General features: G+C 43.1%; 46 protein-coding genes. 22 read left to right on the top strand and 24 right to left on the bottom strand.

From position 1 onward, the window contains the following. Nucleotides 1-546: 546 nt before the first annotated feature. On the bottom strand, nucleotides 547-2628 hold the full coding sequence (locus ACED25_RS18615; RefSeq protein ID WP_032554996.1) for a DEAD/DEAH box helicase: 2082 nt from the start codon (nucleotides 2626-2628) through the stop codon (nucleotides 547-549). A gap of 309 nt (nucleotides 2629-2937) precedes the next feature. Between ACED25_RS18615 and rnb the strand changes: the two genes are divergently transcribed. Both rnb and ACED25_RS18625 read left to right on the top strand, forming a co-directional pair. Then, nucleotides 2938-4944 carry an exoribonuclease II gene (rnb, locus tag ACED25_RS18620; protein ID WP_371695857.1) on the top strand — a complete coding sequence of 669 codons (2007 nt, stop codon included), beginning with the start codon at nucleotides 2938-2940 and terminating at the stop codon, nucleotides 4942-4944. A gap of 115 nt (nucleotides 4945-5059) precedes the next feature. Next, nucleotides 5060-5866 carry an AraC family transcriptional regulator gene (locus ACED25_RS18625; RefSeq protein WP_017099793.1) on the top strand — a complete coding sequence of 269 codons (807 nt, stop codon included), beginning with the start codon at nucleotides 5060-5062 and terminating at the stop codon, nucleotides 5864-5866. Nucleotides 5867-6067: 201 nt separating this feature from the next. Here the strand turns inward: ACED25_RS18625 and ACED25_RS18630 are convergent, their stop codons facing one another. Beyond that, nucleotides 6068-6430 carry a DUF3024 domain-containing protein gene (locus ACED25_RS18630; protein WP_371695858.1) on the bottom strand — a complete coding sequence of 121 codons (363 nt, stop codon included), beginning with the start codon at nucleotides 6428-6430 and terminating at the stop codon, nucleotides 6068-6070. Nucleotides 6431-6683: 253 nt separating this feature from the next. On the opposite strand from ACED25_RS18630, the gene ACED25_RS18635 reads away from it, so the two are divergent. Then, a complete protein-coding gene (locus ACED25_RS18635) occupies nucleotides 6684-7499 on the top strand; it encodes a phosphate ABC transporter substrate-binding protein (RefSeq protein ID WP_009844791.1) in 816 nt (271 codons plus the stop codon). Nucleotides 7500-7635: 136 nt separating this feature from the next. On the opposite strand, the gene ACED25_RS18640 is transcribed toward ACED25_RS18635, so the two are convergent. The 3 genes from ACED25_RS18640 to ACED25_RS18650 all read right to left on the bottom strand — a co-directional run bounded on the left by ACED25_RS18640 (nucleotide 7636) and on the right by ACED25_RS18650 (nucleotide 12955). Next, nucleotides 7636-8322, bottom strand: coding sequence for a MaoC family dehydratase (locus ACED25_RS18640; protein ID WP_009844790.1), 687 nt, complete (start codon nucleotides 8320-8322; stop codon nucleotides 7636-7638). 332 nt (nucleotides 8323-8654) lie between these two features. After that, a complete protein-coding gene (locus ACED25_RS18645) occupies nucleotides 8655-11807 on the bottom strand; it encodes an efflux RND transporter permease subunit (protein ID WP_012600990.1) in 3153 nt (1050 codons plus the stop codon). Nucleotides 11808-11818: 11 nt separating this feature from the next. Next, complete coding sequence (locus ACED25_RS18650; protein ID WP_029222826.1) at nucleotides 11819-12955, bottom strand: efflux RND transporter periplasmic adaptor subunit; 1137 nt, start codon at nucleotides 12953-12955, stop codon at nucleotides 11819-11821. 259 nt (nucleotides 12956-13214) lie between these two features. Here ACED25_RS18650 and ACED25_RS18655 point away from each other — a divergent pair, with 259 nt between their 5' ends. Then, nucleotides 13215-13658, top strand: a complete 444-nt coding sequence (locus tag ACED25_RS18655) for a dCMP deaminase family protein (RefSeq protein ID WP_004731749.1) — start codon at nucleotides 13215-13217, stop codon at nucleotides 13656-13658. Nucleotides 13659-13773: 115 nt separating this feature from the next. Here ACED25_RS18655 and ACED25_RS18660 read toward each other — a convergent pair whose 3' ends face one another. The 3 genes from ACED25_RS18660 to pepT all read right to left on the bottom strand — a co-directional run bounded on the left by ACED25_RS18660 (nucleotide 13774) and on the right by pepT (nucleotide 16604). After that, a complete protein-coding gene (locus tag ACED25_RS18660) occupies nucleotides 13774-14616 on the bottom strand; it encodes a mechanosensitive ion channel family protein (protein WP_009844787.1) in 843 nt (280 codons plus the stop codon). Between the two features lie 211 nt (nucleotides 14617-14827). Then, nucleotides 14828-15295, bottom strand: a complete 468-nt coding sequence (locus tag ACED25_RS18665; RefSeq protein ID WP_017098691.1) for a DM13 domain-containing protein — start codon at nucleotides 15293-15295, stop codon at nucleotides 14828-14830. Nucleotides 15296-15371: 76 nt separating this feature from the next. Then, nucleotides 15372-16604: a peptidase T gene (gene pepT, locus ACED25_RS18670; protein WP_017102455.1), complete on the bottom strand. Its 1233-nt coding sequence runs from the start codon at nucleotides 16602-16604 to the stop codon at nucleotides 15372-15374. Between the two features lie 349 nt (nucleotides 16605-16953). On the opposite strand from pepT, the gene ACED25_RS18675 reads away from it, so the two are divergent. The 3 genes from ACED25_RS18675 to ACED25_RS18685 all read left to right on the top strand — a co-directional run bounded on the left by ACED25_RS18675 (nucleotide 16954) and on the right by ACED25_RS18685 (nucleotide 19427). Further along, nucleotides 16954-17100, top strand: a complete 147-nt coding sequence (locus ACED25_RS18675) for a hypothetical protein (protein WP_009844784.1) — start codon at nucleotides 16954-16956, stop codon at nucleotides 17098-17100. A 348-nt stretch (nucleotides 17101-17448) separates the two neighbouring features. Then, the gene (locus ACED25_RS18680; protein ID WP_371695859.1) at nucleotides 17449-18501 is read left to right on the top strand and encodes an aldo/keto reductase; all 1053 of its coding nucleotides are present in this window, start codon (nucleotides 17449-17451) and stop codon (nucleotides 18499-18501) included. 191 nt (nucleotides 18502-18692) lie between these two features. Beyond that, nucleotides 18693-19427, top strand: a complete 735-nt coding sequence (locus ACED25_RS18685) for an RNA methyltransferase (RefSeq protein ID WP_017102457.1) — start codon at nucleotides 18693-18695, stop codon at nucleotides 19425-19427. A gap of 97 nt (nucleotides 19428-19524) precedes the next feature. Here ACED25_RS18685 and fdxA read toward each other — a convergent pair whose 3' ends face one another. Further along, on the bottom strand, nucleotides 19525-19848 hold the full coding sequence (gene fdxA, locus ACED25_RS18690) for a ferredoxin FdxA (protein WP_009844780.1): 324 nt from the start codon (nucleotides 19846-19848) through the stop codon (nucleotides 19525-19527). A gap of 254 nt (nucleotides 19849-20102) precedes the next feature. On the opposite strand from fdxA, the gene ACED25_RS18695 reads away from it, so the two are divergent. After that, nucleotides 20103-21734, top strand: coding sequence for an NAD(P)/FAD-dependent oxidoreductase (locus tag ACED25_RS18695; RefSeq protein ID WP_017098685.1), 1632 nt, complete (start codon nucleotides 20103-20105; stop codon nucleotides 21732-21734). 119 nt (nucleotides 21735-21853) lie between these two features. On the opposite strand, the gene ACED25_RS18700 is transcribed toward ACED25_RS18695, so the two are convergent. From ACED25_RS18700 to bluB, 3 genes are all read right to left on the bottom strand, one after another. Further along, nucleotides 21854-23320, bottom strand: coding sequence for a hypothetical protein (locus ACED25_RS18700; protein ID WP_371695860.1), 1467 nt, complete (start codon nucleotides 23318-23320; stop codon nucleotides 21854-21856). Between the two features lie 197 nt (nucleotides 23321-23517). Further along, on the bottom strand, nucleotides 23518-25173 hold the full coding sequence (locus ACED25_RS18705; protein ID WP_371695862.1) for an ABC transporter substrate-binding protein: 1656 nt from the start codon (nucleotides 25171-25173) through the stop codon (nucleotides 23518-23520). A 124-nt stretch (nucleotides 25174-25297) separates the two neighbouring features. Next, on the bottom strand, nucleotides 25298-25954 hold the full coding sequence (gene bluB / locus ACED25_RS18710; RefSeq protein ID WP_017099782.1) for a 5,6-dimethylbenzimidazole synthase: 657 nt from the start codon (nucleotides 25952-25954) through the stop codon (nucleotides 25298-25300). A 167-nt stretch (nucleotides 25955-26121) separates the two neighbouring features. Between bluB and ACED25_RS18715 the strand changes: the two genes are divergently transcribed. The 3 genes from ACED25_RS18715 to ACED25_RS18725 all read left to right on the top strand — a co-directional run bounded on the left by ACED25_RS18715 (nucleotide 26122) and on the right by ACED25_RS18725 (nucleotide 28525). Then, a complete protein-coding gene (locus ACED25_RS18715) occupies nucleotides 26122-27318 on the top strand; it encodes a DEAD/DEAH box helicase (protein WP_010431064.1) in 1197 nt (398 codons plus the stop codon). A 111-nt stretch (nucleotides 27319-27429) separates the two neighbouring features. Continuing rightward, a complete protein-coding gene (locus tag ACED25_RS18720) occupies nucleotides 27430-27831 on the top strand; it encodes a PPC domain-containing DNA-binding protein (protein ID WP_371695863.1) in 402 nt (133 codons plus the stop codon). Between the two features lie 70 nt (nucleotides 27832-27901). Then, on the top strand, nucleotides 27902-28525 hold the full coding sequence (locus ACED25_RS18725; protein WP_371695864.1) for a PolC-type DNA polymerase III: 624 nt from the start codon (nucleotides 27902-27904) through the stop codon (nucleotides 28523-28525). A gap of 82 nt (nucleotides 28526-28607) precedes the next feature. Here ACED25_RS18725 and ACED25_RS18730 read toward each other — a convergent pair whose 3' ends face one another. Further along, nucleotides 28608-29444, bottom strand: coding sequence for a DUF6279 family lipoprotein (locus tag ACED25_RS18730; RefSeq protein ID WP_371695865.1), 837 nt, complete (start codon nucleotides 29442-29444; stop codon nucleotides 28608-28610). A 261-nt stretch (nucleotides 29445-29705) separates the two neighbouring features. Between ACED25_RS18730 and ACED25_RS18735 the strand changes: the two genes are divergently transcribed. Then, nucleotides 29706-29879 (top strand): hypothetical protein, encoded by a 174-nt coding sequence (locus ACED25_RS18735; RefSeq protein ID WP_009844771.1) that lies wholly within the window; start codon nucleotides 29706-29708, stop codon nucleotides 29877-29879. Between the two features lie 140 nt (nucleotides 29880-30019). Here ACED25_RS18735 and dbpA read toward each other — a convergent pair whose 3' ends face one another. The 3 genes from dbpA to ACED25_RS18750 form a co-directional block, all read right to left on the bottom strand. Beyond that, complete coding sequence (gene dbpA / locus ACED25_RS18740; RefSeq protein WP_371695866.1) at nucleotides 30020-31399, bottom strand: ATP-dependent RNA helicase DbpA; 1380 nt, start codon at nucleotides 31397-31399, stop codon at nucleotides 30020-30022. A 148-nt stretch (nucleotides 31400-31547) separates the two neighbouring features. Further along, nucleotides 31548-32456, bottom strand: a complete 909-nt coding sequence (locus ACED25_RS18745) for an aldo/keto reductase family oxidoreductase (protein ID WP_371695867.1) — start codon at nucleotides 32454-32456, stop codon at nucleotides 31548-31550. Nucleotides 32457-32673: 217 nt separating this feature from the next. Next, nucleotides 32674-33267, bottom strand: coding sequence for a hypothetical protein (locus ACED25_RS18750; RefSeq protein WP_371695868.1), 594 nt, complete (start codon nucleotides 33265-33267; stop codon nucleotides 32674-32676). A gap of 221 nt (nucleotides 33268-33488) precedes the next feature. Here ACED25_RS18750 and ACED25_RS18755 point away from each other — a divergent pair, with 221 nt between their 5' ends. Continuing rightward, complete coding sequence (locus ACED25_RS18755) at nucleotides 33489-35336, top strand: M3 family metallopeptidase (protein ID WP_371695869.1); 1848 nt, start codon at nucleotides 33489-33491, stop codon at nucleotides 35334-35336. Nucleotides 35337-35430: 94 nt separating this feature from the next. Here ACED25_RS18755 and ACED25_RS18760 read toward each other — a convergent pair whose 3' ends face one another. The 3 genes from ACED25_RS18760 to ACED25_RS18770 form a co-directional block, all read right to left on the bottom strand. After that, a complete protein-coding gene (locus ACED25_RS18760) occupies nucleotides 35431-35742 on the bottom strand; it encodes a hypothetical protein (RefSeq protein ID WP_029222827.1) in 312 nt (103 codons plus the stop codon). A gap of 164 nt (nucleotides 35743-35906) precedes the next feature. Next, nucleotides 35907-36947: a hypothetical protein gene (locus ACED25_RS18765; protein WP_009844765.1), complete on the bottom strand. Its 1041-nt coding sequence runs from the start codon at nucleotides 36945-36947 to the stop codon at nucleotides 35907-35909. A gap of 155 nt (nucleotides 36948-37102) precedes the next feature. Continuing rightward, nucleotides 37103-37975 (bottom strand): DUF3187 family protein, encoded by an 873-nt coding sequence (locus ACED25_RS18770; protein ID WP_371695870.1) that lies wholly within the window; start codon nucleotides 37973-37975, stop codon nucleotides 37103-37105. 304 nt (nucleotides 37976-38279) lie between these two features. Between ACED25_RS18770 and ACED25_RS18775 the strand changes: the two genes are divergently transcribed. Beyond that, nucleotides 38280-39074, top strand: coding sequence for a response regulator transcription factor (locus tag ACED25_RS18775; protein ID WP_371695871.1), 795 nt, complete (start codon nucleotides 38280-38282; stop codon nucleotides 39072-39074). A 110-nt stretch (nucleotides 39075-39184) separates the two neighbouring features. Here ACED25_RS18775 and ACED25_RS18780 read toward each other — a convergent pair whose 3' ends face one another. Continuing rightward, complete coding sequence (locus tag ACED25_RS18780; RefSeq protein WP_371695872.1) at nucleotides 39185-40018, bottom strand: RecX family transcriptional regulator; 834 nt, start codon at nucleotides 40016-40018, stop codon at nucleotides 39185-39187. Between the two features lie 376 nt (nucleotides 40019-40394). Beyond that, nucleotides 40395-41999 (bottom strand): mechanosensitive ion channel family protein, encoded by a 1605-nt coding sequence (locus tag ACED25_RS18785; protein ID WP_017096657.1) that lies wholly within the window; start codon nucleotides 41997-41999, stop codon nucleotides 40395-40397. Nucleotides 42000-42251: 252 nt separating this feature from the next. On the opposite strand from ACED25_RS18785, the gene ACED25_RS18790 reads away from it, so the two are divergent. The 5 genes from ACED25_RS18790 to ACED25_RS18810 all read left to right on the top strand — a co-directional run bounded on the left by ACED25_RS18790 (nucleotide 42252) and on the right by ACED25_RS18810 (nucleotide 46855). Further along, nucleotides 42252-42500 carry a hypothetical protein gene (locus tag ACED25_RS18790; protein ID WP_009844760.1) on the top strand — a complete coding sequence of 83 codons (249 nt, stop codon included), beginning with the start codon at nucleotides 42252-42254 and terminating at the stop codon, nucleotides 42498-42500. Between the two features lie 349 nt (nucleotides 42501-42849). Then, nucleotides 42850-43326 (top strand): hypothetical protein, encoded by a 477-nt coding sequence (locus ACED25_RS18795; protein WP_162924278.1) that lies wholly within the window; start codon nucleotides 42850-42852, stop codon nucleotides 43324-43326. A gap of 95 nt (nucleotides 43327-43421) precedes the next feature. Beyond that, complete coding sequence (locus ACED25_RS18800; RefSeq protein WP_371695876.1) at nucleotides 43422-45485, top strand: protein-disulfide reductase DsbD family protein; 2064 nt, start codon at nucleotides 43422-43424, stop codon at nucleotides 45483-45485. Nucleotides 45486-45488: 3 nt separating this feature from the next. Then, on the top strand, nucleotides 45489-46013 hold the full coding sequence (locus ACED25_RS18805; RefSeq protein ID WP_029225344.1) for a protein disulfide oxidoreductase: 525 nt from the start codon (nucleotides 45489-45491) through the stop codon (nucleotides 46011-46013). Between the two features lie 122 nt (nucleotides 46014-46135). Then, nucleotides 46136-46855 (top strand): DsbA family protein, encoded by a 720-nt coding sequence (locus ACED25_RS18810; protein ID WP_017102469.1) that lies wholly within the window; start codon nucleotides 46136-46138, stop codon nucleotides 46853-46855. 149 nt (nucleotides 46856-47004) lie between these two features. Here the strand turns inward: ACED25_RS18810 and ACED25_RS18815 are convergent, their stop codons facing one another. Continuing rightward, on the bottom strand, nucleotides 47005-48270 hold the full coding sequence (locus ACED25_RS18815) for an HD-GYP domain-containing protein (RefSeq protein ID WP_012601015.1): 1266 nt from the start codon (nucleotides 48268-48270) through the stop codon (nucleotides 47005-47007). A 226-nt stretch (nucleotides 48271-48496) separates the two neighbouring features. On the opposite strand from ACED25_RS18815, the gene ACED25_RS18820 reads away from it, so the two are divergent. After that, nucleotides 48497-49042, top strand: a complete 546-nt coding sequence (locus tag ACED25_RS18820) for a GNAT family N-acetyltransferase (RefSeq protein WP_017096652.1) — start codon at nucleotides 48497-48499, stop codon at nucleotides 49040-49042. Between the two features lie 141 nt (nucleotides 49043-49183). On the opposite strand, the gene ACED25_RS18825 is transcribed toward ACED25_RS18820, so the two are convergent. Together ACED25_RS18825 and ACED25_RS18830 are read right to left on the bottom strand one after the other, a co-directional pair. Beyond that, complete coding sequence (locus ACED25_RS18825) at nucleotides 49184-50533, bottom strand: sensor histidine kinase (protein WP_371695874.1); 1350 nt, start codon at nucleotides 50531-50533, stop codon at nucleotides 49184-49186. Continuing rightward, nucleotides 50526-51215 (bottom strand): response regulator transcription factor, encoded by a 690-nt coding sequence (locus ACED25_RS18830; RefSeq protein WP_029222829.1) that lies wholly within the window; start codon nucleotides 51213-51215, stop codon nucleotides 50526-50528. The genes ACED25_RS18825 and ACED25_RS18830 overlap by 8 nt, the downstream gene beginning before the upstream one ends. 538 nt (nucleotides 51216-51753) lie before the next feature. Here ACED25_RS18830 and ACED25_RS18835 point away from each other — a divergent pair. Together ACED25_RS18835 and ACED25_RS18840 are read left to right on the top strand one after the other, a co-directional pair. Beyond that, the gene (locus tag ACED25_RS18835; protein ID WP_102582528.1) at nucleotides 51754-52311 is read left to right on the top strand and encodes a hypothetical protein; all 558 of its coding nucleotides are present in this window, start codon (nucleotides 51754-51756) and stop codon (nucleotides 52309-52311) included. Between the two features lie 161 nt (nucleotides 52312-52472). Beyond that, nucleotides 52473-54416 (top strand): putative bifunctional diguanylate cyclase/phosphodiesterase, encoded by a 1944-nt coding sequence (locus ACED25_RS18840; protein ID WP_371695875.1) that lies wholly within the window; start codon nucleotides 52473-52475, stop codon nucleotides 54414-54416. The last annotated feature ends 260 nt before the right edge of the window (nucleotides 54417-54676 follow it).

Raw genomic sequence — 54676 nt, forward strand, 5'->3', positions numbered from 1 at the left:
CCCTTCGGGCAGCGTTTGCTGGTCATTTCTACTACGTTATCGGCTTCTCATGTAGACTAGCTACACATCAAAGCCTCTGCCTTGTATAAATACCGAGCAACTCGCTGCAAAAACCAGCTCGAAAGATCAACACGCCCTAATTTCTACTCGATTAAGTTAACTAGAGTGAATCGAACCAATGCACGTACTCCGCCTAGCCTCCTTCCCTTTTATCTGCTTATCATTACCGCTAACTTTTTGCTCGATTTCTCAATTGCTCAATGTTTGCATCAAAAAGATCACAAGAGTTGGGAATAGTGAACGACAAAATCCGATCTTCTTTTAATTGCATTCGAGTACAACTCTACGAATAAATGAACGGTAACATTAGATATAGGGACGAAGTTTAGTTGAAGTAAGCTGGCTGCATATATAGAACCAACCAAAGCTTAAGTTCAAATAGCAGGCACAAAAAAGCCGAGCATTAAGCTCGGCTTTTAAATTCACTATTTAAGCTATTCACCTATAAGAACTTGGCTTGTAAGTTTCACTTAAACTAAAGGTTGATTAACCTTCGTTGCGCTCTGGACGACGACCGCGGTTGCCGCCATTGCCTGCTGCGTTGCCATGGCCACGTTCGCCACGGTGGTTACCACGGTGATCGCCACCACGGTTACGGTCGAAACGACGCTCGCCATCACGGCCGCCAGCTGAGTTACCATCACGTGCGCCGTCACGGTTGCCACGGTAGCCACCACGACCGCCATTGCCACCTTCACGGTTACCACCTTCGCGATTACCGCCTTCACGGTTACCACGGTAGCCGCCACCATCACGACCGCCACGACCGCCGCCACGGTTGCCATCACGACCGCCGCCGCCACGACGAGGCTCACGGAAGTCATTGAAATCAACAACTACAGCGCCAGCTTCTTTTTGACGAATGCGAAGTTTGCTTAGCTTACCAGCAGTTTCAGAGTTCATTGCTTTTGGCAGTTGAACGTAAGTAGAACCTTGGTCTAGCTTGATAGCACCGATAGAACCTTTAGTTAGGCCTAGTTCGTTTGCTAGTGCGCCAACGATGTCTTTAACCTGAACGCCTTGCTCACGGCCAACTTGTAGTTGGTACGTATCCCAATCTTGAGTATTGAAGTTACGACCACCACCGTCACGGCCATTGTCACGATCTTCACGACGCTCTTTGCGACGGTTCTTATCACGCTCAATAGCAGCGATCATTGGGTCTTCGCCAACGTAGAATAGAGGGCTCTTACCTTGCTGACGCTTAAGAAGCATTGCAGCTAGAGTAGCAGCATCAACTTCTAGAGATTCTTGTAGTGTAGAGATTAAACCTGCGAAGTTTTCTAGAGCTTTGCTCTCTTTCTCAGTTTCAAGCTCAGCACCAAGCTTAGCAACACGTGCAGCAGCAACTTCGTCACGTTGTGGAAGTTGGATTTCTTCCATTTGAGACTTAGTTACGCGCTCGATAGTGCGAAGCATACGAATTTGGTTAGTACGAACTAGTAGGATCGCTTTACCTTTACGTCCAGCACGACCAGTACGGCCAATACGGTGGATGTAAGATTCAACATCAAATGGGATGTCGTAGTTGAATACGTGAGTGATACGTGGAACATCAAGACCACGTGCTACAACGTCAGTTGCAACTAGGATATCGATAACACCTTGTTTGATGTGATCAACAGTGCGCTCACGTAGAGACTGAGGAATATCACCGTGCAGTGCAGCAGCTTTGAAGCCACGAGCAGATAGCCAATCAGCTAGACGCTCAGTGTCTTGACGAGTACGTACGAATACGATTGACGCGTCAGTTTCTTCAGTTTCAAGAAGACGAGACATTGCTTCGTCTTTTTCTACGCCTTTAACAACCCAGTAGTTCTGCGCTACTTTGTCAACTGTGTGGTTAGTACCAGCAACGTCAACTTTAGCCGGGTTACGTAGGTAACGGTCAACAATAGTCTTAACCATTGGAGGCATAGTCGCAGAGAAAAGTACACGTTGTGCAGATTCTGGAGCTTGCTCTAGGATCCAAGTAACGTCATCTACGAAGCCCATTTTTAGCATTTCATCTGCTTCATCAAGAACAAATGTGTGTGCTTCATCTAGGTGTAGACGGTCACGAGTTAGTAAGTCTTTAACACGACCTGGAGTACCAACAACAATGTGAGCACCGCGGCTTAGAGCGCGCATTTGGTCAACAATTGAAGCGCCACCGTAGATTTCAAGAACTTTAAGACCTTTGATATCACGGCCTAGGTTTTTGATTTCCGCAGCAACTTGAATCGCTAGCTCACGAGTAGGAGCCATGATGATTGCTTGTGGTTTATGTTGGTTCAGGTTGATTTTGTTAAGTAAAGGCAGAGAGAATGCTGCTGTTTTACCAGTACCAGTCTGTGCTTTACCTAGTGCGTCACGGCCTTCAAGAAGAAGAGGAATAGCTGCTGCTTGGATTGGAGTCGGAGAAACGAAACCCATGCTATCAAGAGCTGAAAGAATGTTTTCGTTTAGGGCTAATTCATTAAATTGAATTACAGATTCGGACATTGGGATCCCACTATATATAAGTAAACAAAAGGTCCCGGGAGCTCTATCAATTCCAATACTGATCCAATCAGATACTGATTCCATTCAGAGTTACGAAGCAGTAATAAAACACTTCAAGCCATTAGGGACGTCTAAGGGAGGCGGATTATTCCTTAAATGCATAAAAAAAGCCAGAAAAAATTGAAATACATCACATATTTTTCGGTTTCACATCAACACTGGCTATCATATCGTCAAAACTTGATGAATATCTCGTCACAGCACCAAACTTCTAGCAAATTGACCTAGTTAAATAAGAGGGCAATTAATTAACGCTCACTTCGCCTTTAAGTAGTAATCAAGCCTCGCAATGATTATAGTGTGCTCAATTGTCCTCGATAGATAAAAGTCAAAATGTTTCAAGATAATCCTCTACTCGCTCAACTCAAACAGCAAATCCAAGAAACCCTCCCTAAAAAGGAAGGTACGATCAAAGCCACTGAAAAAGGGTTTGGTTTTCTCGAAGTCGATAGCAAAACTAGCTTCTTCATCCCACCGCCGTACATGAAAAAATGTGTGCACGGTGACAAGGTGATTGCCATCATTCGCACAGAGAAAGAGCGCGAAGTTGCAGAGCCAGAGGAGTTGATTGAACAGGGTCTTACTCGCTTTATTGCACGAGTTAAGCTTTTCAAAGGTCGATTGAACGTTGTTCCAGATCACCCGCAACTGAAAAAACTGCAGCTTAAAGCGAAAGCAAAGAAGGGTTTGAACCCTGAAACGCTTAAAGAAGGCGACTGGGTTGTTGCTCATATCGTTCAACACCCGTTAAAAGGTGACAACGGCTTCTTAGCTCAGATCTCTGAGAAAATCACAGACGCTGATGACAAAATCGCGCCTTGGTGGGTAACGCTAGCGCAAAATGACCTACCAAACAGCGAACCTGAAGGCATCGACGACTGGCAGATCAAAGACGACGCTGATCTTGAACGTGTAGACATGACTCACGTCCCTTTTGTGACTATCGATGGCGAAAGCACAAAAGATATGGACGATGCGCTTTACGCTAAGAAGAAAGAGAACGGTGATTTCGAACTGACTATCGCAATTGCTGATCCTACCGCTTACATCTCTCCAGATGATGAAATGGATAAAGTGGCTCGCGAGCGTGGTTTCACTATTTACCTGCCTGGTCGTAACATCCCAATGTTGCCTCGCGATCTAGCTGACAACTTATGTTCACTAATAGAGAACGAAGTTCGCCCGGCACTTTGCTGCACAGTAACAGTATCTAAAGATGGTGTTATCGGTGATGACATTAACTTCTTCGCTGCAAACATCAAATCTCACGCTCGTCTTGCTTACGACCACGTATCAGACTGGCTAGAAACAGGTGCATCAGAGAAATGGCAACCGTCAGAAGAGATCGCTGCAATTGTTTCTGACCTTCACCAATTTGCTCAAGCACGTTCAGCGTGGCGTTCTGCCAATGCGGTTGTGTTCCCAGACCGCCCTGACTACCGCTTTGAGCTTAGCGAAGATAACGATGTTGTTGCTATCCACGCGGACATGCGTCGCAGTGCGAACAAGTTGGTTGAAGAATCTATGATCAGCGCGAACATCTGTGCGGGTCGAGTATTAAAAGAGAGCTTTAACCAAGGTGTCTTTAACTGTCACTCTGGTTTTAAAGCTGAGAAATTAACAGACGTTCTGGAGCTAGTTAACCCAGAAGCAGAAACGCCGTTTACAGAAGAGCAGATCGTTTCTCTGGAAGGTTTTGCTACTCTGCGTCGTTGGTTAGGTTCTTTAGACAACAGCTACTACGACAACCGTATTCGTAAATTCCAAGCATACAGCGAGATCAGCAATGAACCTGCGCCGCACTACGCAATGGGATTAGACATTTACGCAACTTGGACTTCTCCAATTCGTAAATACGGTGACATGATTAACCACCGTATGCTTAAAGCACACATATTAGGTAAAGCGCCGATTCAAACACCAGACGAAACCATTGGTGATGAACTTGCCCTGCACCGCCGTCACCACGGTATGGCTGAGCGTAATGTAGGTGATTGGCTGTATGCTCGCACTCTAGCGAATGCTCCAGCAGAAGAAACTCGTTTCCAAGCCGAGATTTTCGATATTAACCGCGCAGGTATGCGTGTACGCCTACTTGACAATGGTGCAGCGGCGTTTATCCCTGGCTCTCTCATTCTTGATAATAAAGAGAGAATAGAGTGCAACGGTGATATGGGTACTGTATCTATCGATAAAGAAATGGTATACAAACTGGGAGACGTTTTAGAAGTAGTTCTCTCCGAAGTTAATCAGGAAAACCGTAACTTAGTAGCAAAGCCGACTCAAGTCTTTGCGGACTTGCCTAACGAGCCTGAAACGACAAACGAAACCGAAGCTTAATTTCTGATAGGTTTACTTCTAAAGGCGCTAATTATTAGCGCCTTTTTTGTAAATGTCTCATGCTTAAACAATACTAAAAAAAAGCAATTAATCTACAACGCCAAAGAAGCTCACTATGCCATCAATCACGGTCACTCAATTCAGAAACTTTATTCCCAGGAAACGCGAACGCTACCCCGCCTCTAAAAACGGTATTTTTATGGTATCGAAAGGAAGCATATCTTTTATGCTGCCCAATGGCACTCAAGCCTCGTTAAAAGCTGGAGATTTCACGCTTTACAATTCTGGTCAGATTAAAGACATCACGGTCGACACTGAAAATGGTGAGTTTAGTGCGATTTGCTTAGATTTTGATTTGGCAATTTTCCAAAAATTCATAAATCAGTTCAGTGATTTAGAGTCCACTCAAACTCCAGATAAGTACATTAAGTTCAATCAAACGGATACCGAAATATGCCAATTGAAAGAGCTCATCATGTCCCTGGCCAATTCATCGACTCAGAATGATTACGCACTCACCCAGCTAGGCTTAGGTTTGCTGTCTTTAATGGTTGAGCAGTATCCGGAACTATTAGCGATTATTAGCCGGATCTCTAGATTGACGGTGACACAAAAGGTCATCCATTACATTGAACAGAATATAGAAAATAATATCTCACTCGATACCCTAGCCAGCTATATGGGGATGTCACCAGCCACACTTAAACGCCGTTTATCTGCGGAAGACCTTTCGTTTTCAAACCTCTTGAAGATTAAGCGAATCGCCCACGCAGCCACACAGCTCAGAACATCGAACAAATCGATTACTCAAATTGCTTATGAATCCGGATTTAAAAGTGCGGCGCATTTTAGTACTGCCTTTAAAACCTATCACGGCAAAACACCAAAAGATTTCCGGTCTTTGGTTTCACAATCTTATTAATACCAATCGTAGAAAATCACTGATCACTTACTCACTGTGATTGGTATAACTACGCAATCTTATTGGCATAATTTGAAGTGACATCCATCGTTTTTAGTAACATAGATCGTTTTAGTGACGCAGATAGGTTGCAATGTGGTGAGTTTAAAAAAATTGTTCGTTTTAGGTATCAAGCCCCTCGCAAACATCTCAACAGAATAATCACGACCAGAAGTACGATTTAGGGTCTTTTTCTATTTCAGACAAAATAGCATCAAGATCCTTCGATTGAGGTAAGTAAGGATAAGGCCCCCAATTTACTGAATCGGGTTCTACATCACCTTCTAGCGGCACCATTACCAACCAACATGACAGTGACTCATCAAAACTAACGCAGACGATCTCATTTGTGTAATCGCTATGAGATGAGTCGAGCAGATAATGAGCCTGAGAAAACAGCACACCACCCTCACACTCTTCATAAAGGGATTTGCCTAGCTCGACAGGTAAACTGCGATTTCGAGATGTACAGAGCTTCTCAGCTCCAATTAAAAGACGATTCAGTTCGATATGAATGACGGACATAACACCCCTTGTAACTTCATAGAAACTTCTAAGTAGTGAATTCCTTTGTTTAGCTTAGGACTCAACCAACATTTTAGCGAACTAGCGCAAACAAAATACCCGTCCTGCTCCCAGAAACGAATCCTGCTTTTGTAAACCTAACTCGCTTTCACTCATCAAGCTAATAGCGACACATTGAGCGGATAGAATTTCACAAAATTGTCATATAACCGACCTATCATAGCCGGAAAATGTTATTAACTAGGAGTTGTTTATGTTACGAGTCGCGCTTGCCTCTCTTTTATCCTTAGCCCTGTCTTCTCACGCTGCTTTTGCACAAGAAACCAATATTTCGGGCTCCACTTCGGTATCACGTGTGATGGATGTATTGGCTGAGGAGTACAACAAGACTCACCCTGATAACTATATTGCGGTTCAAGGCATCGGTTCTACAGCGGGTATTACCATGGTCAATAAAGGTGTCGCTGATATTGGTATGAGCTCACGTTACTTAACTGACCGCGAACAGGGCGAAAAATTGAAGGTATTTCCAATTGCCTTTGACGGCCTAGCCGTCGTGACTAACCGTTCAAACGGTGTAAGCAACGTTACACGTGAACAGCTATTCGATATCTACAAAGGAAAAATCACAAACTGGAAAGCCATAGGTGGTGCGGATCAACCTATCGCAGTTGTAACTCGTGAAGCTTCTTCTGGTTCACGTTACAGCTTCGAGAGCTTACTTGGTTTGACAAAAATCATTAACGACCGTCTAGTGTCTGACATCAACCCAAATAACTTGGTTGTAAACAGCAACAGCATGGTAAAAACGATTGTTAACCATAACCCACATGCGATTGGATTCATCTCTGTTGGCTCTATCGACCGTTCGATCAAAGCAATCACATTTGAAGGCGTTGAGCCGACATCTAAGAACATCGCCAACCACAGTTATGAATTGGCTCGCCCATTCTTATTGCTGCACAAAACTGAATCAGTTTCTGACGAGAGCAAAGATTTCATTAAGTTCGTGAAGTCAAAACAAGGGCAAGATCTTATCGAAGAGTACGGCTACACGCGTATCAAGTAAGATAACGACTTTTGTGATGTTGTTAGGATGCTGATGATATCGCCTTGATAGACAAAAATAAAAAGAGAGAGCCTTAAGCTCTCTCTTTTTTGAATCTATAATCTTCGCTAAAAGCAATTCTACTTATAAAAAAGCTCTAGAAGTGAAGTTGAATCACCGAAACAATCACAGCACCAGGACGACGGATGCCTTCGATTTCTACACGGATTTCGCGTTCAATCTCTAGGCCTTTCTTAATTGGCGTTACTTTTGTTAGCGTACTTTTAGCGCGAACGTTACTGCCCGATTTTACAGGGTATGGGAAACGTACTTGGTTAAGACCAATGTTTACAACCATCTTCGCCGTTGGGAATTGAGATTTGTCAGGATCAACACTGTCTGTCAGTCGAGGAAGCAGAGACAAAGTCAGAAAACCATGTGCAATGGTTGTTTTGAACGGAGAATCTGTTTCAGCCTTAGAAGGCTCTGTATGAATCCACTGCATATCTTCAGTAACGAGGCCAAACTGGTTGATTCTGTCTTGGCTTACATTGATCCAATCACCAGTATGGATCACTTCACCGATCTGCTGTTCAAGCTCATCAAATACAAGTTGTGCTTCTGGCTTAAGTACGATCTGTGGTTCAACAGGCATCTCTGGCGCATCTTCATTGACAGCAGGTTTGTGGTGATCACGAACCCACGCAAAGAAATGACTATTTTGCGTGCGATTCAGAAAGTCTCCCCAGTAATCTCTAAGAGCTGGAGACATCCATTGCATAAACTCTGAGTGTTGCGAAGACACGCTGTCGCCTCGGTGTTTAAATAAATCAATGACTTTCATAAGAACCTCAATGCACAAAATATTTCAATATAACTTGGTAATTTTGAAACACTTCACACTATTGTGCAAATACTTTCGAGCATACAAGTGTTAGCCGAACACTTATATATCCAACAAAAACAACAACCTAAAAATAAAACACCATTTTATTGGAGAGCTTTAATTGGAGTATTAACTCTACCTTATAATAAACATTTCATTATATAAACAGATTCTTTATTCACAAGTGGAATAAAAAAGGCTTAGCACAATGCTAAGCCTTCGTTTTTACAAGAAATCAATTACCAAGGAGAAACCTTGTAAAGGGCTCATCCTACAAGACACTAACTTCCCTATTCATCGTCCAGTGGAATCAACTTGGTATTGCCACCGTGTGCCTTCTCACGCTTACGTTGCACGAATGCATAGAAGCCAGGGATTAGGAACGTACCCGCTAACAACACACATAGCAGGCCACCAATCAGAGAAATACCCAATGAGTTTTGACTCACGTGACCAGCACCCGCAGCGAAGATAAGCGGGAATATACCTAAAATGAATGACCAAGACGTCATGTTCACAGCACGAAAACGCAGCGTACCGCCCTTCACCGCCGCATCTTCAATCGGTGCGTCTTTCTCTTCACGCTCAACCTTTGCGAATTCAACAATCAAGATTGCGTTCTTCGCGGCCAAAGCTATCAAGAGAACCAAACCAATTTGTGCATAGAGATTCAGCGGTGTGCCTGTCAGGTTCAGCGCCAAGAAAGAACCTAAGGTTGCAACCGGTACCACTAAGATAATCGCTATAGGGATTGTCCAACTCTCGTACTGCGCCACCATGAACAGATAGATGAAGATCAGAGCCAGTGCAAAAGCAAAGATCGCTTGGTTGCCTGCCAATACTTCTTGATAAGCCATGCCTGTCCATTCGTACTGGTAGCCTTGAGGCAGCACGTCAGCTGCGACACGTTCCATTGCAGCAATCGCATCACCGCTTGAGTAACCCGGTGCTGGTTGGCCTTGAATCACCGCACTGCGGTACATGTTGTAACGCCATGCTACGTCTGGTTCAAAGATCTGATCGTAAGTCACCAATGTGCTTAACGGGATCATCTCGCCATTAGACGAACGCACGTGGAATCGTTGTAGGTCATCCATGCTGCTACGGTGTTCACTGTCTGCTTGCATGGTGACACGGAAATTCTTACCAAACATGGTAAAGTCATTCACGTACATTGATCCAAGATTGCCTTGTAGCGTTTGGAATATTTCCGACAGCGGAATACCAAGTTGTTGCGCTTTCTCACGATCAATATCGACATAGTAGTGAGGTACATTAGCGCGGAAGGTACTGAAGGTATGTGAAATCTCAGGCTGTTTGTTTGCCTCAGCAATCACGTCATTCATGACCATCGCTAGATCAGTGCGGCTACGACCTAATGTATCTTCGAGAACAAACTCAAAACCAGACGCAGCACCCATGCCCGGTACAGCTGGAGGTCCCATTGCAAATACAATCGCCTGAGGCAGTTCTGTTGCCGCTCGGCCATTAATACGTTGTGAGATAGCTTGCGCTGAATGTTGACCGTCCAGTGCGTTACGCATGTCCCAATCGTGGAGCTTGATGAACATCGACGCACCATTCGAAGCTGAAGCGCCCGTCATGAATGCATAGCCGTTAACCAGTGTCACACCATCTACGCCCGGCTCTTGCTCAACCATCTCTAGTAACTGCTCTGTCACATCTTCTGTACGAGACAGCGATGCCGCGTCAGGAAGCTGCACGTTAACCAGCAAGATGCCTTTATCTTCTTGAGGTACGAAAGCCGTAGACGTGGTTTTCGCAAAGTAAGTTACCGCTGCTAGTGCCACAACAAAGAAGGTAAACAGCAGAACACCCTTTTTCACAAGGAAGCCTGCAATTTGACCGTATTTGTTGGTTACAGATTCAAGACCACGGTTAAACGCTTGGTACCAACGTGCTGTGTTACCACCGCCCTGCTTAAGAACCAATGAACACAATGCTGGTGACAGCGTTAGAGCGTTAATAGAAGAGATCACAACCGCAATACAGATGGTCAGAGCGAACTGACGATACATAATGCCGGTAATACCTGGCAGCATCGCTACTGGGATGAATACCGCTAACAGAACCAAGGTTGAGGTAACAATTGGCCCCGTAACTTCTTTCATTGCGATAAGCGTTGCTTTTCGCGGTGAAATGGTAGGATCTTTGGCCATCGTAGTATCGACGTTCTCGATAACCAAGATCGCATCATCTACTACGATACCAATCGCCAAAATCAAACCAAACAGGGTTACTGTATTAATGGTAAAGCCGGTCATCTGCATGATCGCAAAAGTACCAATCAAAGATACCGGAATCGCAACCACAGGAATCAAGGTTGCACGGGCACTGCCCAAGAACAAGTACGTTACTGCGATAACCAGCAAAATTGCTTCGATGAGTGTTTTAACTACGCCTTTAATCGACTCAGCAACAAAGAGTGTGGTGTCGTAACTCGCCTCGTAAGCAACGCCTTCAGGGAAATTTTTGCTTAGGTTGTCTAGCATCGCCATGACTGCTTTACCACTTTCCAGCGCATTAGCGTCTGACTGAAGTGACAGCGTTACGATTGAAGCGTCTTGACCACGGTATTTACCGTTACCATCGTAGAACTTTTTACCTAGCTCAACACGTGCAACGTCTTTTAAATAAACCGTTGAACCGTCTTGATTTGCACGAAGCACAACATTTTCAAACTCATCAGCCGTTTCTAATCGGCCTTTTGTTACCAAGTTGAATTGCACTTCTTGCGCGTTGTTATAAGGTGCAGCTCCAATACGGCCAGCTGCGACTTGAGCGTTCTGCTCCGCCAAAGCGCGATTCACATCAGAGGTAGTTATATTGAGGTTAGCCATTTTTTCAGGATCTAACCAAACACGCATCGCGTATTCACCACCACCCAACACGTTAACTTCACTAATGCCCTTTACACGAGCCAATTGGTCTTTAATGTTCAAGTTCACGTAGTTGATAAGGAATTGGTCATTGTACTCTCCGTTCGGCGAGTAGAAGTTCAATACCATCAATAGGTCAGGTGAACGCTTCTTGACCGTTACACCCACCATTCTTACTTCTTGTGGAAGTTTCGATTCGATCTGAGCAACGCGGTTCTGAACGTTGACCTGAGCCATATCAGCATCAGTACCGACATCAAAGGTCACGTTAAGGTTGTATGAACCATCATTAGCACTTTTAGAAGACATGTAGATCATATCTTCTACGCCATTCACCGATGTCTCTATGGGGTCGGCTATCGCCTGTTCCACCACTTCAGCACTCGCACCCGTGTAGAATGCCGACACACTGACCGATGGTGGGCTAATTTTTGGATATTCGGCCACTGGTAAGATAGCGAGAGAGATCGCACCCGCCAGCGTTAATATTATGGATATGACAAGGGCAAACTTAGGCCTTTGAATAAAGAAACGACTCAACATAAATAAGCCCCTTACTCAGCTTGTTCAGCAGTAGGTTGAATGCGAACAGACATACCATTACGCACACGCTGTAAGCCTTGAGTGATAACTGCGTCATCCTTCTCTAGTCCAGAGTGAACAATCACACCACCTTCAACTTGTCTACCCATCTCGATGTTTCTACGCTCAGCGACAGGCGCACTCTCGCCTTCAACCAAAACCATCACAAAGTCACCTTCAAGGTCGGTTTGAACTGCACGACGCGGAATAGTCACAACATCAATAGATTGCTTTTCACGTAGATCAACGCGAACGTGTTGGCCTGGAAGTAATTGCTGGTTCGGGTTATCAGCAATGGCGCGCATCGCGATCGTACCAGTATTGAGGTTGATACGGTTACCCAAGAAATCAAGCTGACCTAGATGTTCGAACGCTTCACCATTCTCAAGCATGATCTGAACTTCAACACCTGCAGAATCGCTGCTGCCGTCGCCTTCGATACGATCCATACCCAGCTCAATACGCTCACGCTCACTGATGCTGAACGATGCATGGATTGGATCTAGGCTAACCAAGGTGGTTAATACACCTGAAGACGGTGAAGCCAGATCACCCGTGCTCACTTTGGTGTCACTGATTCGTCCAGAGAAAGGCGCAATAATTTTGGTATGAGAAAGCTGGACATTGGCTGCATTGAGTTGTGCTTGACTTGCTTCAAGCTGTGCCTGAGAACCCAATAAGTTTGCTGTCAATGCATCAAATTCCGATTGAGAAATACTCCCCTTAGGGAGAAGGTTCTTACCTCGGTTAAAATCAAGCTCGGCTTTTTTAAGGTTCGCGTTCGCTTGAGCAACAGACGCTTTTGCGCTTGCTACTTCAGCTTCAAATGAAGAGGGTTCAATGGAGTACAGTAATTGCCCCTTTTCGACCATTTGACCTTCATTGAAATGACGGCTTTGTAGATAGCCAGAAACCTGCGCTGTGATAGCCGTGTCTTCAACGGCTTCAATACGACCGATGTACGACTTACTTTGCTGGTGAGAAACAACGCTAACATCCTGTACTGCTACGAGAGGTAGAGGCGCTTGCTTGGCATTTTGAGCATCTTGCCCACATCCAGCAAGAATAAGAGAGCTTGCAAGAGCCGTAAGGATCAACTTTTTACGCATAGTTATACCGTCACTTGTTAGTATTTGAACAGTATAAAATTTACGTAACACACCCGTTACTATTGTCCGAGGAATATCAATTATAACGAACCAAAGTGTATCAATATGTTAATTGAAACTAAGTGCTTATAAAGTAATTACAAACGCGTTACAATTTCTAAGTAAATCAACCTCTCAGCTTTTGTTCTCTATGGATATTGTCTAACATCATGTATTGTCGGGCAGATAAGCATTCACATTTAATTGTTAAGGAATTCTCATGATTTCAAAATGGGCTAAACGTTTCTATCAAATGGCGGAATTGGTCGGTTCTTGGAGTAAAGATCCTTCAACTCAAGTCGGCGCCGTCATCACTAAGCACAACCGTATTGTTTCAGTTGGCTTTAATGGCTACCCACATGGCGTGTCTGATAGTGCGGATACTGACGATCGCGAGATGAAATACCTCAAGACACTTCACGCTGAAGAAAATGCAATCTTGTTTGCTAAACGTGATTTAGACAGTTGTGAAGTTTGGGTCACTCACTTCCCTTGTCCGAACTGTGCAGCAAAAATCATCCAAACTGGAATTTCAGCGGTACATTGCCCAGAGCAAAGTGAAGATTTCCTTTCTCGTTGGGGAGATAAGATCAAGATAAGCCAAGATATGTTTGAGCAAGCTGGTGTAGAAGTAGACTGGTTGCCACTCGCTGACCTGGATTAATCTCTAACGCTAGGTCTCAGGTCTAAGTCTAGATCTCAAATACAAAAAAGCCGAGAGTCGATATTATCGCTCTCGGCTTTCTTTTTATTCGGACTTGTTAGCTTCCAGCATCGTATTAGTCACTTGAGGGAAATGCCAACGCGTAAGCTTCCATGAAATCTTTACGAATATCTTGCTCTAAATGAATCGCTTTTTCGGTCGGACAGAAGATCATAAAGTGCACTTCTTGCTCACCTGTCGAACTGCTTGTGATATGGATGTGAGGCTCAGAACCCGGAAGGTCAACACCGGCGTGCTTTTCGATCACACCATTGTAACGACGGGCAACATCGATAAACTCTTCACAATGCTCTTCAATTTTCACGATAAGACCCGGCACCATAGGGTATAGGTTTACAAAGTCTTTCACCGTCACAAAAAAGTTATGATAAACATAGCGCTTCATGAAGTTGAGGTTCTTTACCGGATAAGTGAAGAACATGCTATTAGGCAGCGTGGCAGTCTTGCCAGTGAAGTGATATTGCCCATGATACAAATCGATTTCTTGAATCACAGTCGCCATCAAGTTGTGCTCAATCACCTCACCGCTGATTTTGCCCACTTCAATCCAATCACCAATTCGAAATGAGCGAGAACTCGCACGCTGAATAGAGCCAGTAAAACAGAGAATGATCTCTTTTGAAGCCACGACTATCGCAACCGCAATAGCAGTAACAGACAGCGCAAATTCGCTGATTTCGGATTTCCACAGCACGAATAACGTCACAACAATAATCGCGAATGTGCCGTTTTTGGTACGTGACATCCAGTTACGTTGGTCTTCACTAAGAAAAGCGACATCACCACGGATTCGAGACAAAGTGATTCGTCGGATTATTAATATAATGCAGATGATCAGCACACTAAAAATAAACTTATTAGCGAGTAAGAAATCTATTACTTGCCACATCTTTTCCATTATTTATTCCTTTGTATTACAACAATTAAGCTTTATAACGACGATCATTAAAGCGATGAGCTTTACAGCGACTGACTCAATCCAATAAACGCATTATAAAAAAGCACTCAAAAATAGAGCGCTCCTTTTCATGCTTTTATCAGCTATTAGGCCGTGTTGACCTTTCGCGGTTAAATTTTGTTCGAAAGATCAACACGCCCTAGTAAGGCTATCATTTTATCTTGGCAGAAGTAATAAATTGGCCAAAAGTTTCACACCAAATCACAACCGTATTAAATCGATTAAGATCAGTACCTTCTGGGAGGTTAACCATAAATCGGTCGAATGTTTTTACATCTCCGACTCTCAGTAACTCACTCTTGCTGTCATTGAATGCCTGTTCGGTTTCAATAAACTTAGGTGATAGGTAAACCTTATAATCCGGCCCCGGCGCCAATTCACCTTCAAAAGCTATCGCACTTTCAGAGACAGAGACGATGCCCTCTCCCCAATGCAAAAAGTCACTGTCTTGTCGGTCTTTGGTGAACTCACCTGTATAGATCGCCTGCTGACTGATCGCTTCAACAGAACTTGAGGAAGGAGAATCAGGCTCAATCAAGATAGGTAGTGCGTAGACACCAAGCCCAAAACCAAAAGCACCCACGGCTAAGTGGGTGCAAAGTAAAACTAACTTTTTCATCGCGTACTCCCTTATACTTAAAGAGAGTATTAATGAATACTCTCAAAAATACAAAGAGATATCGCGTTTTAGACGGCTATTTTTGATAGTGAATAGCTGTACGTTGAGAGAGTTTCACGATCACTTCTACCGCTTTTTCCATGCCTTGAATGGTAATGAACTCATGAATACCGTGGAAGTTGTAGCCACCGGTAAAGATATTCGGACACGGTAGCCCCATGAAAGATAAGCGAGCACCGTCTGTACCACCTCGGATAGGCTTGATCATTGGCTCAACATCACACTCAATCATCGCTTGCTTCGCTAATTCAATAATATGTTGATGCGGTTCAACCATCTCTTTCATATTGAAGTAGCTATCGGTTAGCACCAGCTCAACACGGCCTTTCTCAAGACGCTCATTCAGCTCATCCACTTTCTGTTGCATGAATGCCTTACGCGCTTCTACACCCTCACGTTCAAAATCACGGATGATGTATCCCAGTTCAGAGCGAGCCACCCCCATTTCAGCCGACTTCAGGTGGTAAAAACCTTCATAACCTTCTGTGCACTCTGGTGTTTCTTGTGCAGGCATCATCAGTTGGAATTGCGCTGCAATGTTCATTGAGTTCACCATTTTACCTTTGGCGGTACCTGGGTGAACGTTCACGCCATGACAGATAACATCAGCGCTCGTGGCATTAAAGTTCTCAAATTCCAACTCCCCTACTGGCCCACCATCGATGGTGTACGCCCACTCGGCGCCAAATTTTTCAACGTCAAACAGGTTCGCACCGCGGCCAATCTCTTCATCCGGTGTGAAACCAATGCAGATGTCGCCATGTTTGATGTCTGGATTCGCTTTCAGGTAAGCAATCGCACTGATGATTTCAGCGATGCCCGCTTTGTTATCGGCACCAAGCAGAGTTGTGCCGTCAGTCGTAATAAGGTCGTGACCATGTAAAGAATCAAGGTCTGGGTATTGGCTTGGGTTCAAACTCTCGCCACTTTCACCTAATTCAATCGTTCCACCTTGGTAATCTTTAATCACTTGTGGTTTCACATTTGCTCCTGAAGCATCAGGAGCGGTATCCATATGCGCCACAAAGCCAATCGCAGGCACTGGATAATCGACATTCGACGGCAGTTTCGCCATCAAATAGCCATTTTCGTCTAAAGACACATCAACTAACTCTAATGCAACCAATTCTAACTTTAAGGCTTCAGCAAAAGTAATTTGACCCGGTGAACTTGGGCATTGCTGATTAGAAGGATCGGATTTAGTATCAAAAGTAACGTAATTCAGGAAACGTTCTACAAGCTTTTCCATAATTCATCTCACCATGGATTAAGTAATTGATTTACTGACCTAATTATTAAGATAGATAAGCGATGTATTTTTAGACAAATACGTACGCAGAGTCAGTCGCGAGGCTTTTCATCTTACGCCCCTGACCATGTATGTAATTGCTCTAAATCATTGTTGTGCGAAATTAGATGCGCTTCCTATACTTGAAAACAGAGGGTTTCGTCAGTTCAACATTGCATACGGATGATAAGCGATCGCTTTGTACGCATTCTACGCCCTCCGCTCTCAGCCTAAAAAAAGTACAAAGTGGATGATGATCACAATTTATCCTTGATGCAGAATCTGTCATACGTTACACGGAGACACAGTTATGACGATTAATAAATATTTCATTTTCTCTCCTCAAGCCTCTGAGGAAACGCTTCAACCAGTATTAACTGAGAAAGAAGTTCAAAGGCAGGAAGCTCTAAGACAGGCGCAATCTCAAGGTGGTTTTGACACCAACGCGACCTCGTAACTTAATCAATACTCAGAACTTGTTTATAGAACCCCTAAAAAAGAGCTCTACTTCTCGTTGATGTAGAGCTCTTTTGTCTCTGAACCTTTCTCCTATCCCAATGCAGCTTCATTCAGGCGCCTGATCTATTAACACCTTGTTATCTATCGCGTCTTTTGTATGTTGCTTCTCAATCATCAAGCAGACTCATTTGTTGCAATGAGAAATGATTCATTAAACTTGTCCAAGCCATACCCTGTGTTGCCATTTTGTGCTAATAATTTATATTCGTTTTCATTCCTCACTCGCCCTCTTTCAATATCCACACTGCGAGCACTAACGAGCCTCACTACAGGAACCCCGAATTTAATGGAATACTCAAAATTAGGAAGTAGTCAAATTCCCGTTTCCCGAATCTGCCTTGGCAGCATGACTTGGGGGCTGCAAAATACGCAACAACAAGCTGACCAACAAATCGAATACTCGCTAAGCCAAGGTATTAACTTTATCGATACCGCAGAGATGTACGCAGTACCACCGTCTCCAGACACCTACGGTAAAACGGAAGCAATCATAGGTAACTGGTTAGCTCGCAATCCGCAGCGCCGCCAAGAAGTCATCATCGCCAGCAAAATTGCAGGTCCGGGATTGCCTTGGGTTCGAGATGGCGGGCCAATCACGGGGGAAGCTGTAATTGCAGCGGTTGACGCTTCACTAGCGCGTTTACAAACGGACTATATCGACCTTTACCAACTGCATTGGCCAAACCGAACGACGCCTCACTTTGGCAAGCATTTCCCGAATCATATTCGATTCAGTGATATCGACCGAAAGCAGCATGAAGCGGAGATGCTAGAGATCCTCCAAGCACTAGCGGGCTGCATTAAAGCCGGAAAAATCCGTCATGTTGGTTTGTCTGATGACACCACTTGGGGCATTAACACTTACCTTAAACTCAGTGAGAAGCATGATTTACCGCGAATGGTCTCTATTCAGAATGAATTTAGCCTGCTGCACGCGAAAGACTGGCCTTATTTGATTGAAAACTGTGAGCACGAAGACGTCGCCTACCTACCATGGTCACCGTTAGCAGCGGGCATGCTGAGTGGCAAATACATTGATGGTGCGAGACCAGAAGGAAGCCGTTGGACTTACATGCAGCGTAAAGGGATTTTCCGCGACACTGAGTCTGCCAATGAAGCCGTAAAAGGATATGTCGAAGTTGCGAACGCTCACGGATTTACACCGAGCCAACTAGCTTTAGCGTGGTGTAATCAAGTTGATGGTGTCACCTCCACTATTATTGGCGCAACCACAATGGAACAACTGAAAGAGAACGTAGCAGCGTTCAGCAAACCGTTGTCAGAAGAGATCCTTACCGATATCAACACAGTGTTTAAGCGCTACCCTGCCCCATATTAATCATACAGGTCAGCTAATCTTGGGTTCAGCTTAATGTTAGATGATTAAATCAGATAAGAGCGCGCTATTTAGTGCGCTTTTCTTTTTTAAGTGGGTTGCTTTTGCTTTTTAGTGGATCGCATTGAGTTATCACGCTTTTGGTTATCCAACCTTTGCTCTATAATGCGCGGGCTTATATCTAGGATAAAAACATGATTTCAAAAAACCAATTAAAACTCCTTCGTGCTTTGGGCCAAAAGAAACAACGTAAAGCCCACGGCCTGTTTCTAGTTCAAGGTGAAAAAAACGTACTTGAGCTGTTCAATAGTGACTTAGTCGTAAAGAACGTCTTTGCTACGGCTGATTTCTTATCTGAAAATCACGCGTCACTGTTTGAGTTTGATTGTGTTGAAGCTTCACTGGATGACCTAACCAGAGCGAGTACTTTGGTGAGTAACAATGCGGCGATTGCTGTTGTTGAGATTCCAACGTTTGAATTACCAAAAGCTACTGGGTTAATGATTGCACTGGATGGTGTATCTGATCCGGGCAACCTAGGTACGATTATTCGCGTAGCAGACTGGTATGGCATTAAGCATATCGTTGCGAGCAGCGATTGTGCAGACCCATACAACCCGAAAACGATCAGCGCGACCATGGGCAGCTTTGGCCGAGTACACGTAAGCCAAACAGACTTACCTGAATACTTAGAGCAAGCGAACCTGCCTGTTTACGGAGCGTTCTTAGAAGGTGAAAGTGTTCATAAGACGGAATTTACTGCCAACGGTATTTTACTGATGGGCAGTGAGTCTCACGGTATTCGTGAACACGCCGCTAAATTCGTGACAGACAAGATTACGATTCCAGCATTCGGTGGCGCAGAGTCTCTGAATGTAGCAATGGCGACAGGTATTATTCTCGACAACATGCGTCGTCAGCATAGCTAAATTTCATAAGCTAACGAGCCAGTCGACACTGCTCAGATATTAAAAAAGGCGTATTGATTAAATCAGTACGCCTTTTTATTTGAGTTCTTTTCAACAATTACTTTTCTAGCATTGCCAACTTATCAGCGACACCATTCCACTTTTCAGCTTCATCCATCGGTGCTTTAACTTCAGTTTGTACCGGCCAGATTTCGGCAAGCTCGGCATTCACTTCAATAAAGATCTTTTGATCTTCTGGCAGATCATCTTCTTGGAAGATCGCTTGAGCATCGCATTCAGGTACACATAAACCACAATCAATGCATTCGATTGGGTTGATTACCATGAAATTCGGGCCTTCATGGAACGCATCTGCGGGGCATACCGCCACACAGTCTGTGTATTTACATTGAATACAGTTATCGCCTACGACAAATGCCATGATGCTCTGCTCTATAAGTTAGTCAAAATTGAAGAATGGAGGATAATACTCATCCCAAGGCAAAATTCAACATCATACGGCTCTAATATCGTGTCTATTTGCTCCATGTTTCCAAATTAGTATGACAGATAAATCAATTTCTCGTAAAATGCGCGCCATTGTGAGCTTATCGCTTCTTTCAACATCAGCGTTTTCATCAAACTCTGCGTTTAGAAGCGGTCTAGCTAAGACACCTATAAAGACGAGACATCGAAATGATACGTTTAACCGAAATTAAACTCCCTCTAGACCACGAAGAATCAGCCATTCAAGACGCGATTGAAGCAAAGCTTGGCATTAATTCTGATCAGGTACTTTCTTTTAATATCTTTAAACGTGGCTACGATGCTCGTAAGAAATCAAAAATCTTACTTATCTACACGCTTGATGTTCTCGTTGAAAACGAAGCTGAGTTGTTAGAGCAATTCATTAGCGACCCGCATGTAAAAGTGACTCCTGACATGGAGTACAAATTCGTGGCTAAAGCGGTTGAGAACCAAACCGAGCGCCCTGTTGTTATCGGCTTTGGCCCTTGTGGTTTGTTCGCTGGCTTAGTGCTTGCTCAAATGGGCTTCAATCCAATCATCGTTGAGCGTGGCAAAGAAGTTCGTGAACGTACGAAAGATACCTTTGGTTTCTGGCGTAAGCGTACACTGAACACTGAATCAAACGTACAGTTTGGTGAAGGCGGCGCAGGTACATTCTCTGACGGTAAGCTTTACAGCCAAGTTAAAGATCCAAAGCACTACGGCCGTAAAGTAATCGAAGAATTCGTTGCTGCAGGTGCACCTGAAGAAATCCTATACGTAAGTAAGCCGCACATCGGTACCTTTAAACTGGTTACCATGATCGAGAAGATGCGTGCTTCTATCATTGAGCTAGGTGGCGAAATCCGATTCAGCACTCGCGTTGATGACGTTCACATGGAAGACGGTCAAATCACTGGCTTAACGCTTTCTAACGGTGAAGAGATCAAATCTCGTCACGTTGTACTGGCTGTTGGCCATAGTGCTCGTGATACGTTTGAAATGCTGCACGAACGTGGCGTTTACATGGAAGCTAAGCCTTTTTCTGTTGGTTTCCGTATCGAACACAAACAGGCGATGATCGATGAAGCTCGCTTCGGTAAAAACGCAGGCAACCCAATTCTAGGTGCGGCGGACTACAAGCTGGTCCACCACTGTAAAAATGGCCGCACTGTATACAGCTTCTGTATGTGCCCGGGTGGTACTGTGGTTGCAGCGACTTCTGAAGAAGGCCGCGTAGTCACCAATGGTATGAGCCAATACTCTCGTGCAGAACGTAACGCAAACAGTGCTATCGTTGTGGGGATCGACCCTGAACGCGATTACCCAGGTGATGCACTAGCAGGTATCCGTTTACAGCGTGAATTAGAAAGTGCCGCTTATGTTCTAGGTGGCGAGAACTACGATGCCCCTGCACAGAAAATCGGTGACTTCCTAAAAGGTCGCGATCCAAGTGAAATCGGTGAAGTAAAACCATCATTCACACCGGGTATCCACCTAACTGATATTTCAAAAGCACTGCCTGATTTTGCTATCGAAGCGATTCGTGAAGCAATCCCAGCATTCGAGAAGAAGATCAAAGGTTTCTCTACGCCAGACGGCCTACTAACCGGTGTTGAGACTCGTACGTCTTCTCCTGTATGTATCAAGCGTGGTAAAGACTACCAAAGCATCAACCTTAAGGGCTTCTTCCCTGCTGGTGAAGGCGCAGGCTACGCGGGTGGTATCCTATCTGCTGGTATCGATGGTATTAAAGCGGCGGAAGCGCTAGCACTGTCTATGGTAGAACAGAACCAAGCTGAGAAGATTGAGATCGCTTAGACTCTTTCGATAAACCAAAGCTAAATAACGGTCAGCCAAAACTAAAAATCCAGTGCCTTGTAGACACTGGATTTTTTATTGCATACGGATTATCTAGATTTACTCGGTATCGACGGGCTTTACTTACAAGTGTTTTTTGACCAGTTCACACCATCATTTGAACACTCAAACAGACTTGTCCCATTCTGGTAATAATAACCTCTAGTCCAGTTACCTTGAGAATCTTTAGACGTTATCGTCTGAGTATAATCAAACGGTGTATTTTCAATTTGCGCATATTTATGACGAGTCCAGCTATCTGAACCGTGAGAAGTGTTCTCATTGAAATCAACTGATAGATAGTTTAATACATCAAAGTCGCTTCGTGAGATATTAGATAAAGTATCACCTAAATTGACCCACTCAGGGTAAGGAGCATTTGAACCATAATGGTACTTCACCTGAGTTTGAGTAAACTGGTCTTTATAATCACCAACAACATCTGACGTTAAAGTTTGGCTAAATCCATTACCCACACTTTGAGTGGAACAGCTTTCCCAATCAGGCTGTTGAGACCAACCACTATTCTTTACACCAAAGGTGGTTAGTGAATTGGGTTGCACCTGTTGTTTAATTGTTTCCTGAACTGAACACGAGTGCTGCGTTCCATCACTACTCAATGAAAACCAAGCTTCCTTGTCATATTCCAAACCATTTTTCTTCTGGCTATTACGCTCAATGTGCTTATTTAATTCTAGTTCTGTTTGTAGATCAGCTGACACTTCATGTTCAATAACAATCAGCTTGTCAGCAGTCATCACTGTTTTAACTTTATACCACTTATTAATTTCGTTCTTTTTAGAATAGTCCCAATGCTCCCAGTAATAATCAACATAGGCTTGCTGAGCTTTGGGGTTTTCTTTTTGAATATCTTTAGTCTCTTGATACGACTTTTTAATGGCTGGCATCATTTTCTGCGCTAATTCATAAAGCTCAGTGTTTTGGGCTTTGACGAAGTCGCCATACAAGTCTTTCACTGCAATGTTATATCGATTCGCAATTCGGAAATCATGTTCCTTCACATTTTGGATAATGCTATTTTGAGTGTTTACAGCTTGCTTCAAAGCGGAACAACTGTTTAAACCACCTTTATATAGGTCGGCTTGGATCTGATTCCATAAAACGGTAGTAAGTGGCGTAGTAGATTTAATTTCTTGGTCAGAACTCACTGTCATTACTGGTGGGAAGACTAATTGATAAGGTTCAGTAATCGGCGAATTAGGGCTATCCGCATCAATAGCACCGACCGGAACATTCACTACAATTGGGGCATAGTCCATACAGTCAGAGTTAGAACCAGTTAAAGACAATTGATAACTGCCTTCATCGTCCGTGATACTACTTGGCTCTCCCTCATCCAATACACCATTATAATTGATGTCTAGAAACGCGGTCGCACCGGAAATATACCCGTCAATGGCAACACCTTGTAAGGTTTTTGTTTGAGGAGCGGTAGCACTTGTACTGCTGCTACCACCGCCACCTCCCCCGCCACAAGCAGCAAGACCACCAGCTATAAGTGCGATAGAAATAAGCTTAAGTTTCATTCGATGAGATCCTAATAAAATACATTAATAAGTAGGGTTGCCATTGGGGGGATGACCGAGAATGACTGTGATAGTCATGACCAGTCATAATAACGATTGGTATTCAAAAGAAACATGAAAGAGTGCTAGCCGATTCGTGCATGTTTTCATTTTGAACAGAAACTAAAAAATGGGTAAATGGGGTAAAAATGGACTAACTACTTCTCGCTCGAAGTTATCCAAAGCTTATAAAAATCACTATAACCGGTTTGGTTAACCTCTACGCCATGAACCTCAACACTATTAAAAACCTTCTCTTTACCGTGAAATAACGGACAAAGTAACTTCTGTTGATAAAGCGAACCTTCAATCTCTTTCAAGTCGCTCATTAGGTTCTCGCCACTCACAGCGGCTCTAACTCTCTCGCAATGCGCCTTCATCTCAGAACTGTTGAAAATGAATCTAAGCCCAGATGAAGCAAGTAGCCAATCGTAAAGGCCGTAATCGGCAGGCTGTTCGATAACTTCTTCAATGAATAACAAGTCTGCCGACTCACTCATGGAGCTAGGGTCACTGATGTTGGGAAGCTCAACAATTTCAATAGCAACACCTGTCTTTACAATAGTTTGTTGTAGCCAATCAGCCATCTCTTGAAGTAAAGGAATCGTCATTCTAGGTCGTGTTAACACAACAGTACCCGTCAAATTAGGAATTGGATTACTGGACGCTAATTCGCGAAGCGAGAAAGACAAGTCATCGGCCACCATATCAGCATCGAACTCTTTACTACTGGACTTAATAAACGATACCAGCCTGTCGAGTTCTTCAGGGGTTATACCTGATTTTTCTCTACGATTAACCGCAAGATACGAAAGTGCATTAATGGTGGTTTCTTCAGCGACGCCAGATTTATTAAAACTCAGAGTGTGGTCATTTAAACCTTCTATGTCGGTAAGCGTTATTTGTTCTAACAAGGCATTTTGAGCAAAGTAACCTCGGTGACGTTTAAGAACCAAGCGCTCTTCGCTCCAATCATCCAATGAGAAAGGTCCTGTTCCGATATAGGCACTGCGGCCACTCGAAAAATAAGTACGCTTACGACGATAAATAGACGCGTGTGGACTAGTCAAAGCATGGAGAAACATTGGGTTTGCGTATGTCAGCTCAATAGTCAGTTGTTTATCACCCACCACTTGAACATCACTGACCTGATCAAATAAAGACTGTACCGGACCTTCAATATTTTTTAGCTGCAACAAACATTGAGCAACATCTTTGGCCGTTAAAGTTTCACCGTCATGGAATAACACATTCGGTCTCAACCAAAAATGCAGAAAGCGCCCTTCCATCTTCCAATGGTGCGCGAGGCTCGCTTGGGGATTTCCATCATGACCTTGGACGAGTAGCGTATTGTAGAGGCTTCTTAAGATGTGATGTTCAGCAGTTCGGTATGTTTTGGCTGGCTCAAGGTTATCGACCCACGGATATTGAGTGATCAGTAAATGGTCATGTTGTTGATTGAACAGACTATGTTTTTCAGTCGCTAGCGTCAGTGCCTTTATTGCCGCATCACCATAGCTTTCTAGAAGACGGGGAATAACATTAAAGCCCCCCTGTTCTAACTGAAGCGCTAACACTTGTTCTAATGCTTCGGGAAAACTGACCAAAATTCTAAATTGGCTAAGCTTCCCTCTCCCTTTAGACGGAATCCAACAAATCCAGCGATATTCCGATAAGCATTTAAGAATGATCGAAGTGTTTCTGCGAGAAGTCGATAGCGAGTGTTCGAGATCATCGATCGTTAGATGATACTCTTCACCTATTTCATACTTTGCAATAAGTTGTTGAAGTCTACGTAAGTTAGCGTCGTTCATTGAATTCCAGACTAGAGCTGTATGTCAAATGTCATTAATATCAGTATGAATTAAACTTTACACTGAAATATCTATAACAAGTTTTGGCTTTAAATATCAATAAATTAGATAAAAAAGCCTTTAATCACTCCGTTTTACTAGGGCTCCACTTACCTTCATGAATCGCTGAATTGACGTCTCTTCTTGGTAACCAACCCATGGTTTCAAGTTCTGGCTTATCTTTGAAGTGGTCAACGTAACCAATGCACAGGTACGCCACAATATCGATGTTTTCTGGTATATCTAATGCGTCTCGCAGTGTTGAGTCATGCAGGATACTCACCCACCCTAAGCCTAGGTTTTCGGCTCTAGCTGCCAGCCATAGGTTTTGAACCGCACACACGGTGCTGTACAGATCCATCTCTTGTTTGATGGTTCTACCTAACACGACCTTTCCGGTTCGGTTGCGATCGCAAGTCACGCAGACACCGATCGGTGATTCGACGATGCCTTCCAACTTTAGACGCTTATACATTGCCTGCTTTTCATCGGTGAACATTTCCGCGGATTCCGCATGAGCCTGATTAAAACCGGCTTTGATTTGTTGCTTGGTTTCGATATCACGGACAACGACAAAATCCCAAGGCTGCATAAAGCCAACACTGGGAGCATGGTGCGCTGCGGTTAGCACACGCATCAAAACGTCTTCTGGGATCTCATCAGGAAGAAACTGACCACGAACATCTCGGCGAGAAAAAATCGTTTTATATACTGCATCGCGTTCATTCGGCGTAATTTCCATACATCCCTGTCTTATCGTCGTCTTATTGAGCCAGTATTATCCAACTAAAGTGTGTATGTTGCTAGTAGTACACAAGCAACATGGTAGAATGCCGCCATTAATCTTATCCTTGTATAAGATTGTTAAACCTTTCCATCGCTATTTAGCCAAATCATACCGAGAAACTTATGCCATTTTCCAAGCTTGGATTAAGCTCACCTATTGTTAAAGCCGTTGCAAAACAAGGCTATGAAAAGCCAACCTCTATTCAAGAAAAAGCAATTCCGATTGTGCTTTCTGGTAAGAACCTAATTGCTGCTGCACAAACAGGTACAGGTAAAACTGCGAGCTTTGTTCTCCCTATCTTAGAAATGCTAAGTAAAGGTGAAACACAACGTAAAAAACGTATTCGCGCTGTTATTCTGACACCAACTCGTGAGCTTGCGATTCAGGTTGAACAGAACATTACTAAATACGCGAAGTTCCTAAACCTAACATCACTAGCGATGTACGGTGGCGTGTCTTACCAACACCAGAAAGACCGCTTGATCGAAGGTGTCGATATTCTTGTGGCAACTCCAGGTCGTTTAATCGATATGTACGGACAACGTGCCGTTCATTTTGATGAAGTTGAAGTACTGGTTCTTGATGAGGCCGATCGCATGCTAGACATGGGTTTCATCGAAGACATCAACAAGATCATCGCGCGTTTGCCACAAAACATTCAAAACCTGTTGTTCTCAGCAACGCTATCAACGCCAGTTCGTGCGCTAGCGAAAAGCGCAATCAGTGAAGCGGAAGAGATTTCAATTGCCAAAACTGACGCTTCTAAAGCGAACATTGAGCAATGGTTAGTGACCGTAGATAAAGACCGTAAGTCTGCACTTTTAAGCCACATGATCACTGACGGTGAGTGGGACCAAGCGCTTATCTTTATCGAGACTAAGCACGGCGCGGCTAAGCTAGTTGCCCAACTTGAAAAACGTGGCATCCAAGCTGAAGCTTTCCACAGTGGACGTAGCCAAGCGATTCGTGAAAAGATTCTGGCTGACTTTAAGAAAGGTCGTCTAAAATATCTAGTTGCGACAGGTGTTGCTGCTCGTGGTATCGATATCGATAATCTAAGCCGCGTAGTAAACTACGACATCCCATTCCCAGCAGATGATTATGTTCACCGTATTGGTCGTACTGGCCGTGCTGATGCATCTGGTGAAGCGATCTCTTTCCTATCGAAAGACAACTTCAAGAACCTGTGCATTATCGAAAAACGTCTTGGTCACTTGATTGAACGTCGTGTTGTTGAAGGTTTTGAACCACGCAAAGAAGTGCCAATCTCTGTATTGAACTTCGTTCCTAAGAAGAAAAGAGAGCAGCAACAAGACTAAGTAATTTCAGCTATAGAAATGAAAAAGTCGCATTAGCCAAAATGAAAATAAAACGAAGCCCATGTGGCTTCGTTTTGCTCTTAGAAATACAAATAAAATTGAGGCAATAAGATGATCACTCCTATCGCAACGAGATTAACCCGAGGCCAAGACCTAAAGCTTGAGATCCAAAAGCTAGTGACAGCGCACAATATCTCAGCGGGCTCTGTCGCGTCTTGTGTCGGGTGTGTTTCTCAACTCAATATTCGTCTGGCTAATGCAAACAACACCAAGCTAATCAAAGCTCCATTCGAAATCGTATCTGTGATGGCAACGCTAACCCCGAACCACCAGCATATTCATATATCCGTTGCTGATGAAAATGGTGACGTGATTGGCGGGCATCTGCTTGAGGGAACGATTATCGCCACCACCGCTGAATTAATTGTGCACCGTTACGATACTTTGACCTTCAACAGAGAGCATGATGATACGACGGGTTACACTGAGCTCACTATCAGCAGTAACACATAATAGCTTCACTGATAGCAGCACCAAACGCCTCATATAAAGCGATACCACCCAATAGTAATTAGGAAACACGATGGCTTCAAACTCCGCAGACTCCGTTATCGTTCTCGATTTCGAAACCACAGGCTTATCACCAAACATGGGTGACCGAGCGATTGAAATCGGTGCGGTTAAATTAGTTAACGGCGAAGTCGTCGACACCTTTCAGCAACTCATGAACCCAGGGTTTCGTGTTAGTGGATTCATTGAAAGCTATACCGGAATCAGTAACCGTATGTTAAGCACAGCGGCCAGTTGCAGTGAAGTGATGGATGAGTTTGCAGACTTTATCCAAGGCAGCCAACTTGTTGCTCACAATGCATCGTTTGATAAGCGCTTTCTCGATGCGGAATTAGACTTTATTGGCCGAGACTACACAGGCAAGTTCGCTTGCTCAATGTTGATTGCTCGCCGCCTAATCCAAGATGCGCCGACTCATAAGCTAGGCGACCTTGTGCGCTTTAAGAATATCGACAACGACGGTACTTTCCACAGAGCGTTAGCCGATTCAGAAATGACAGCACGGTTGTGGTTATTGATGATTGATGAGCTTCAAAGTGACCACGGCATTCAACAGCCGAGTTTTCAACTGATGCAGAAAATATCTAAGACCGCTAAAGGCTCTATTCCAAAGCTGCTGATGAGCAACAGAAATTAAATATCTAAACTCTCTCCCCTTCAAGTTTGATTGACAGGCTAGTCACATGGATAACTACTAGCCTTTAGAACGAAAGAAGACTCTACTCCTGCAGTGATTCAAATGTTCCTTTAAGGCTTGCTAATTCACTCATGAAATAAGCCCACTGCTTATTCGTACTGCTTTCTACGATATCGACTAAAAAATTGGCTGATGTCTGCATGTTCTTGTTAAGCTCAGGCTCAAGTCCTTCAGGGTAATAAGCTTCATTGTTCAAAAGTAAGTTCATAATAATCGGCTGAGCTATATCTAAGTCGCTTTTCTTTTCCATCAGTGTCGATAAATCTTGGTAGGTATTATTTTGATATTGGCGCCAGTTATCGTTGGTATTTACCCACTTTTGGGACCAAGCAAGAATAATCTTTTTTTGCTCTTTCGATACCGTCCCTAGCCATCGCTCTAACCGATCTTCAATTCGACTTCGATAACGTTCTCTCGAATCTTCATCATTCAATGATAATCTTTCTTCGTAATATTCTTGCTGCTTTTCCCTAAAGTTCTTTAAGAATTCCTTATCTTGTTTAGGGTTAAACTGCATGCTTAAAGCGTAAATATCGGGAGAGAACTTACTAACGATTGAGCGAATATGGTCTTTAATTTGGTCACTTTGTTCAGTGATAAAAGCAGAACTCATATCAGAACGGTCTGTGTTTTGGATCACTTCTAATTGCGAAATATATAACGGCAGTTGAGTTTCTTTATGCCATTGCTGTAATAAGTCGAGGTGCTCTTCGAGCTCTGATTCTTGACTATTGGATAGAGAAACAAAGTCTTCAATATAGCTAACCGCAAACCAGCTTATATTGTTATAGGCAAATTTAGTCCCGCAGCCAGAGAATAGAAAACAGCTTAATAAGACTAACCAACGACACTTTCTCATTACACCCTCTCACAACATTTTACTCAACAACGAACCTCAAGACGATCTTATAACATTAGCTACAAAATTGGGTTCTCGTAAAAACTTTCGGATAAATTGAGACTCAGACTTGCTAATCTAACTATTTCGGCAAATGATTAAACTAAAAATAATTAATAGCAGTGATGTAACTTGATTTTTATTACTCATTTGACGCAATACGAACCCTATAAATGAGTTGGGTTGGCGTATTTCAAATGATTGATATTTGGGAGGGGAGCTATGGCCGCTATTCCTGATCATCCAAGCGATTTAGAATATGAGCTTTGTTATTTTGACGATGGTTCAATAACCACAATCACGATATTGGTTCACAATCGAAAGGAAGCGATGACTTGGTATCTTAGCGAGGGAAAACATATCAACGATCTTTATTCGATAAGACCCGATGAATAATGCTTTGGTAAAGAGAACTAGGTCGATAAACCTAAGAGAGTAAACTTGAGTGGCATTTTGTGGAACACCCTTTACTGCAATGTCATTAAGTAGCAATCTCGTTAATTAGACATATCGCAGCAAAGGGATTCAGTCTCGAATTATTTCAGAATTCGGGCGCGGAACTGACGACCCTTCATCTTACCTGATTCGATTTTGCCTAATGCTTTCTTAGCCATTGATCTTTCTACAGCAACGTAAGCGCGCATCGCGAACAAGTTGATCTTACCTACTGATTTACCATCAATACCGCCTTGGCCTGTCAACGCACCAAGGATATCACCTGCGCGAAGTTTCGCTTTCTTACCACCATCAATCTGGATAGTTACCATGTTTGAGTAGTACGGCTTAGCAATTGGTTTAGCTGGCAACTGAGACGGTTCGATTGGCATATCCATGTACTCATCAATTTGAGCAACACGGTGCATCTCTTTTTCACTAAAGAAGCTAATTGCAACACCTTTGCTTCCTGCACGTCCAGTACGACCGATGCGGTGTACGTGAACTTCAGGATCGCGAGACAACTCAAAGTTGAACACAGCATCTAGGTTATCAACATCAAGACCACGAGCAGCAACATCTGTTGCAACCAAGATAGAGATGGTTTTATTTGAGAACTGAACCAAAGCTTGGTCACGTTCACGCTGTTCCATGTCGCCATGAAGCTCAATAACACTGAAGCCACGGTGGCTTAGCTCGTCGTTTACGTTCTGTACTTCTTTCTTAGTATTACAGAACACAACCGCTGACTCTGGTTGATGATGAAGAAGCATTAGCTCTAGTGCGTCATCACGAGCTTCAGTACCTTCAACCTTATAAAAGTGTTGCTGGATGCTTGAGTGATCGTGCGTTGATTCAACCTTCACCATTTCAGGGTTATTCATGATACGGTCTGCAACAGATTTAATCTGTTTAGGGAAAGTTGCACTGAACAATAACGTTTGACGATCTTTTGGTGCTGCTTCAATAACAGCATCTAGTGCATCTTGGAAACCCATTTCCAGCATGCGGTCGGCTTCATCTAACACAAGTGTGTTCAACTCAGACAGGTCAATACGGTCTCTCTCTAGGTGGTCCAGGATACGACCAGGAGTGCCCACAAGAATGTGTGCGCCATGCTCTAATGAACCAATTTGTGGGCCCATTGGCATACCGCCACATAGTGTCAGCACTTTAATATTGTGAATACCACGAGCAAGAGTACGGATCTCTTTTGCTACTTGGTCTGCTAGCTCACGAGTCGGACATAACACTAAAGACTGAACACGGAAACGCTTAACGCGTAGGTTTTGCAGCACGCCTAAACCAAAAGCAGCTGTTTTACCTGAACCCGTTTTACCCTGACCGATAACATCCTTGCCATCCAGAATAGTAGGAAGACTTAACGCTTGAATAGGCGTCATTTCAGTATAACCAAGAGAATCTAACGTATTTAGAAGCTCTGACTTAAGGGCGATTGAAGAGAATTTTGAAGTGCTCAATGGAAATATCCAACTGGTGAAAAACAGAGTGCATTATGAGTGTTTTTGAAAATTATTCCACCTTAATCACAGTTTTGAAGAAATAGGTTAGGCGAACACAAAAAAGCCAGCTTTGTTGGCTGGCTTATCGTCATTTTCGAATTACTTCTTATGGCACACCGTGACCTTTAGAGGCAACCCAAACGCGATACCATTGCTCACGAGTCAGTTCGATTTTCAGTGAATCAACGGCCGTTTTCACTCGCTCAATCTTACCTGAACCAATAATAGTAATCGGATTAGACGGTAATCGACGAACCCAAGCGTAAATTACTTGGTCAATACTATCTGCACCCACTTCTTGGCGAATGGCTTCTAGTTCATTACGAACACGAATCGCTTGTGCTGAATCGCCACTAAAGATGCTACCACCACCGAGACAAGACCACGCCATTGGACGAATACGGTTCATCTGCAGTTGATCTAGCGTGCCATCATGAGCTACTTCGAAGTTCAATGGGTTGATTTCAACTTGGTTAGTCACTAGTGGCTTACCTAGTCGAGATTGCAGTAAGTCGAACTGACGCGGTGAAAAGTTAGAGACACCGAAGTGCTTAACTTTACCTACCTTATGTAGTTCAGCGAACGCTTCTGCCACTTCATCCGCGTCCATCAATACGTCAGGGCGATGAATCAGTAATACATCAAGTTCGGTTACACCCAAACGCTCTAGAGAGTTATTTACTGATTGGTAAATATGGTGCGCGCTGGTGTCATAGTGATTGATCTTGCGATCTGGAGTGTGGTCACCACACAAGTTGATGTCGCACTTGGTGACGATTTGAATATCATCACGAAGGCTTGGCTCAAGCGCTAATGCTTCACCAAACAACTTTTCACATTGGTAGTTACCGTAAATGTCCGCGTGATCAACCGTTGTGATGCCAAGATCAATGTGCTGCTTTAGGAAAGTCAGACGTTGTTGCGGGGTCATACCCCACTCAGCTGTACGCCAGTATCCTTGCACCAGCTCAGAAAGTTCTGGGCCTTGTGGCGCTACCGTTACTTTTGCAACCATGGGTTGTCTCCTTTATCAATACTGAACGTATCCTAAGCTCGTTTTACCGAAGGCTCAACGTATAACAAATGGCAAAGGTAAACGCTTACTAAAAATGTGAGAGCCACAGAAAAACGAACACTTAAATGAATTATAACTTGCTGTCTGCCCGTGAGCCGTTCTCCTGAAAGGCTTGTTTACTCTGATGAATGACGAAACCATCTATAAATTTGAGCAATTAAAAGCGATTTAGTTCAACCGTTAACTTGTCACCATCACTATGTAACTTAATCCAAGGGGCTGAAGAACTAGAAGAAGATGAGGAAGAGCTAGGCACATTCCATACACTCATTTGCTCAGAGGAATGATGTGGTGAGTTGATGAATTCTACGAGTTGTTTATCTACCTTGTCGTAACCAACTCCCTCACGTTTCGCTTGTTCGAGTTGAGCGACGACATCAAAATCATCCTCTCCAATGCGAATTGAACTGAGAGCAAAACCATCTTGACGAAGATACGCCTGAAGCCTTGTGTAACTTAGGTTCGAATATGGCAGATTTATGCGAACCACTTCGACGCTAGAGTCACCCAACTCCAGTTCAACATAAACATCCAAATCGTAATATTGGGTTAAGTCACTGCACAACAGAGTGCCTTCAACTTCGCCACAATCCATAAGATCGATATCGTTAATATAGTTTTGAGAGCTCGGTTGAGTTGGCTTGCTATTGAATACCGTTCGCAACCACCAGCTTTCACTCCCTTGCGCAGAAAATGAAAAGGTACCAAGAGCCAATAACAAAGGTAGGATTAAGACAAAAAGAGTTCTCATTAATTGTGCTTATTTCACGCGGTATGGAGCGTGCATTATACGTGACCAATCGACCAATAACCGCTCGATTTACATCTATAAAACTAAAAATATTGCTCAAAGATAAGATTAACAAACTTGATACTAGGAAGAGTTGCACTCTGTTATATCTGTCGTCACACAATACACCCCATGAATGTGTCATAATGTTGAAATTAATGAATAATTTACAAGGAACGTCCATGACTGCAACGAACTATCTCAACCAATTGAACCAAAAGTATCTTGCGACTCATAAAGCGAAAGAAGACTTCTTTTGGGATACTTATATGGGGATCAGTGACGACCATGATGGCTCGACACTCGCGCAGACCCAGTGGACTGAATTTCTTAGCTCTGCCGAGCAAATTGCTGCTATCGAAACGCAACTCGCTACTATCGAAGAAATTCAAGACCCTCAAGAAAAAGAGAGCACGCTAACAGGCTTGAATGGTTGGTTAGCGACCTTTAGATCTCACGCTATTGAGTCTGAGCAATCACAGAAGCTTAAAGCCGAACTCATAAAGTTTGAGGCTGAACTGTTTGAGAAAAAACAGAATCATGTAATGACTTACGTGAATGAAGCGGGCGAACACACAGAAGGGTCATTACCGGTTCTAGGTTCAACAATAAGAACCAATAGTAATGAAAAAGTTAGGCTTTCAGCTCACCAAACACTATTAGGTTTAGAGCAGTGGCTGCTGGCTAACGGCTTCATTGAACTCATCAAAAAACGTAACCAATTTGCTCAATCACTGGGGTTTAAAACCTTCTTTGATTATTCCGTCGTTAAAACCGAGCAGATGACAACTGAGCAACTGTTTACAATTCTGGATGACTTTGAAGTTCGCACGCGAGATAACCATCAACAAAGCCTAGAGAGCTTAACTCAGAAAAAAGGTCAGAGCGCTCTAGAAGCCCATAATTTCACCTACTCTTTTGCAGGTGACGTCATGAATGACTTAGACCCTTATGTTCCATTTTCAAAGTCACTAAGGCGTTGGGTTGAGTCTTTTGGTCGTCTTAATATCGAATACTCACAAGCAACATTGAAATTAGATTTGCTTGATCGTAAAGGAAAGTATCCAAACGGTTTCTGTCATGGGCCAGTTCCTTCTTTCTACGATCAAGATACTTGGGTAGCTGCACAGGTCAACTTCACGAGCAACGCCAAGCCCGACCAAATCGGCAGCGGTTATGATGGTATCAATACGCTGTTTCACGAGGGCGGCCACGCTGCACATTTCGCTAATGTTAAAATGAATGCGCCTTGTTTCTCTCAAGAATTTGCACCAACATCGATGGCTTATGCCGAAACTCAATCCATGTTCTGTGACAGCTTATTGAATGACGCCGATTGGCTAAAACAATATGCCCTGGATTCAGAAGGCCAAGCAGTACCTGATGAGCTAATCAAAGCCATCATAGATAACAAACAACCGTTCAGAGCCTACCAAGAACGAAGCATTCTTGTTGTTCCCTATTTCGAACGAGCACTTTACGAATTGGCGGATGAAGATCTGACACCTGAAAAGATCACTGCTCTTGCTCGTAGCAGTGAGAACACGATTCTTGGATTGGCTTGTAGCCCTCGCCCATTAATGGCGATCCCTCATCTATTGTCGGATGAAGCCTCTTGCGCATATCAGGGTTACTTATTAGCTCATATGGCCGTGTATCAAACTCGTGCATATTTCACCGATAAGTTTGGTTACTTAACGGATAACCCGGAGATCGGCCCTTTGTTAGCTAAGCACTATTGGCACCAAGGAAATAGCGTGAATCATAATGGGACAATCGAAAGCCTGACTGGGGAAGGTTTTAATGCCAAGTACCTCGCTGACGAGTGCAACTTATCGCCAGAAGAAGCTTGGGCTATTGAAGATCAAAAAATCAAACAGCTGTCGACAAGAGAGCGAGCACCAGTCGCTGATTTGAATGCGAAGATATCGATCGTCGATGGAGCAACTGAATTAGCGAATAACGACAAATCAAATTCTCAAATGTGTGATGAGTTTGAACACTTTATCGTTGGGCAATACGGCCGATAGCGGGTGCTGAGCATCTGTAAGCAAGGTTGAACCAAAAAACTCAAACGAAAAAAAGGACGATATTTAATCGTCCTTTTTATTTACAGCATCGACCCTACACAGTGACACAATTTAAACGAGATTGAACATCAAAAATAATGTCGACAGAATCAAGGCTTCTTAGTGATTTCCTATGAATACCACATATCTGCCCTGTCAAAACAATATAAAACTTTTCTGTTTTGAGTAAATTCCAAGCTTCATCAAGAGATTCAGCATAAACCTTGTTCTTGAGATCTTGCGGGCGAGTACCTGCAACTCTTCCATGTTTACGCGCCAATTCAAATAATCCATTTCGATTCGGTTTACATGTAAACAGAGTGTCATTTCCGTAAATAACACCCTTGGCAGTAATGCTCTTAACCATTACATTCTCCAGATTATCATTCCACTCATAACACTGAGTGCCAAACCACATATCGGTTGGATACTTAAACGGCAAAACGAAGAGAACATGGTGTAACGACCGGGCATGCGACACACCATAGCAATCAGATTTAAAGTTCTTAAGCTCTCAAAGCTATTAAGAGCTTAGAAGTAGTAGTAAGCTGCTGCGAATACGTGTGTTTCTTCGTCGTACTGTGCGCTAGTTGAACCCATGCGTGCACCATCAATATCTTGTTTGATATCAATACCCATGTCAGCGTTGTCTGCAATACGGTACATTGCCGCGATGTTGATGTAAGAAGCATCTACGTCCGCTTGGCCATCAAGTTCATTGCTGTTAGAGGCGTAACCAGCTGCAATTGTTAGGTCTTCAGAAACCGCGTAACCACCTGAAACGTAGTAACCCGTGTCTTTCTCAGAATCTGCGTCATCAATCCAAGAGTTCATACCTAGTGTTAGGTCACCAATTTTTACGTTACCAGTTACCGTGTAAACTTCGTAATTAGCTTCGTAATCACGGTTTTCGTAACCTGCGTATAGGTTGAATACTTCTTGCTCTAGACCGATGTAGCCGTTCACACCTTTGTCGAACTTATCATTGTTACGAGAATCTTTCGTTTCGAAGTAAGAGATACCGTAAGCGATACCGCTTGTTGCACCCTGGAACTTAACAACATTGAAGCCGTCAGAAGCATCACCAGCAGAAGCGCCAAACTCGTAAGTGTTATCACCAGCACCGTCAACTTTATCTAGTGCTGTATCATTTTCCCAACCGAATGAAGCGATACCGAAACCAGTGTCAAAACCAAGCCAAGCTTTGTCTACATCAGCAGCAGGGCCAGTATCGATGCCATTTGTCCACTTGTAGTTAACTGAATCATTCGCTGAAACGTTATTGTCTGTTGTGTAGTTCACCATCAAGTCTGTTTCGAAGTAGCCAACAATACGGTTGTTACGGTAGTTTACTGCAAGTGTTAGGCCTGTAGCCCAGTCATCGTAGAATGCTTTAGAACCAGTATCGTAGTAACCGCCAACACCCATAGCACCAGATACTGAAAATTGATCTTTATGCATTGAATCAAATGCGAACATGTCTTCATTCTGGCTGTTTTGGCTGCTTGTATTTACCGCGAAAGCTGAACTTGAAATGCTTGCAATCGCAAGTGCTACTAATGTCTTTTTCATAATAACCACTACCTATATATTGATTCGGCCTTGTTAGTCCGGCCTTTTGGAGTAGCGCTATTGTTCAAAAATTTGTGTTGTGGATATACCGTAAAACTACTGGAATTTTATCGTTGCGATGAATTTAATTACATAATGATATGTTGATATTACTTTTATATTGAGAAGCGCAACCCAATCGTAAACCCAATATCAGTGCTGTTATCCATATTGCGAATATTCTCTGTCATCAAGGCTTCTAAACTAAACCTATTGAATCGGTACCTATAACCGAGCACCACTTCATTAGACGGCTCTGAGAAATCTGGTTCATCCGTTGCCCACCCTCGATAATTTAAAGACTCAACTAACAAACTGTGCCGAGCATTAAACATATACTCATACCCTAATGCCCAACTTGCGCTGAACCCCTCTAAACTAACTAAGTAGTCATCACCGTTACGGTGAACCAAACCTACCGTTGAAAAAAAGTTATGCCTTAAGGTGATAAAGCTGTAGTTAAGTTGGACGCCTTGTTCGAAGCTAGTTCTGGCAAACCGGCCACTTTTTACGTTGTTGTAAAATAAAGAGCCACCAGCAGAGAGCGACATCGGCCCTCTAGAATGCAACAGAAGCTCATTGTAAAAAGTCAGCGCATTGGTTAAATCATCCCCCTCAAAATCAGACACATGAACCCCTGCATGATTAAAATCCATGGTGAACTGATCTTCAGCCACTTCATCACGGCCATTTTGTCCAATACCAAACAGATCGTGAAAACCCATCACAAAACTGTCTAAACCATTATCTTTTGCAGTCACAACTCGATAATCCAGCTCGGTTTTCCAAATTGGAGATGCTTGCCACTCAATCGCAATATTTGACTGGTTTTGATAATAGTCGAGCGAATACGCACTCGTGTGTGCCCATATACTGGCTTGGGTATAAGAGGACTTGAACTCAATAGTCCCCACCCTTTTGGGCTGAGCAGAACGAAGTTGTGTTGAAAGCACATTTGAATGAATAGGTGACTGCGCATAGACAAACATTGGGGATGCGTTCGCGCTTGCAGTAGGATGAAAAAAAGTCAGTATCGAGACTGAAATACTCAGTAACGCCCTTAAACTTATCACAGTGTTTACTCGGTTGTATAAATGCCCGATTTTATTAAAAAACACCGTTCAATTAATGCAGTAGATCTACCGCTTATCATCCTAACATTTAGATTAAAGAGTTATAAAAAAACGAAAATTAGAACCTCTCGAAAATGTAAACATCTTATCTTGCACTGTGCTTTACGAACGCATAGTCTTCGGTATATTAACCTGATGAATATATTGATAGAGGAAAGGTATGTCGGCTACTAACCTAAATTTTGAACAATTGTTGATGAAGCAATCGACGACTCTCATCAATAGCGATCCTCAGTGTTTTCAAGCTACTTGGTCAGAAGCGAGCTTTGACGTACTCGATTGGTTTGGGATGGATCGTTTAACACTCTACCCTAACTCAATGGTCTTACTGGAAGACGGAAAGACTTGTTCAGTATCGAAAGCGAACATACCCCCGGTCAATAAACAGAATCTCATTGGTGGCAACTATCTTGATTATTTAAAGCTGCTAAAGACCAAAAAAACTTATCTCGCGTTTTCGAAAGACGACCTCGAGAACACTCAGAATTACGTATTAAAGCAGTTATACAAAGAAGGGGGGCGATGGCACTGCATCATTCCTTTGCAACTCTTTAACCAACGCTGGGGAGCACTGTCTTTTACTAACTTTCACGACAACGATACCACTTTCGATCTCGAAGACATCCAGCGCTTAAAATTAGTCTGTGAGCTTTGGCTCTGTTATTGGCAGCACTCAACGCTAGCCAGAACATTAAAGCAAAATGAGAACCTGTTAGAAGATGACAGTGATAAATTACTATTACTCACCAAGAAGCAGACCAAAGTGTTGGCACTTATTGCTCAAGGCCTAAGTGCAAAAGAGTGTGCGGAACAGCTCCATCTAAGCTCTCGAACTATAGAATCGCATAAGTACAGAATGCTTGGGTTGCTCGATTTGAACAACCACAATGACCTCCTTCAGTTCGCGTTGCGTAATGGGTTAGGTATTACAGAAAACCTGCACACAACGCGTTAAAACAATCTATTAACCCTGTAAATCATTCTGTGTTCGATGACCTTCAGCTATTTATATCTGAAGGGTCTGTATTTATGAAAGCTCTATATTTCTTGGTTTAAGGACACTGGCTACTCGTTACCTTCACTCAGAGCAAATTTAATTTCATCCGACGAAAAGCCTTTTCGACTTAGCATAGCGTAAGCTTTTGAGCGCTCTTTGTGATCGTTGAGGTCATAAGATTTCTTTTGTAGTTGTTCTAAACACGAAGAGTAAAAATCCAGTTGCTCTTCGTTAATTAACCGATCGACCAATTGTGGCAATTCGCTCGTGTCTATTTGTCGCTGTCTAAGCTCTTGCTGAATAGCAGTCAAGCCTTTGCCTTTACGAGCATACTTAAGCACTTCTTTTTCCAAATCGGCTTTCTCTGCCTTAATTTGAATATTACTCTTCAGTTCATGCGCTTGTGGGTGCTGGTCAATCGCTACCTTAACTTGTTGATAGCTAAAACCACGCTTTTGCAGCGTCGCAACCAGCTTTTCACGACTCATGGTAAAGCTTGTGTAATAATGGTTGATTCGGTCTATCAAGATAGTTTGTTCATCAATAGACTTTTCGAAAGACACCTTATGGATAGCATCAGAAATCACTGAGTCCGTCAGGCCCTTCTTTTTCAATTTTTCAGCAATATACCGAGAACCAAATTCACCTGAGAACGCTTGTTCTACAAATTGTTCAGCAAACACTTGGTCAGACTTGAGATACCCAAAGCCCTTCAAAGTATTCAACGTTTCATCGATCCATTCTTGATTGTCGGTTTTCACTTTGAGCTTCGCGACCAACTCACTTTCCGTCATATCTCTCTGAGTTAAATGCCACATCGCAGAGTTCATAACACTTTCAATTCGCGTCGCTTTTCTTACCGTTGTATTTCTACCATTCGTTTTTTGCTGTGAATCATCCATTCGCTTTCAACTGTCCAGATTAAGCCTACCCCATCATAACTTAATTCTAAGGTGGTTGAGTTACCTAAAAGAGTGAAGCTCAATATAATACCAATCGTAGTAAATAACTGTTCACCCTAGCTGGTTAAAACGCTCGATAACGGCGTTAGAACTTTTGATTGTAGAATAACTACTTATCAAAAATTTCTGCCTTGTTCTCAAGCCTTTTTCCTGCGCTATTTCTGATCACTTACTTACTGTGATTGGTATAAACTGGCAGCCAATAAAAATGGACGCTTATTCAGCGTCCATTTGATATCACATTAAGAAGAGATCGACCTTAAGCCGTACTTAGTTCTCTCCGTATTAGCTATTCTCGTACTAGCCTTTTTCCGGGTTAGTTCTCTTCGTGATTGTAAACATGTACATCTCGTTGAGGGAATGGAATCGTGATGCCCTCTTCATCGAAGCGTTTCTTCACGGTTTCCGTCACATCCCAATACACTTCCCAGTAGTCATCTGTCTTAACCCAAGGTCTTACAACAAAATCAACTGAAGACGTATTTAAGGTGTGAAGCTTGATCATATGCTCTGGTTTTTTCAACACTAGAGGGTGAGCAAGAATGATGTCGTTCAATACCGATTTTGCTTTATCGATATCATCTGAGTAACCGATACCAAAAACCATATCAACACGTCTCACACGCTCTGCTGTGATGTTGTTGATCACGTCACCCCAGATCTTGTTGTTTGGGATCACCAAGCGTTGGTTATCGATGGTTTGAACGGTTGTCGATACTAAGCTCATGTCTTTTACAGTGCCTTGAACACCAGCGACTTTGACCATGTCGCCAACATCGTACGGACGGTAGATCAAGATCATCAAGCCCGATGCAAAGTTAGACAGCGTATCTTGCAATGCAAAACCAATGATGACACCCGCAACACCGAAACCCGTTAATAGTGGTGCTAGCTCAATCCCTATTTGAGACAGGGCGATCAGCAAACCAACAAACACGACCGCTTTAGATGCAATTGATACAAAGAAGTCCTGCATCAATACACTGAAGTCCATTTTAGAGTGCGAAACACTCTTACGAACGGTTTTACGAGCCACATTAGCAATAAGGCGAGTTACATACAAAATACCGAGGAAAAGCGCGAGTTTAACGATAAATGAAGGGGTATTTTCAAAAGCCCATGAACTGAATGAACGAAGCCAACCATCCAACAACTCCAGTGCAACATCAACATCCAATACATCAGCGTTAATGTCGCCGGTGGTCGCTAATAGAATACGCTTGTACGAGGTGACATCCACACCAAATGGCACCATCATGGAGATACTTTTCTCTAAGCTGGCAACCATAACGCTGGTTCGTTCTCTGAAACGTATTAATTCAGTTTTTATCGTCGCCTTTTCTTCTTCACTCACAAAAGACAAACGGCGCTCTAAATCTTGACGCTGCGTGTCTGTGTAGAGAATCGCATTTGTCAGATATTGCGAACGAGAAACTAGTGCGGTTTTTAACTGACTTTCCGCAGCCGATACATCAACGCCTCGATCTTTTGACCAACTTAAGGTCTTAGAAAGTTGCTGATAGTAGTCATCCATCATTCCGATACGTTTTTGAATCAACAATTCAAGACGCTTTTTTGCATCCCCTTCAGCCGAACGGTTGTCTTTGCTCATAGAGACAATTTTAACTTCGTTCAATGACAGTAAATGCTGTAAAAGCTCTACTTGCTGGGCTAGAACAGCGTCTAAGCCTTGCTTCTTATCAGATGATAATTGGGAGGATATCTCTTTGCGTAGTGCTTGGTTCTTTCTTCGCAATATGTCTTCTAGAAACGGCTTTTCAGCATCGTGCGCTGTTTCTAATGTAGCGAGGTCCAGCATTAGCTGGTCTTGTACTTCTGCTATTTTATCGACGCTTTGCGCAAAACTTCCAAATGCGACAAACGCCAACATTAACAATAGACAACGCCAAACCTTCATCATACTAATTCCTATTATTGTCTAAATTGACCCTATAAATAGTAGTAAAAAGAAGATGGATAACAAGCATTTAAACATATGTTGTGTTAAAACTTTGCAAATTATCAGCCTGTATCTAATATTTGAGAGTTCCAATCCCCTCTTATGACCTGTAGAGTACGCAACCAACAAAGAACAACAGCCAATATCGTCATTTAGGTGCATGTACTAAATCGCCTTAAATCCTATGTTGGCTCACAGCAAAAGAGCATAAAAATGAACAACGAACTTGATGTTATTGAGTCTCTAGAAGAGCTAGAGCAATTCCTAATTTCAGTAGAAGCAGGGGGCTTAGGTCTTGAAGACGTTGAAGGCGTAGGTATGGCCACCAATAATTCTGATGGTCGTCATTTCGTTGCAGTATTCAACAGCAGTCACAAGGTTTTACTCGCTCGCTGGATCACTAAAGAAATCTTTGAAAATGGTAAAGACCTTGTGCGCAACGGTCCTCGCCGTTCTCACTAAATCTTTCCAATAGCACCAATGGTTAAAGCCCAATATGTCCATCTGCGATCTGTTGGGCTTTTTTGTATCTCCTGATAATGAATAGAGCACTCTATACAGGATAAATTGGCGATAACTTCCAGTTGTTGTGAACTTTATCTAGAGCTCAATGTCGTATTTGCGTGAGTTGGTGTTTATGCATCGTTTATCGTGTATCTACGGTTTATCGCGTTTATACATCGTTTCACTTTAACAATTTCATGACTTGTGACTCGAAGAGATCTTATTTAAGCTAACCGCAATTCAATGAGCTCGCTTTAACTATTAACTATTAACTATTAACAACTAACTGATTCAATTACTGACTGATTTGCTGAACACATCGCTACTTTTCTTATCCACACAGAACCGCCGACAAAAGCATTCGCTTTGGGCGCTGTTCCTTACCGGACTGGTTATCGTAATCTGTCTGGCGAGTGCGCTTTCTACAAACAAAGTAACCACTTCAGCTTCCCTAATTGGACAATCAATACTTGTCGGCGCAGAAACTAGCCATCCACAAGCAATCGTCGCATCTTTCGATAAAATGTCGGAGCTCTATGCTAGCGTTTTTGGTTCAGAAGCGTCTAAAACTCTGTCAGCGCCAAACTCTAGCGCGTGCAGCCTAAGCTCCAAAATGCTCACATTCGCGACACCTAAAACAGGTTGGCTGATTCCTTTTATCCTGTTTATTGCTGTTGCGTACAGCCTATCACCGCACATATCGAGATTGTCTAGAGATAACCATCGCTCTTCTCGACCTACAAAACACCGCTTACATCTAAAGCACTGTATATTTAGAGAGTAAATAACCGGGCTACTACACCCTTTTATTTATTTTTTGGAGATACATTTGTGTACAACACACTACTAACTAAGTTTGTCGATTCGTTGGCATTCTGCATGCGTACATGCGCGAAAACGCTAGTCACTGCCCTTTTGGTTATGACGTCATTTACTGCTTTGGCACAGACGACGGGCTGGCTCAGCGTGCCTGAACATCCACCAGTCAAGATGCGAATGATGTCGACGGGTGAACAATCGGACGACGGCTCTAAGATCCAAACCGTGCTCGATGTCGTGCTCGACGGCGACTGGAAGACCTATTGGCGCAGCCCAGGCGAAGGTGGCATTCCGCCAAGCTGGGACTGGTCTGGTTCAACAAACATAGAGTCGGTAGAGTGGCATTGGCCGATCCCTAAGTACTACGAACAACTCGACGTGATGACGTTAGGCTACAAAAAACACGTCAGCTTTCCCGTTACGTTGACACTGAAAGACAACACGAAGCCAGCACTGTTCAAGGCGTCGTTCACCTTTCCGTCGTGCACCAATATCTGTGTGTTAACCGATTACGACATCGAATTGCCGATTGATCCGCAAACATTAGAGCTCGATGAAGAAGCGATGTTCTTGTTCAATCAAGGCATGAGCCAATCTCCACGAGAAGCTAACCGCACTTCAGTAAACGGCCTGTTCTGGGATAAAAGTAAACAACAACTGGTGACTCAGCTAACAAGTAAGGAAGGCTGGGATAAACCGATGGTATTGATTGATGGGCAAGAAGTGCTTGATGACTTCTTCTCTCCACCAACCGTCCACATCACAGACAATACAATGACCGCGGTATTTGATGTGAGCAACTGGATAGGTGAAGTCGACTTAACGGACCGTACCGTGAGTGTCACCGTTTCAGACACTAATTTCGCCGAAGAGATGACGGCCCAAGTTGGCTCAGAACCGATCGCTTACCAAACAAGCAACAACGGCTTTTTGGCGATGATAGGCTTCGCTTTAATTGGTGGTTTGATCCTCAACATCATGCCATGTGTGTTGCCAGTATTAGGAATGAAATTAAACAGCATCATTCAAAACCAAGGTGCATCTAATCGTCATATCCGACTCTCATTCTTAGCTTCTGCTTCAGGTGTCATTACATCATTTGCGTTGTTAGCCCTAGGTATGACCGCTCTAAAAATGGGGGGTAATGCGATTGGTTGGGGAATCCAATTCCAAAATGTTTGGTTCATCGGATTCATGCTGATCATCACTTTGCTGTTCTCAATTAACCTGCTTGGGTTATTCGAATTCAGACTACCATCAGGTTTAAACACTTGGATGGCAACCAAAGGCGATGACTCACATTCAGGCCACTTTGTTCAAGGCATGTTTGCGACGCTGTTAGCTACGCCGTGTAGCGCGCCATTCCTAGGCACTGCGGTTGCTTATGCACTTGGAGCAAGTTACCAAGAGTTATGGGCTATCTTCATCGCGCTTGGTATCGGTATGAGTGCGCCTTGGTTGATCTTTGCGCTATTCCCAAGCCTAACCAAATTGCTTCCAAAGCCTGGGGCATGGATGTTCAAAGTTAAGCTGGTATTTGGCTTAATGATGTTCATTACCAGCCTATGGCTAACAAGCCTTCTGAGCCCATTCGTTGGCAAGTTCCCAACCATCTTGTTGTCGCTATTTATCGTGATTTCAGTACTGGTTTGGATTGGCATGAAACTGGGTCGCAAGGTGCTTATTCCTATCGTCGCAACCACAACCTTGGTGTTTGGTGCTGCATTGATCGTCGGTAGTGTCACCGCTGATAACTGGGCGACTCCGATTGTTGACGATCTCGCTTGGCAAAAACTGGATGCGAAGCAAATCCCTCAGCTCGTTGATGAAGGCAAAACGGTGTTTGTTGATGTGACTGCTGATTGGTGTATCACCTGTAAAGCCAACAAGATCGGCGTCATCCTTCAAGACCCTGTCTACAGTCACCTACAGCAAGAAGACATTGTTTTGATGAAAGGTGATTGGACAACACCAAGTGAAAGTGTCACTCAATACTTACAAAGTAATGGGCGATTTGGTGTGCCATTTAACATCGTCTACGGTCCGAGCTATAAAAGCGGTATTCCACTGCCTGTCATTCTCAACAGTGACACTGTCGTTCAAGCCATCGACGCTGCGAGATAATTGATGAAGACGCCCAACAACGAACAAAAGCCAAGCCGTCTTAAGAAGTGGGGAAAGGAACTCGTTTCAATGATACTGATCGTTGGCGTGGTTTCGTTTGCCATGGATTTTTACCACAGCAGAAGCATGCCTCAAGGAGACGCGATTCCAATCGTGGGTCAGTCGATCCAAGGGGAAGATATTGATGTTATCGAGCTAAGCAAAAACGGTAAGCCCGTTATTGTCTATTTTTGGGCGACTTGGTGTAGCGCGTGCAAATTGGTGAGCCCGACGGTTAATAGCTTCAGCGACTCCCATCAAGTAGTTTCTGTCGCACTTTCATCTGGCCCAGACGAACGTGTTCAGCGCTTCTTAGACGCCAAAGAGTATGACTTCCCTATTATCAATGATCTCTCTGGATCGATCAGCAGAAGTTGGGGAGTCAATGTCACGCCAAGTATTGTCATCATCAAAGATGGAAAGATCAGCAGCATCGCAACCGGCGTTACTTCCCCTATCGGCCTGTGGTTAAGAACCTACTTTGCATAACTCGCTCACTAAGAAAAACAGAGCAGAGCAAATGAACCGATTAAAGCCAATTTAACAAACAATAATACCGTGAGCGCGACCCAAAACGTGCTCACGATTATCAAGAATTAGAGAAAAACAACATGAAAAAACATCTGATTAGCACACTTATTTTAGGCTCACTAATGAGCACAAGTGCCTTCGCTGAGTTAAGCACAGAACAAACCCAGCAACTCGAAGAAATTAACCAGTTCCTGAAGGAGAATCCTTCTACTATTTCAGGATTGCATACCAGTTTAGAGCAGTATGTCGCAGGCCAAGCGCAAGCAAAGAAAGCTCAAGCTGAGAGTCACGACTGGTTATATAACAATGACGCTCACCCAATCACGGGCAACCCGAATGGCAAATCAGTAATCGTTAACTTTACTGACTACAACTGCCCTTACTGTAAGCGCTTGGAAAAAGGCTTGGTTCAATTAGCCTCTGAAAACAGCGACATTAAAGTGATCAACGTGTACTTGTCATTTAAGCAGCAACAAGTAGATGGCCTTGATACCAATGCGGCTCTATACGCGATGAAAGTATGGAAAGATAACCCAGCAGCCTTCCCTGAAGTCAACAGACTGCTGATGGCAAAAAGTGGTATTCACTCGAAAAGCTCACTAGAAGCCGTAGCCAAGAAGACAGGCACAGAAGCGGAACTAAAAACAACTCAAGAACAAAACCAGGTTCTAACCACTAACCATCAAACCTTTAGCGCTCTGGGTTTAACAGGAACGCCAACGATGATGATGAATGATCAGCTTCTACCGGGCTATGTGCCTTACGATCGACTTAAAGATATCGTGGATGATGCTTTTTAATCGAGCGTAGATAGAGATAAAGACTAGAAAGAGAAGTGAATAAAAGCCGACTCGCGCAACACCCAGTCGGCTTTTTCATTGTTTGAATAAAGTAGATAGTCCATTTACCTTAAATTTAAAGGTGAGTTGAATCCTAAAAACGACCAAAGTTAAAACGCGTACATTCTTTTGTCCGTCGATAGTTCAAAACAGTACTCTGCGTGTTTTCTAAGGCATTCAAACACTTCTCGATCCAACTTATAACTATCAACTTGTTCCGTTAATATCGCTAGAGTTTCTTCCAGTGTCATACCTTTACGATAGGGGCGAGACTGGGTTAATGCTTGGAATACATCGACTACAGCAACAATTCTACTGGGTTGATCTAAATCTTCAGCCGTTTTACCCATCGGATAGCCTGAACCATCTAACCTTTCATGGTGATCGGAAGCCCACTGACACACCTGAGGCGAACTAAATAGCTCCTGCAGCGCGAATCGAGTATCTGTCGCATGGCGTTTAATACAACAGTATTCTTCGTCAGTGAGCAAATCTGGCTTATGAAGAATGTCACCAGGGGTTTGCAGTTTGCCAATATCGTGAACTAAACCAGCTAAATAGAGCTTTCTCTGCGTTGTGTGTGAATAACCAAGTTGTTTAGCTAGATATTCAGAAAGTTGCCCTACCTTCAACGAGTGCTTGAAAGTGAACGAGCTTTTCGTATCAACGACATTAGCAATAAACTCGGCAAAGGCGACTGTCTCATCCAGCGACATTTGCTGAGAGAAAAAGGGTACAGGTTCAAAGTTATCTCTCATATTCTCGATGTAAGGGGTCTCCATCGAGAACCAAAAATCATCCAGATCGACCAACTCACACATGTGCTGTACAAGATTGGTTTCGAACATCTCATCCGCTTGCTCAGTCAAACGTCCAATAATGCTCGCTTTACCGTCTGGGGTTAGGTTCCCATAACGATCAGAAGCGGTTATGCCATATAGATAGTCAACTCTGTCAGCAAGCATCACAACTGCAGCCAGTTCCTTTTCTAATTCACTGATATTCATAGTCTTTAGATCTAACCAAGGGGTATGATGATAAAGAACTGGCTTAGCAAATATAGAAAGAACAGGGCACTCCTTTAAAATTTGGTAGCCCTTTTGACAATGGTAATAAGTCGAGTCGGGAACAAACCCCGAATTCAGTCGACGTTGCTCGTCTATTTGCGACACTCCGCAGTCGTGAATTAGCCCTAACGAAAATGCGAGCTGTGCCTGCTCCTCTTCCCACCCCACGCTCAGAGCACATCGATATGCGATGTAACCCACCCTCTGTCCATGGTTTTTGCTTTCAAAACCGACGTTATCAAGCGCCTTAGCAATACCAAATAGAGCCTTTCTTAGGTCTACGGTTACCTCTTGGCAATGTTGATTCATTACTTAAGCCTAGTATTTTTATAGTTTTTATATATTTAGGCTGCTAATACTAATGCATGACTAACGATCATACCCGCAATTATTATAAGGTTTAATGTATTTCGTGATGGATCTAGCGTATCACGAATAATTCGTGCCACAGGTGGTTGCATATTCAAAATTGTGCGACATTATAACCTGCCGACCAAAAGACACTTAAATCATCAGCCAAAAGAAAAGGGAAAACATGTTTAAAACAGTTATCGATGAAGAGTTATCCATCGCTCTGGTTGAAGAGAACTTCGCATCTCATTACGCGGAAATTTCACAAAGCCAAAATGAGTATCTTAGCCAATGGTTAGCATGGCCACCGCACTGCAAAACAGAGCAGGACTTTAGGATCTTCATCCAGCGCTCGCTACATGATTACGCGGAAGGCAAAAGCATGACATGTGCGATTGTGTACAAAGACAATATCGTCGGTAACTGTAGCTTTAACACCATTGACCACAGCAAACAGAAAGTCACGATAGGCTATTGGTTGTCTGAGACTTACCAAGGTAACGGGATCGTTACACGCGTAGTTGAGAAGCTCATTGATATTGCTTTCAATGAGTTAGATATGGAAAAGGTGGAGATATCAGCTGCAACTGGCAACCAGAGTAGTCGCAAGGTTTGTGAGCGCTTACATTTCACATTAGAAGGTATCATAACTCGTAACGAGAACTTAAATGGCCGTATCATAGATCATGCTATTTATGGCCTTCATCGTTTAAGCGCCAACAATATCTAAGCTTGATTTTCTACTTGGTAAATTTTGCCAATTGATAGTGAATGATAATTGGTAATTAGTAAGTTAATTAAATTAGTAAGCCACGATATTAAACCGTGGCTTTCATTTTTAAGAGTCTAATTGGTCTCTTACTAAAATCATTTACGTGATCTTTGGGATTAAGATACAGAACTTAGCACCACCGCGATTGCTATCGCAGATCCGAATGTCCCAAGAAAGCTTTTTAGCCGCTGAAATCGCGATTGCTAGACCTAACCCTAACCCACCAGTTGCTGATGCTCTGCTAGAATCTAAGCGAGAAAACGGAAGGAATACTTCTTCACGCCTGTCCTCCGGTATCCCAGAGCCATTGTCTTCAATCAGAACCAGCCAATTTTCTGAGTTCTCGTCCAGAGTTACCCAGACTTTGTCTTGTGTGTAATTCCCAGCGTTCTTAATCACGTTATCAAAAACCAAACGCGCCATCGAGCAATCACACTTAATTTTGCACTCTAGCTTTACTTTGGACTCAAAAATAACATTGTCTAACTCCGAGTAACGGATTCTATCTAAACAATACTCGCGAAGGTCAGCTTTCACTTTAACAAGCTCGAAGAAAGAATTATCCATGACATTCAATTTCGACAGCATGATAATTTCTGACGTGAGGTCGTTGATATCCTCGATGTAGGTATCAATATCATCGAAAAAAACCTGATGATGCTCTGGAGCTTCCCGCCTTAAGAGATCCGTCGCCAATTGAATACGGCTTAGCGGTGTACGGACTTCATGTGGAATCGCTTGAGCAAATATATGACTTTGTTTTACTTTGCTCTCAATCTCCTCAGCCATGAAGTTAAAACTTTTGGCTAGCTCAGACACTGGGTGTATATCATCTACGTCAGAGCGAGTACTCAACTTCCCCTTACCAAACTGCTTCTGTTTCTCAACAAGTAACTCTATTCTTTCTTGAAAACGCCTAACAGGTAAGTAAACACTTGCGCCAATAGCGAAGATAACGGCCAACAAAAGCCCGATAAGAAAGTTTCTTTCTGAATCTTCATACCACTCAATTTCAGGTGAGAAGAAATCGCCTACCTCACTGAACGCAAAGCTAAACCTAGAATTTGGTAGCTGAAATACTGCCGAATAGAGATTATTTTCACTTAGGTATACCGGTACACCATTCAAGGTGGTAAATAACTCGCATCGTTGACACGGAGCCTCTCCCGACCAATTCTCCAACAGGCGTAAATTGAAAATATAAAATTGCTGGTAGCCTGTTCTGTCGAGTTCTTTATATAGCGAGTTTTCTCGGTTGTGTTGACTAACATACTGCTCAGAAAAGTAGATGCCATCATTAAGGAATATTTCGATCTGGGTACGCCGCATGTGCCCTTCACCAAGGTTCCAAAACAAAAAGATCGTTGCCGACATCCCTGCCACAATTCCAAGGTACAAACGAGTAAACATAGAAACAGATCGAAGTTTCACCGCGATAGACTTATACAACCAGCATATACCCCTTGTTACGAACCGTACGGATCAACTGCTTATCTTTTGCATGCATACGCAGCTTCCGGCGCAACCCTGAAACACGCATATCAATAGAGCGGTCGTTAAAGGCATAATCAATACCTCTAAATAGCTGGCAACATTGATCTCGAGTAACGACCTGACAAATGTTATTAACAAGAAGATTTAGAATTTCAAACTCGGCAGAGGTGAGCTTTAGGTTCTGTCCATACAGAGTGGCACTTTGAGCTGTACTGTTGATCACAATTTCACCTGGGGTTTCAGCGGTCGTGTCAGGCTCAGCAACAACAGGGGCTGCGCGACGCAATAGTGCTTCAATTCGTGCCAATAATGCATGACCACGAATAGGTTTTGCTACGTAGTCATCCGCGCCAAACTTAAACAAACTAACCTCACTCATTTCATCAGCAGAGGCAGTCAATACTAAGATAATCCCATTATAAAATTCGCGAGCCTGTCGGCAAATCTGTGCGCCGCTCATTCCTGGAAGCATCAAGTCCAACAGAACGAGATCGGGTTCAATACTGCGGATCGCTTCAATGGCCAAATCCCCTTCATGGACAACGCTAACATTGTAGCCTTCAGCTTCGAGGTAAAGCGTAGTTAAACGCGCTATCGCCTGGTCATCTTCGACAATCAGCACTTTGGTTTTCGACATTTCTATCACCAGCATTTATTAAAAGCGAGGGCAGTATATATACTGTTCATATATCATCAATATTGTTATTGAAGTCACTAACTTACCGTACGCAAAACATATTAATCACTTTTGTACATACACGTTTACAAACCATCGTTCAGCAACAAAATCGCTCATTTATTGATTAATTTCCCGTCAAAAACGGAAAATCTAAACGCTTAAATGCTTACGTTTGCTTACCTTCTTACGCACACTTACATTAAAAGAATTTACAAAACTCATTCAAATAAACTTGCTAAACATTAATAACACAATAGTTAGTAACACTTCAAATCAACAAAATGACAGATTTTAAAACCGCGATCGTATTCTAAAAAATTGAAGAAAACGATTACTTAACCAATCAAATAGCATGTTCCATTATCAAGCTCTCTCCCCCTCTATCAAGTAAAGTCTTCTTCAAGTAACATTTATTCGGCTAATCATTAACTCAAATAATAAACAACGGTGACTTACTGATTAAACAAAAGTCACTTTGTCACAAGGCCACTTAAAGATGAACAAATCGCTTTTAATGTTACTGACCATAACCGCTTTGTTGGCAACACGAGTCACCGCTGCTCCTAATAAACATGAGGTGATGAATCAAATCAAAGCGCAAGTAAGCTCTTGGATAGATATTCAAGTCACACCACAAAATAGTATTATCCAAAAGATGGTCTTCAACTGTAATTTCTACCTAACAACCCCAAGCATTAAATCTCCAGATGGCAACGAAAGCAGCTCTGGTTCATATCACTTTTATTCACATAATGGGGTAGTCGGCGCGATGACTGAACCTTTCACTACTCAACCCCTTCCAGAATTAACAATGTGCCTGAAAGAAGACTTCATCGTCACTAACCAAGATCAAGCCCAATTATTATTTGAAGCAATTGAGACGGTATACACAAATCATTCAATGTTTGACGATCGCTTCCCGAAAGAAATCGTCAAGACATCAATAGGCTGGAACTTCATCAACGGGGAAATTTTTGGGGACAATAAAGGCTATGCGATTGAAAGCACCCCGGAAGGAAAAGTAACCAAAATTATCCGTTCACTGAATCTTTAAACGCTATTTTTGTCGCTAATTTATCTTTAGCGCCTGATTTTTCTTTAACACATAGCTCCTTCACGGCTGTTAAAGATCAGAGTTCAATTTGATAGACGCACTGCCAAAGCACGACATCTGTCTGCATAAATCGATTAAAGTATGAGTTCCCCGAATTTATTATGATGACCAGCTACCAACCTTTCGAACATCTAAAGTGTCCTATCTGGATATATGACATTGATAATAAGCGAATAACCTGGGCAAACAGCAGTGCCCTCCCTCTTTGGGAGTCTGAATCTCTATTTGAACTGACCTCACGCGATTTTGGTGTTGAAATGTCAAAAGCGATCGAAGCAACGCTTGAAGAATATCAGAGACAATTTCAGCGAAATCAAAGTGTAAAGACTTGGTGGAACTTCACCCCAAAATACATTTCTAAACGCGCACTATGTCTTTTCTCTGGAATCCCATTACCCGATGGCCGAACAGGGATGCTAGCGCAAGTCATCGCAGAAGAAGAGAGCTTAAAACGCGATCTCACATACTCTGATGGTTCCAACCTCTCTCTTTTATTCAACAAAGTGGGAAGCGTAGTGAGTGCAAACTCCGCTTTTTCTAAAAACTACGGCTCGCCGTTTAGTCGCCTATCCGATTTTGTTTCAAGCGAAGAAGTTGCAGACCAATGGTTATTTTCAGCTCGCAAAGGTCGAGACATTTTGGAGGAAGTCAGCTGTAAAATTGAAAATAAAACCCACCACTTTGATGTTCATGGAAAGTGGTTGTTTGACAAAAGTGAACTGCTATTAAACCTAACCTGTACCACCAAACAAAAAGAAAATTTGATTAAAGCTCGATATAACGCAGAGCACGACTGTCTCACTGAGCTCTACAACCGCCGCGGGATCACCAAAAGGCTCGAATCGAGTATTGCCTGTCGCTCGCCCTTTGAATTGATGTTTGTGGACCTTGATGGCTTTAAGTTGGTGAATGACACTTATGGGCATAGTGTTGGTGACCAACTACTCAAAAAAGTTGGCAAGCGTCTTAAACAGATCCTCGACGAAACATGCACAATCGGTCGCTTTGGTGGTGATGAGTTCATCGTGATTGCTCACGCCCGAAAAAATCAAAATATCCCGTTACTCTGCTCTCGCATTATCGATTCTTTGAACAAAAGCTTCCAAATAAAAGGAATTGGCACCTTATCTGTAGGTTGCAGCATAGGTTCTGCTCATTTTCCAGATAATGCCACGGATAAAGAATCATTGTTAAAGCAGGCCGGAATGGCGATGCATGTTGCCAAAGCCAATGGTCGGAACCGCTTCCAAACTTTTACTCCAAATTTAGCGCAGATTCTGCATCGGCAAGTAGAGATACGCCATAGGTTAACTCTGGCACTAGAAGGTGATGACCTCAATCTTCATTACCAACCGATAATGGACACCAATAGCAATAAAGTTAAAGGGTTTGAAGCCCTACTTAGATGGTCGGATAAAGATCTGGGCAATATCGAGCCTGACGAGTTTATTAGCCTAGCGGAAGAAACTGGACAGATTGTTCCACTCGGAAAGTGGGTCCTTAACTCTGCACTTAAGCAACTGTCGATATGGCACCGAGAATTTGATGATGAATTGGTAATGAGCATCAATATCTCGTGTATTCAGATGCACACTACTTTTGCAGAGCAACTATCGGCAATGCTCAACTTCTACAACATACAACCTAAAAGTATCGCCCTTGAGATCACTGAATCCTCAATGATCTTCAAACACGGTGAAGTCAGACAAGCATTAGACGATATCTCAGCGCTAGGCGTTGAGCTACACCTTGACGACTTCGGCACTGGCTACTCTTCTCTCTCTATATTGCATGACTTGCCAATTAGTACCGTTAAGCTAGATAAAAGCTTCGTCCATGGCACCTATAAAGGGAGCGAAGCGATTGTCCAAGCCACCTATGCTATCTGTGAAAAATTGGGGCTTAAGGTGGTTGCGGAAGGGGTCGAAACTGAAACACAAAAAGCTTTCTTAACCAGTTGCGGATATCAATATTTACAGGGATTTCTGTTCAGCAAACCTATCCCACCCGATGAAGTCGAAATGCGATTTTTGTCTAGTAGATAACTCGGCTCTAAGGGGGTTACTTACCAAAGCAATTAAATTCCCCAAGCACAATATAATTATGTAAGTGGTAAATGCTATCAACTATACCACTTACGTAAATTTTACGTCATACCAAAATATAGATAGTTTACACTTTGGTTAGTTGTAATTAAATTACTCCCCAATGTCACCCTAATATAATTGTCAATATCCAACCAACCAAAGTGGCTTTGTTGCGTAATTCAATGGAACTAAATCAAGAACCTACGATCTGATCAGCT

This window comes from Vibrio sp. 1F263, assembly GCF_041439035.1.
In the GTDB taxonomy this organism is placed as follows: Bacteria; Pseudomonadota; Gammaproteobacteria; order Enterobacterales; family Vibrionaceae; genus Vibrio; species Vibrio tasmaniensis_A.

Excerpts from the sequence above, each read along its gene's own strand:
- ACED25_RS18680 (WP_371695859.1), top strand. The coding sequence starts at position 17,449 with ATGGAATACTCAAAATTAGGAAGTAGTCAAATTCCCGTTTCCCGAATC.
- ACED25_RS18785 (WP_017096657.1), bottom strand. The coding sequence starts at position 41,999 with ATGATGAAGGTTTGGCGTTGTCTATTGTTAATGTTGGCGTTTGTCGCA.
- ACED25_RS18720 (WP_371695863.1), top strand. The coding sequence starts at position 27,430 with ATGATCACTCCTATCGCAACGAGATTAACCCGAGGCCAAGACCTAAAG.
- fdxA (WP_009844780.1), bottom strand. The coding sequence starts at position 19,848 with ATGGCATTTGTCGTAGGCGATAACTGTATTCAATGTAAATACACAGAC.
- ACED25_RS18730 (WP_371695865.1), bottom strand. The coding sequence starts at position 29,444 with ATGAGAAAGTGTCGTTGGTTAGTCTTATTAAGCTGTTTTCTATTCTCT.
- ACED25_RS18650 (WP_029222826.1), bottom strand. The coding sequence starts at position 12,955 with ATGCGTAAAAAGTTGATCCTTACGGCTCTTGCAAGCTCTCTTATTCTT.
- ACED25_RS18760 (WP_029222827.1), bottom strand. The coding sequence starts at position 35,742 with ATGGTTAAGAGCATTACTGCCAAGGGTGTTATTTACGGAAATGACACT.
- bluB (WP_017099782.1), bottom strand. The coding sequence starts at position 25,954 with ATGGAAATTACGCCGAATGAACGCGATGCAGTATATAAAACGATTTTT.
- ACED25_RS18815 (WP_012601015.1), bottom strand. The coding sequence starts at position 48,270 with ATGAATCAACATTGCCAAGAGGTAACCGTAGACCTAAGAAAGGCTCTA.
- ACED25_RS18695 (WP_017098685.1), top strand. The coding sequence starts at position 20,103 with ATGATACGTTTAACCGAAATTAAACTCCCTCTAGACCACGAAGAATCA.
- ACED25_RS18820 (WP_017096652.1), top strand. The coding sequence starts at position 48,497 with ATGTTTAAAACAGTTATCGATGAAGAGTTATCCATCGCTCTGGTTGAA.
- ACED25_RS18665 (WP_017098691.1), bottom strand. The coding sequence starts at position 15,295 with ATGAAAAAGTTAGTTTTACTTTGCACCCACTTAGCCGTGGGTGCTTTT.
- ACED25_RS18770 (WP_371695870.1), bottom strand. The coding sequence starts at position 37,975 with ATGTTTGTCTATGCGCAGTCACCTATTCATTCAAATGTGCTTTCAACA.
- rnb (WP_371695857.1), top strand. The coding sequence starts at position 2,938 with ATGTTTCAAGATAATCCTCTACTCGCTCAACTCAAACAGCAAATCCAA.
- ACED25_RS18625 (WP_017099793.1), top strand. The coding sequence starts at position 5,060 with ATGCCATCAATCACGGTCACTCAATTCAGAAACTTTATTCCCAGGAAA.
- ACED25_RS18655 (WP_004731749.1), top strand. The coding sequence starts at position 13,215 with ATGATTTCAAAATGGGCTAAACGTTTCTATCAAATGGCGGAATTGGTC.
- ACED25_RS18755 (WP_371695869.1), top strand. The coding sequence starts at position 33,489 with ATGACTGCAACGAACTATCTCAACCAATTGAACCAAAAGTATCTTGCG.
- ACED25_RS18765 (WP_009844765.1), bottom strand. The coding sequence starts at position 36,947 with ATGAAAAAGACATTAGTAGCACTTGCGATTGCAAGCATTTCAAGTTCA.
- ACED25_RS18630 (WP_371695858.1), bottom strand. The coding sequence starts at position 6,430 with ATGTCCGTCATTCATATCGAACTGAATCGTCTTTTAATTGGAGCTGAG.
- ACED25_RS18800 (WP_371695876.1), top strand. The coding sequence starts at position 43,422 with ATGCGTACATGCGCGAAAACGCTAGTCACTGCCCTTTTGGTTATGACG.
- ACED25_RS18790 (WP_009844760.1), top strand. The coding sequence starts at position 42,252 with ATGAACAACGAACTTGATGTTATTGAGTCTCTAGAAGAGCTAGAGCAA.
- ACED25_RS18675 (WP_009844784.1), top strand. The coding sequence starts at position 16,954 with ATGACGATTAATAAATATTTCATTTTCTCTCCTCAAGCCTCTGAGGAA.
- ACED25_RS18745 (WP_371695867.1), bottom strand. The coding sequence starts at position 32,456 with ATGGTTGCAAAAGTAACGGTAGCGCCACAAGGCCCAGAACTTTCTGAG.
- ACED25_RS18715 (WP_010431064.1), top strand. The coding sequence starts at position 26,122 with ATGCCATTTTCCAAGCTTGGATTAAGCTCACCTATTGTTAAAGCCGTT.
- pepT (WP_017102455.1), bottom strand. The coding sequence starts at position 16,604 with ATGGAAAAGCTTGTAGAACGTTTCCTGAATTACGTTACTTTTGATACT.
- ACED25_RS18775 (WP_371695871.1), top strand. The coding sequence starts at position 38,280 with ATGTCGGCTACTAACCTAAATTTTGAACAATTGTTGATGAAGCAATCG.
- ACED25_RS18635 (WP_009844791.1), top strand. The coding sequence starts at position 6,684 with ATGTTACGAGTCGCGCTTGCCTCTCTTTTATCCTTAGCCCTGTCTTCT.
- ACED25_RS18840 (WP_371695875.1), top strand. The coding sequence starts at position 52,473 with ATGATGACCAGCTACCAACCTTTCGAACATCTAAAGTGTCCTATCTGG.
- ACED25_RS18780 (WP_371695872.1), bottom strand. The coding sequence starts at position 40,018 with ATGGATGATTCACAGCAAAAAACGAATGGTAGAAATACAACGGTAAGA.
- ACED25_RS18750 (WP_371695868.1), bottom strand. The coding sequence starts at position 33,267 with ATGAGAACTCTTTTTGTCTTAATCCTACCTTTGTTATTGGCTCTTGGT.
- ACED25_RS18645 (WP_012600990.1), bottom strand. The coding sequence starts at position 11,807 with ATGTTGAGTCGTTTCTTTATTCAAAGGCCTAAGTTTGCCCTTGTCATA.
- ACED25_RS18805 (WP_029225344.1), top strand. The coding sequence starts at position 45,489 with ATGAAGACGCCCAACAACGAACAAAAGCCAAGCCGTCTTAAGAAGTGG.
- ACED25_RS18705 (WP_371695862.1), bottom strand. The coding sequence starts at position 25,173 with ATGAACGACGCTAACTTACGTAGACTTCAACAACTTATTGCAAAGTAT.
- ACED25_RS18640 (WP_009844790.1), bottom strand. The coding sequence starts at position 8,322 with ATGAAAGTCATTGATTTATTTAAACACCGAGGCGACAGCGTGTCTTCG.
- ACED25_RS18835 (WP_102582528.1), top strand. The coding sequence starts at position 51,754 with ATGAACAAATCGCTTTTAATGTTACTGACCATAACCGCTTTGTTGGCA.
- ACED25_RS18735 (WP_009844771.1), top strand. The coding sequence starts at position 29,706 with ATGGCCGCTATTCCTGATCATCCAAGCGATTTAGAATATGAGCTTTGT.
- ACED25_RS18810 (WP_017102469.1), top strand. The coding sequence starts at position 46,136 with ATGAAAAAACATCTGATTAGCACACTTATTTTAGGCTCACTAATGAGC.
- ACED25_RS18660 (WP_009844787.1), bottom strand. The coding sequence starts at position 14,616 with ATGGAAAAGATGTGGCAAGTAATAGATTTCTTACTCGCTAATAAGTTT.
- ACED25_RS18615 (WP_032554996.1), bottom strand. The coding sequence starts at position 2,628 with ATGGAATCAGTATCTGATTGGATCAGTATTGGAATTGATAGAGCTCCC.
- ACED25_RS18700 (WP_371695860.1), bottom strand. The coding sequence starts at position 23,320 with ATGAAACTTAAGCTTATTTCTATCGCACTTATAGCTGGTGGTCTTGCT.
- ACED25_RS18830 (WP_029222829.1), bottom strand. The coding sequence starts at position 51,215 with ATGTCGAAAACCAAAGTGCTGATTGTCGAAGATGACCAGGCGATAGCG.
- ACED25_RS18725 (WP_371695864.1), top strand. The coding sequence starts at position 27,902 with ATGGCTTCAAACTCCGCAGACTCCGTTATCGTTCTCGATTTCGAAACC.
- ACED25_RS18685 (WP_017102457.1), top strand. The coding sequence starts at position 18,693 with ATGATTTCAAAAAACCAATTAAAACTCCTTCGTGCTTTGGGCCAAAAG.